Origin of the sequence: Sphingobacterium olei, from assembly GCF_005048855.1 — a bacterium.
Classification (GTDB): Bacteria; Bacteroidota; Bacteroidia; order Sphingobacteriales; family Sphingobacteriaceae; genus Sphingobacterium; species Sphingobacterium olei.
The window spans coordinates 57,672-115,342 of sequence record NZ_SUME01000004.1 but is presented as its reverse complement, the minus strand read 5'-3'; the positions used below and the strand labels follow the sequence as shown (position 1 = coordinate 115,342).

Below are 57,671 nucleotides of genomic sequence, written 5' to 3'. Positions count from 1 at the left end.
AATCGGTTTGACGGGTACAATTTCAGACATTTTTATGCCGACATGGAAACCAGAGGTGGACTTGGCAGTAACTTTATTCATAGCATTACCGTTAGCCGGGATAATCAACTTTGGATAGGAACTGACCAAGGGGTCTATATACTTGATCCGCGAACCGAGCAATTCACTGATTTACCGGATGTGCGTAGTAGGGAAATTGTAAAAATTGAAGAAGATTCTTTTGGAAATATCTGGTTCATTGCTAATAATGAACTCTTTTGCTATGAGGTTACGACAAAAACACTGGTGCAAAAAACCTACCGCAAACAATACGTGGTTTCGAGTTTCACATTTGATAATAACCAGGAAGTGTGGATCGGAGCGGAAAAAAAACTCATTTCATTAAATACGCAATATACATACACCCTGCCCCTTATTTCTACAACAACTACCGAAATCAAAGAGCTATTTGTAGACAAAAAAAACAACATTTGGATGGGAACCTCTAAAGAAGGACTATTTAAATATGACTCCGAAAAGCACACGATTAAGCACCTTATCCGCTCTCCATTCCCTTTTAGCCCCCTGTACATCCGTGATATAGCACAATTTAACGACACATCACTTTGGATTGGATCTGAGGCAGGTTTAATAATCTACAACACATTAACGGATCAGTACCACATCTTACGCCATGAAAAAGATAACCCATGGAGTCTTACCGACAATGCAATCTATACAGTCCGCCGAGATCATCAGGGCGGCATGTGGGTGGGCACTTATTTTGGAGGCATCCAATACTATCATCCGCAACATACCTACTTTGAAAAAATATTCCCCAGATCGACCTCCAATTCCATTCAAGGCCATGCCATACGGGAAATTATAGAAGATCGCTATCAAAATATTTGGATAGGGACAGAAGACCATGGTCTCACCATGTGGAATCAACATGACAATAGTTTCCTTACACTGGGACAAGATGCAAATCTCGCACACAGTAACATTCATGGGTTGGCGATTGCTGGCGACAGCCTCTTAGTCGGAACCTTTCATCAGGGCATGGATGTCGTAAATGTCCGCACGAAGAAGGTGATCAGACATTTCGACAACAAGAATACACAAGGCAGACTTGGTGATAATTTTGTCTTCTCTATATATCGAACACGGGCAGGCAGAATTCTAGTAGCAACTTCCCGTGGAGCCTATGAATTTTTCCCGGGAGAAGATCGGTTCCAAACATTAAGGCATTTGGAACGTCATATTTGGTATACCTCTATTTATGAAGATAAACAAGGGTGTCTTTGGTTTACCACCTGGAGAGACGGCCTGATAAAATTGTCGCCAGCAACGGGAGAAGTCGTTCGCTATAAACACGAGGAAGAAGATAGTCAATCGCTTAACAGCAACCGCGCGAATAAAGTATTTCAGGATTCCGAAGGCAATATCTGGATTGCCACAGAAAGCGGAATGGCGGTGTGGCAGGAGAAAACAAATAATTTCCATCGAATCACTAAACATGATGGACTTCCAAGTAATTTGATTCTCGGATTCGAAGAGGATGCACATAAAAACCTGTGGATTAGCACCTCCCGCGGACTCGTTAAAATGAATATCCACACCCGAAAGATCGATTTATTTGACACTGAATTGGGGCTTTTGGGACTACAGTTCAATTACAATTCGGTCTTTAAAGACAGTCGAGGTTTCCTCTATTTTGGTTCGTCGAAAGGATTAGTTCGCTTCGATCCCGAACGAATGACAGAGCATTTCAACACCGACCTACGCGCTCCAGTATTTATTACTGGTATTCAAACCCATCAACGGGAACTAACAATTGGTGGACACAATGGCAATCTAAGTCAATCAGTTATCTATACAAATCAAATTACATTAAATCATGATGAATCAACGATAAGCATTGATTTTGCAGCCTTAAACTTTGTGTCAGCTAAATCGACTTCGTACCGTTACAGATTGGTCGGACTAGATACCTCTTGGACATTTTTACGCACAAATGGGAAAGCAAACTTTACAAAGATCCCTCCCGGTAAATACCGATTTGAGGTGATGGCTACCGATGCCAATGGTACGCCTATCTCTGAACAAAAACAATTGCATATCACTATAAAGCCGCCTTTTTGGGCAAGTACCCCCGCCTTTATTGTCTATGCCATTCTAACCTTCCTCTTCTTGTACTATGCTTTGTCGATCTACGACCAGCGTATTAAGGAAAAGAACAGACGACGCCTTGAAGTGATCAAGAACCATAAAGAACAGGAATTGTACAAGGCAAAAATGGATTTTTTCATGCGTATCACACATGATATCAAAACACCGTTAACCCTCATAAAAGCTCCGTTAGAGAAAATACTTCTGGGTGCTGACGCTACGAAAACAGAAAAGTGGTTACATAGCATCCAGCAAAACACAGAAAAACTCCTTACGTTGACAGACAATTTACTGGACTTCCGTAAGATAGAAAGTAGCGAGTTTTCACTACAACTGCAAACACAAAAGATCAGTGACTTAATACATATTACGCTGCAGGAATTCGCTCCCTTGTTAGAGAGTAAAAAGTTGAGTTTAGATGTGGATATGGACGAAGAACTTGAAGCGTATATCGACGTTGAGACTATCTATAAAATCCTATCGAATTTGCTATCGAATGCGATCAAATATGCCGAACATAAAGTTCTCATAGGCCTGCATAAAAATTCAGCACGGGACACTTTTATCATTCAAGTCAAAAATGATGGGGTATTGCTAACTGAAGAAGAAGTACAGCAAATCTTTAAACCTTTTCAGCGCGCGTCATCCCACTATAGGATCAAAGGATCCGGTCTGGGATTAGCCCTCGCCTATTCCTTTGCCGAAATACACCGTGGTTCTCTACATTACGATAAAAATAAAGAAAATCTAAATGTATTTGTTTTAGAGATTCCGTTAAACATCGAAAATAATTCATAGAAAAAACCGTTTGGATTGTCATTTGACATCTACAACACAGATGTTAGGCGATCTCAAAAATTGGAGCTGTTACCTATTATCGAGAGACAGGTTTAAGAACGATAGATTGAGACAAAAAAACAATTTATTGATACAATCAAGCACTTTCTATCGGCAAATATTCACAAACTTTGTCAACTAAGTTTCCGTTGAGGAGCCATTATAAACATACATTACTTATATTATTAACACAAGCCTTACACAACGAATCTGTAAAGTAATCCGTCATCACTGAATAAATATAAACCCTATGTTAAAAAAAATCTCCTTATTGTTGTTAACAATATGTTCTTTTCAGCTTTTATCGGCACAACCAAACCCATTGACACGATTTCCTAAAGGATCAACTCCTAAAGAGATTGGCAAGCAATTGGCCTATCACTTTATAAATGGAAAACATGAACTTTACGATAGATCGATCCATTACGCTGAAGTGTGCACTTGGAACGGCGCGTTGGACTACGCCCTGGAAGTCAACGACAAAAAGCTCATCAAGCACTTGCAGGACAAATTCGAACCTCTTTTTACGACCGAAAAAGCACTGCTACCTCCTATGAATCATGTAGATTACAACATGTTTGGGAGCCTCGCGTTGAAACTCTACCAGATTACGAAAGACGAGCGATATAAAAAAATGGGGCTGGAATACGCCGATACACAGTGGACACTGCCCGCTAACGCCAAACCTGAACAAAAATCCTGGGCAGACAAAGGATATTCCTGGCAGACGCGTTTATGGATTGATGACATGTACATGATTACCGTGGTTCAAGGCGAAGCCTATAAAGTGACAGGTGACAAAAAATATCTTGATCGCGCAGCCAAGGAAATGGTAATGTACCTAGACGAGTTGCAGCGTCCTAACGGATTATTCTATCATGCGCCTGACGTGCATTATTATTGGGCACGTGGCGACGGCTGGATGGCTGTAGGCATGCCGAATCTGTTGCGCATGATGCCTGACGACCACAAAGACCGGCCACGTATAATGGAAGGTTATCTGAAGATGATGAAAAGTTTAAAAAACTATCAGCAGCCCAGTGGGATGTGGAATCAGTTGATTGATGAGCCTACTTTTTGGGCAGAAACATCTGGAACGGCCATGTTCACCTACGCTTTTATCGTCGGTGTGCAGGAGGGCTGGCTGGATGCTGCAGAATATGCTCCGGCCGCACGTAAGGCATGGTTAGCGATGATTCCTTACATCGATCAACGTAATAACGTAACTGAGGTTTGTATCGGAACCGGAAAAAAGAACGACAAACAACACTATAACAATCGTCCGCGCAATGCCGGAGATCTTCACGGACAGGCACCCTATCTGTGGTGTGCAGCCGCTCTTTTAGGAGAGTAATACGGCTTTAGTTGCGCTGCTAATCCAATTCGCGAACTAATGACAGTCGTAAATTGGAAACAAATCTTAAGCCAATAGTCAGTCTATCTTATAGAGTGCATGAGAAAACAAATTATTTGCTCATGTGCTCTATAAAACTGATACTATTCATCATGAGATACTCCAACGATTATTACCAGCACCGTACTGTTTCAGGTGGCTTAACATCCCGCTATGCAAACCCTCGAAACAGGACATATTACATACACCTCTATTTATCTGCACAAGAGCATATCCAATAGCAACCTAAACAAGCAGATCTCTGCATATAAGCATTGTTGTTCACACTGGCAATGATGTTATTTAATAGGAAAATGTAACATTGAGACGATTTAGCAATTTATTGATCGAGACAGATATTTTTTTCTATTAAACATTCTGGAAATTTGAATATTGAATTGTGTAACAACTAAATTATAAGCAGCAAGCCCAGCGTAATTCGAAAAAGAAATACGTTTTGCTTTTGAACCTTTTTTGGATTAATCAATAATAAACAACTAAAAATAAGTAGATCGTAATGGACTAAAAAATTTCATGATGGAGAATATCTTTCTCATCAAAGCGCAAAGCGATTAAGAATACATCTTAGCCAATCAATCGTTGTCATTTTAAAGGCGAAAGAGCAATCGCCCTAGCTATTCCATGCCCTATTGAAAATGGACAGGATTCATACGCTATGACTGGCCGAGAACAATTATTTACAAACTAAATTAGAATTTAAACCAACATGCCTATGCAAATTATCGACAAAATCAACCACCCACCTTGGCTATTGAGATGCGCTAATAAGACTAAATTAACCAAATCCAATTGGATAACAATAAATGTAAATGGAAATGAAAAACAAACTTAAAATAACGTGCTGGCCCATTCAGGGGATACTGTTGGCACTGATAACGCTTTTCTTTATACAGTGTAAGGAGAGTAGCACTGACGAACAACCTGCGGGTTTATTTGACCCTTCGAAACCAGTTTCTGTCACAGACTTTCTTCCGAAAGAGGGAGGATCCGGAAGTAATATGGTGATCTATGGGGATAATTTTGGCAATGATGTATCCAGGATTAAGGTTGTCATCGGTGGCAAAATAGCCAAGGTGATCAGTGTCAAAGGCACTTCCTTATATTGTATTGTACCTTCGTTGGCTACAGAAGGTGATATTAAAGTATATGTACTAGATGAGCAGCGAGAAGAAGAACTCGCACATGCAGAGGCGCGGGAAATATTTGTTTATATACCAAAATGGATTGTGAGCGATCTGGTAGGAACATATTACGAGGTTGGTTCGATGTTTGAAGAGAAGGAAGGGCCATTTGGTGACTGTGGTGCGTTCAAGGAAATGAACTGGTTTACTTTCGATCCAAAGAACCCCAATCGCATGTATTTCGCCGCTGAAAATGCTGCTGCGCGGATAGTGGATCTGGAACAAAGGTATGTGTCTTATTTTCGGACACCAGGGGTGGGGAGAAAGTCTGTTATCCTTTGGAAGCCGGATGGGGATCAAGACCTGATCACAGCAGAGAACCATTCCTCAGACACCCGCAATGCATTTCATGTCTATTCCAGGTCCTCCAATTTTGCTTCAAGTCAGGTGATAAACCGTGTGGCACGTGGTGTGAATGGGGCTGCCGTCCATCCGGTTAATGGGGAAATGTATTATTCGCTATTTCGCGCAGGAGAGGTACGCCGTCATGATCTAACGACTGGAGCTGATCAGTTGGCTTTTCAAAACCCCTTTTCCGCACTTGCCATTTATATAGTTATACACCCGAGCGGTGATTATGCATATATTACCAATTCGGAACGGCATTATATCCTAAAGAGCGATTACGATTATGACAGAAAGATCTTTAAAGCGCCCTATCCGGTTGCTGGTGCGGCAAGTACCTCGGGTTGGGTGGATGGTGTAGGCACGAATGGGCGCCTTAATCGTCCGATGCAGGGTGTCTTTGTCAAGAATCCGGATTATGAAGAGCAGGGAGGAGATCAATATGATTATTACTTCTGTGATCGGGACAACCACTGTATTCGTACGTTGACACCTTTGGGCCGGGTAAAAACTTATGCAGGCAGAGGCAACAACGGTACAAGTGGGTATTCTAACGGGGATCTACGCCTGGAGGCGCGCTTTAAAGGTCCCTGCGCCATTGCTCATGATGAGGCCCGGAACTGTTTTTATGTCGGTGATACAGGCAATTGGATTATCCGAAAAATTGCGCTGGAAGGAGAATAGGAAACCAATTACTAAATACATATAGATAATGAAAAAATACATACTATGTATCGGCTTTGCTGTGCTGGCCATGGGACAGCATGCCCATGCCCAACAGGGAACAGAGCAAGTGGTACAGGAAGAGGTGACGATCACGGGTAAGGTCACCGATACAAATAACGATCCTCTTATGGGGGTGAGTATATCGATCAGCAATGCGCCTGGGTTAGGTGCACGTACCGACGAGGAAGGCCGGTATAGTTTAAAAGTACGGCGGTACCAAACATTAGTATTCACTTATGTGGGCTACGACAAAGTGGAAGTATTGCTTACTGCGCAGCCAACGATCGATGTGACGATGAATGAGTCAGGGTCTTCTATTATAGATCAAGTCGTAGTTACAGCTACGGGCAATGAACGGCGGATAGCAGTCACTGGTGCAATCACCACGGTCGATGTGGAGCGATTGAAATCCAACCCCTCGACTTCGATGGCGGATGCACTGGCCGGTCAAGTACCCGGTATCCTGGCGATGCAACGTTCCGGTAGACCGGGCGAAATTTCCGAATTCTGGATCCGAGGTATTTCCACCTTTGGTGCGAGCAGTGCAGCATTAATTTTAGTGGATGGCTTTGAGCGGGATATGAATGAGATAAACGTAGAGGATGTGGAATCCTTTACAGTTCTTAAGGATGCTTCTGCCACGGCTATTTACGGTAGCCGCGGAGCAAATGGGGTAGTGTTGATAAATACCAAGCGAGGTAAGGAAGGAAAGATCGCGATCAATGCAAAGTTGGAAGGCTTTCGCAGTCAATTTACCAAACTGCCTAGTTTTGCGGATGGATATACCTACGCTTCCATGGCAAATGAGGCTAAAACTACGCGTAACCAAGAATCATTATATTCGAACGTTGAACTGGAAATTCTACGCCTTGGTTTAGATCCCGATCTATTACCCAATGTAGACTGGATGGACGTATTGCTGCGAGACAATACATTCAGCAACCGTAGCCAGCTCAGTATGAGCGGCGGTGGCAAGACCGCGCGCTACTATGTAGGCGGATCTTATCATAATATGCAAGGCATGTATAAGGTGGACGACGCCCTTGGTGATTATAATACAAATACGAATTTCAGACGTTATACCTATCGGTTGAATGTGGATATGGACGTCACGCCGACGACCTTATTGCGTGTCGGTGTTTCGGGATCCCTACGCAAAGAAAATGACCCGGGCGTCGGCACCAATGCCATCTGGACATCCCTGATGGGCTATAATCCGGTCATGATGCCTTTAACCTATACCGATGGACGCGTTGCTTCTTGGACAGGCAACAATGATAACCTCAACCCTTGGATACAAGGTACGATGACTGGATATCGCGAAAACTGGGATAATAATATACAGACAAACCTCAATTTAGAACAGAAATTAGATTTTATAACGAAAGGCCTACGATTTATAGGACGTTTCGGTTATGATACCAAAAATTGGAGTTCGATAAATCGCATAAAGAAGCCGGAAACCTGGAGGATTGACCGATTCCGTAATCAAGGTGAGCTGATTTTTACACGAAATAATGAAGAACAAAAAATGACGCAGTCTTCCAGTTCTGACGGATCGAGAAGAGATTTTTTTGAATGGGATTTATTGTACAACAAAAACTTAGGCAAACATAATTTTGGGGCTGTCGCTAAGTACATGCAATCATCCGAAGTCTTTACGCAAGGAATTGGAAGTGATCTGAAGCGCGGCATTGCTCGACGTATACAAGGGGTTTCTGGACGTGTGAACTATAATTTCAATAGCCGCTATTTTGTGGATTTCAACTTTGGTTATACCGGTTCGGAAAATTTCCATCGTGACAACCGGTATGGTTTCTTTCCAGCTTTCTCAGGTGCGTGGAATGTTGCGGAGGAAGCTTTTCTAAAAGATTCCGACTGGGTTGATATGTTCAAAATCCGCTACTCGCATGGTAGAACCGGAAATGACAGAATGGGACCTTCTAACAATCCCATCCGTTTTCCGTACTTGTACGATATAGAAACCATGGTCGATGGTGACGGCAATCCTACTGGGGGTTATTTATTTGGAAGTACACAACTTCCTTTGGGTAGTGAGCCATGGAGGAGTGGTATGCGGTATTCGTCTGTGGCATCTCCCCATGTTACTTGGGAGGTAGCGACCAAGAAAAATCTAGGATTTGATTTTTCCTTTTTAGGTGATAAATTTTCAGGAGTGTTTGACCTATTTGATGAGCAACGCGATGGAATTTATATGCAGCGTAATTTCCTACCTAATATGGTCGGTTTGGAAAGCAACCCGCAAGCCAATGTTGGCTCTGTGAAATCCAGGGGATTTGACGGAAACATTGATTACAAACAGAAATTTAATGCGGTCGATCTGACCCTTCGCGGCAATATGACCTACAGTAAAAATGAGATTCTGGCGCGCGATGAGCAAAATTCAATATACGGTTACCGACTACAACAAGGGCATCGGGTCGATCAGGCTCGTGGTCTAGTAGCCTTGGGTTTATTTAAGGATTATGACGATATCCGCAACAGCCCGACGCAACAATTTGGCGAGGTCATGCCGGGCGATATTAAATATAAAGATATCAACGGTGATGGGATTGTCGATGCTACAGATGTGACCGCAATTGGTGCAACTACACGGCCTAACCTAATTTACGGATTTGGGATGTCGATAAGCTGGAAGGGTATTGACCTCAATGTTCTTTTCCAAGGAGCGGGTAAATCCAGCTACTTTATCAACGGTTCCTCTGTTTACATGTTTCAAGGGGGTGACGGCTGGGGAAATGTACTTACGGAATTGGCCAACAGCAACCGCTGGATTCTCGGGGTCAACGAAGATCCGAATGCAGATTATCCGCGGCTGAGTTATGGTGCAAATTCAAACAACTACAGGGCGTCGACTTTCTGGCTGCGGGATGGGTCTTATATGCGGCTCAAAAACCTGGATATCGGCTACTCACTACCAAAACATTGGGTCAATAGAGCACATATCAATACGGCGCGGGTTTTCTTTGTCGGCACGAATCTGCTTACTTTCTCCAAATTTAAACTTTGGGATCCCGAGATGGGCAATCCCGATGGGAAGGTATATGGCTTGAGTCAGACATTGTCATTGGGTTTACAGGTTAATCTATAAGGAACAATAAAAATGAAAAGAATTTCGATAATTTTCCCCTTACTGGGGTTACTATTTATCCTGGCTGGATGTAAGAAATATTTGGACTCGGACTACCTGTTTGATGAAAGGATGTCCACCGAAGATGTGTTTACCAACCGGGATTATACGGAGCGATGGCTAGCTCGAGCGTATAGCTTTTTGGGCAGCAATGCCATGCAAGATGTCAGCAGTAAAAAGTCCGTCATGTTCAATTTTGCGGACGACATGTATTATGGCGATGAGAATGAAGAATATGCGCGATGGAAGCGTGGCCAATATGTAGAGACTGGTTTAAGCGGTGAAAGTGGTGGGATATGGAACGTCGGATACGACGGTATTCGCCAAAGCTCCATATTTATACAGAATATCCACCTCAATCAGGCATTTTCGGACGTCGAAAAGGAAGATATGAAAGCCCAAGCTCGATTTTTACGTGCATATTTCTATTGGATCCTGATTCGTAACTTCGGCCCTGTACCTCTTCTACCCGACGAAGGGCTGGATTATACCGAAAGCTACGATAACCTCGCCTTGCCCCGAAATACGTATGATGAATGTGTCGATTTCCTGAGCAGTGAATTGGCAGAAGCCGCCAAGGCCCTGCCGCTTACTCGGGGAACGACCAATATTACCCGGCCTACACGGGGCGCGGCATTGGCACTTAGGGCTAAAATATACCTTTTTGCGGCTAGCCCCTTATTCAACGGGAAAGCACCGGCGGATGTGGCTGCCGGGCTTGTGGATAAAAAAGGTAAACGACTTTTGTCTGAGACCTATGACGAGTCCAAATGGGCTAGGGCAGCAGCAGCAGCCAAAGATGTAATCGATATGGGCCGTTACCAGTTGTATGTCGCGTACCGCAAGGAAACAGGAAACGTGCTCTATCCTGCAACAATCACACCGCCATATGATCCGACTTTCTCGGATAATAACTGGCCATTTGGCTGGCGTGATATTGATCCCTATGAGTCCTATCGGGCTTTGTTCAACGGTGATGTCCAGGAATTTCAAAATCCAGAGCTTATTTTTACGCGGGGTAAAAACCAAGGATCCGAAAGCATTGCGGTCATGGTGTTGCACCAATTACCCCGTTCGGAGGCTAGAGGGTACAATTCGCACGGCATGACCCAGAAGCAGGCTGATGCCTATTACATGAACGACGGCAGCGATCTCCCTGGAATGAACAGTATGTATCAAAACCAGGCCGGCTATGCCGGTCGATACAGTGACCTGCCACGTCCGACAGGTGTGGTGACAGCAGCGGAACAAATCGACTATCCAGAATTGGGAGTGGGTAAAGGTGTCGGCGTGCACAAGCAATATGCGCACCGCGAGCCCCGTTTTTATGCCTCGGTAGCCTACAACGGTTCGGTATGGCATCTGGACAATGCCACGTTACCGGAAGATGTTGCCAATAAAAACAAGCAGATCTTTTATTATTTTGATGCGGTAAATGGATACAGACCAGGTGTGACGTATTGGCTGCGAACTGGCATAGGCATCAAAAAATACGTACACCCAAACGATACGCGCGTGATATCTACCAATACGGGCTATGATTTAAGTAATATAGAGCCGAAGGTTGATCCGGCGATTCGCTACGCCGAAGTATTGATGATCTACGCCGAAGCCTTGAACGAATTGACAGGAAGTTATAGCATCCCATCGTATGACGGGACGAAAACGCATACCATTATGCGCGATATCGCGGAAATGAAGCAAGGGATCCAACCCATCCGAATCCGTGCCGGCTTGCCGGATTATACCAGTGAAGTATACGGCAATCCAGACAGATTCCGTACCCAGATGAAACGCGAACGTCAGATCGAATTCTTTGCCGAAGGGCAGCGATTCTACGACCTGCGCCGCTGGGCGGATGCACCAGTGGAAGAGGCTGCACCTATCTATGGTTGTAACACCTTACTGACGTCCAATAATCCAGATTATTTTCATACACCGGTACCCGTACCGTCTTTACCGACCATTTTCTCCTTGAAAATGTGGTTTTGGCCTATCGATTGGAATGAGCTGCGAAGCAACAAAGAACTGACGCAAAATCCGGGTTGGACCATGCCGGAATAATACACTATAAACAGAAGATCATGAAAAAGATATATATCCTACTTTTAGCAATGACAGCCAGCATTTTCATACTTTCCTCCTGCAACAATGAATGGGAAGATGAACAGTATGAGCAATTGGTATCGTTCAAGGCTCCACCCAATACGGAAGGTGTGAACTGGATCTACGTGCGGTACAAGGGAAATGGAAAAGTAACCTTTAATTTGCCCCTGATCGTGAGCGGATCTACGCCCAACACGCAGGACCGCACGGTGCGGATCGGTCTTGATCTGGACACTTTGTCCATTATGAACCGGGAACAGTTCGGGCAACGACAAGAGCTTTTTTACCAGCTGCTGGAGCAGAAACACTACAGTATGCCCGAGACCATCACGATCCCTGCGGGTCAAAGCCAAGTGAATATTCCGATTGAGTTTTCGCTAGCGGACATAGACGAAGTGGAAAAATGGGTGCTTCCTTTACAGATTTTAGACGATCCAGGAGGGAATTATCAGGTTAATCCCCATAAACATTACAAAAGAGCTATGCTGCGTATCATGTCATTTAATGAATATTCAGGGATGTATAACGCCACACAGTTTCAAATAACTTTAGAAGGTAACACTACAACTCCCCTTACAATAGATCGGCATCGTGCGTATGTGGTCGATGATGAGACCGTCTTTTTCTACGCGGGAACGCGGGATGTTGATTACCTTGACCGAAAGAACTACAAGGTATTTGTACGCTTTACCGATGAATCTCTAGATCTACAAAATATAAAGAAAAAATTGGAAATATGGAGTGATAATGCGGCGAATAATAAATTTGAATTAGGTGCTGAGCAAGCTTACTATACAGTACAGCAAGAAATGGACGAAGTCAGGCCTTACTTGAAGCATATTTACTTTACACTTTTTTTCGGTTATAAATTTGAAGACTACACAACTGCGCCGGGCTTGCGGTTAAAGTATGATACGAAAGGTACCATGTCCATGCAACGTGATCTGAATACCCTGATCCCAGACGAGGATCAGCAAATTCAATGGTAACAAAAAATGGGGTTGCGTAAATTCGCTGACAACCCCATTTTTTGCTCCATTAACTAATTGCCTATCGCTTGACCCCAGCATTGAGAGATCTTTCAAGAGACCGTTCTTTAGATTCTTCCTATTGTCAGAATGACAGCGGAAGTTGCACAACTTAAAACAAAAGAAAAATGTTAAAAAAATTACTGACTAATATACTGCTGTTATGGATTGTTATTCCATTTATTGGATCGTGTAAAGGCACAGAAGAAAAAACGATTGAAAGGGAAATTACCAGTTTTTCGGTCGTGGATCAAAATGGAACAAATCACGAATTAAATGTAAATAATGCAAAAAATACAATTACGAACAGGGAGACCTTTCCACCGCATGTTAATCTATCGCGTCTAATTGCTCAATTTAAAACGAATAGTGCGGATGCTATTCTTAAAGTCAATGGCGTGCCGCAGCAAAGTGGCAAGGGAGAAACCGATTTTACAGATGAAGTTGGCTATGATCTATATGTTGGCGATGTAAGACAGCGCGCTTACACCGTCAACATCACGAAAGAAGCCATGGCAAACACATTCCGAACATTTGCTTTTTCGGATCAAACAATGTCGCTTTTTCCGCTTGTGATAGATGAAGAAGCGAGCGAGATTTCCAATGAGAATGAAATTCCCAAAAATGTCGATATTACCGCATTACAGGCTATATTTACCCTTACCGAAAGCAAAGCTACCGTCAAAGTAAACGGTGTAAAACAAGTAAGTGGTGTACAACGTCATGATTTTTCCAAACCTGTGGTGTACACCATTGAAGGCGAAGACGGCTCGTCCCGAAGCTACACCGTCAACTTAAAACGAGGCAACGTAATAGCGATTACAAACCCTGTTATGTCCGGGAGTTATGCAGATCCGACAGTAATCCGTGTGGGTAACGAATTCTATGCATATGTGACATCGGGCCGTGTAAGAGGGTATAAATCCTCCGATTTGATCAACTGGAGCCGTATCGGTACAGTCAGCGAAGTTTTTACAACTAGACCTGATTTTGTCGAAGTTGTCGCGGGAAAAGATGGCCCTGGCATGTGGGCACCCGACATTAATTATTTTGATGGCAAGTATGTGATGTATTATTCCATTTCCCAGTGGGGTGAAGGAGCAAAATGTGGAATAGGTGTAGGTGTTTCGAATTTACCTCAAGGGCCTTTTGTGCCACCGGCCGGTAATCCCAATGGTAAACTGTTCATCAGTACAGAAATCGGGGTACACAATTCCATCGACCCTTGCTTTTACGAAGAAAATGGAAAACGATACCTTTTTTGGGGAAGCTTCCATGGATTATATATGACAGAACTAACTGCCGATGGTATGGCGGTAAAGGATTTAAGTAAAAAGACCAAAGTTTCCGGTAACGCTTTTGAAGCCACTTATATCCACAAAAAAGGCGATTACTACTATCTCTTTGCGTCCGTAGGCGGTTGTTGCGATGGTTTGAACAGTTCTTATAAGGTGGTAGTCGGACGATCGAAAAATCTTGCAGGCCCTTATTTGGGGCGCACAGGTACAGATATGAATACCGTAAATTCATGGAATGCACCAGGCTTTGATCCGATCGTATTACAAGGCGACGGTACATACATTGGTCCGGGTCACAATGCGAGAATCCTCACAGATAAGAACGGAGTAGATTGGATGCTGTATCACGCCTATATCAAAGAGAATAATGCCGTTGGTTCCCGTAACCTACTGCTTGGCAAAGTGAATTGGGATAATGAAGGTTGGCCTAAAGTTGATAACGGCACACCGTCTGCTGTACTTACCCAAATGCCTGAATTTTAATAATAGAATGAATATCACTAAATTCAACTTCATGATAAGCAAATATTTTATGTTGGCGATTGCACTGCTTTGGTCTTGCAAAAGCAGTAGCAATGCGATCTCCACGGAAAAAGAAGAAGACGATAAAAAGACCGTCGTCGTAGCATCCGTGTCGAATTTAGCCGCAGGAGAAACCGATAAGAAGAACGAACTGAAGATCACTTGGAATAATCCAACAGCGACGGTATCCGTGATGATTTCCTATACAGAGGAGGGAACGGATGAGGAACATACTGTTACGCCTCATATACGTACAGAAGGAGAAAACAGAAGCTCCTATGTATTAAAATTACCACGATATGCGACTTATAAAATTGCCGCCGTCGCCATGGATAATTATGGACGAAAATCAGAATCCCTCACGGTAACAGCTACTCCGGCCAAGGAGGACGCTCCCCGATCCTACGAGATAATCGGGGATAAATTACCTATTGCTGACCCTTATGTTTTGTATCACGAAGGTAGATATTATGCCTACGGAACCCGGATTAATGGTTTTGAAATTTATATATCGGAAGATCTGAAACATTGGAAGCGCAGCACAAATCTTGCCTTATCGCCCGAAAACTCGTGGGGGACGAGATGGTATTGGGCTCCCGAAGTCTACTATGTGGCATCTAAAAATCGATTTTATATGTTTTATTCCGTTGACGAGCATATATGCGTAGCGTCATCAAATAGACCTGAAGGCCCTTTTATACAGCAGGAAAAAACACCTATTGTGAGCGAAAAAGCAATTGACACCCATTTGTATATTGATGAGGATGGTACGCCCTACTTATATTATGTGCGTTTTACAGGTGGAAACGTCATTTGGGTGGCTGAGATGAATGATGATTTAAGAACTATTAAAACTGAAACATTGACAAAATGTATCTCCGCCGAAGAACCTTGGGAACGGAAGCAAGGAACGATTGCTGAAGGTCCCTCCGTGATCAAGCATGGCAACATGTATTACCTCATGTATTCTGCTAACCATTTTGAGAGCCAAGATTATGCTGTGGGTTATGCCACATCAAATTCACCTAAGGGTCCATGGAAAAAATACAATGGCAATCCGATTCTACGAAGGGATAAACCTGCTGCTTCCGGATTAGTCGGCACAGGTCATGGCGCTCCTTTTATCACTGCTGATGGAAGTTATAACTACATCTATCACGCACATGCAAATATGAATAGCATAGGTCCAAGGACTTCCTACATCAACGACATGACAATTTCTGAAGATGGTGTCATTCGTATTAGCGGAGAAGCAATCAATCCGGTGTTGGTAAAATAAGGAACTCTCCCTGCAGAATTAATTGGGCAGGCTATCGTGCCTGCCCAATTAATTCTGCTTATTAGCGTGTGTCCAAGCTTTTGGGATCAAAAATCGCTACACCCACCTGACTGTCTGCGCAACCGTAATACAAAAACCATTTGTCTTTAAAATAAACAAGTCCTTGGATAAATACCGTACCATCCGGATACTGTCCACTTTTTTCGAACGCCTCGGTGGGTACAAAAAATGGCTTATCCAAACGACCAATAACTTTGGATGGATTTTCTAAATCAAACAGTACCTGTCCTGCCGCATACGTTCCGGCGGTATAGTTTGTATCTCTCCCGTCGCCGCCTTTGTTTTTGCCGTTGTATAAGACCAGGATGCCCTGATCAGTAATAATTGCAGGAGGGCCACATTCCGTCATATCACTATCAAAATACCCCTGTCTTGGTTTTACAACCAGGTCCAGATCACCCCTTTCATTCAAGGTGGGTTTCCAGTTAATCAAATCATCAGAAGTAGCAATATTCATAAAGCGCTCACCCCAGTACATCATGTATTTTCCGTCTACCTTGGTGATCACTTGCTTATTGTTCTCGACTTTAGTCACTATTGAGCCGGATTTACAGAACATATCCTTAAACTTTCCATTGTGTGCTTGTTGAAATGCGGGGCCGTGCTTTGTCCAATTTTTCAAGTCCCTAGATGTGGCCACGGCTAGGCGTGCTACTTTTCTGTTCCATTGCGTATACATCATCACATATAAGCCACCATCGGTAACAGCGATACGTGGATCTTCGCATCCACCCGGCCATTCATTTTCCTTTTGTGTGTCTTCGTCGGGATAAAAGATCGGCTTGCTGCTTCGTTTCATGTTGATTCCATCTTTACTTTCGGCGATACCCAATCTCGATGTGCGTTTACCAATACCCATACCGGATTTATCTTCCCCACGATACAGCACGTAAATCCGGTTGTTCTTCACCACCGCTCCTGGATTGAACACATCGCTCGCTTCCCAAGCTATATTTTGCTTGCTCATTGGGTCGAAAAAAGTGCTTTCCGGGTTAGGCGATATCACTGGATTGGCCCCTTCTGGACGTATGAAAGGACCCAATGCCCAATCAGGAAGCTGGTGCTGTGCATTCGCAAAAGAAGTAAAACAAAGAAAAGCTATAAGAATTTGTAGTCGTAAATTGATATAATTCATAATGGGGTCTTTTTGTTCGATTATGGTCACTCGACCATACAAATATTACTAATATTTACCTAAGAAAACCCGTTAATTGTATCAATTAATTGATTTTTTGTCTCAGCAGCAAATGTAATTAAGCAGCAATCGTCTATGCTATCAAAAAACATATTGAGACGATTTCACATTTTATTGATACAGAGAGATATTTTATTCCGGAAGACATTTGGGAAATTTGAGTATTAAATTGGCTAATTTTTATAAACGACACCTAATACTAATTCGAAAAAGAATAAGCTACTTCATGTAAAAGGATTTCACTGTAGATTCGTAAAATTAAAACCAACGTGCCGATACAAACTAACAACATACGCATGAAGATAAAGGCTATTTCTAAAATTTTAGGTTCCCTTACTGTAGGGCTGGCTTTACAGCAACCAACCCAAGCAGTTGCACAATATGCAGCAAATAAAGAAACAACAACAAAGCCAAATTTTATATTTTTCATCACTGACGACATTGGTTGGGACGATTTAGGCTGCTACGGAGATCCAAATGTCAAGACGCCAAATATCGACAGTTTGGCTAAGTTAGGACTTAAGTTCGAAAATGCATATCTGACGACCAGCAGTTGTAGCCCAAGTCGTTCTAGTATCATTACGGGGCGATACCCCCACAATACCGGAGCACCCGAACTACACGATCCACTTCCTAGCGGACAGGTAATGTTTCCGCAGCTCCTGAAGGAAGCCGGCTATTATACGGTGTTATCCGGCAAAAACCATATGGGGCCACAAACGAAGCATGCATTTGATACGATCTCACCGGGCAAGGGGCCAGGTGGCGAAGGAGATTGGAACCAGATTATAAAAAACAGACCGAAAAATCAGCCTTTTTTCTTTTGGTTTGCCAGTCTCGATGCGCATCGAGACTGGCAGATTAACGATAAGGGCCCCATATACAATCCCGATGATATCATCGTGCCACCGATGTTATACGATGGCCCAAAGACACGTCAGGATCTTGCCGCATATTACCACGAAGTGTCGCGCGCCGACTATTACCTAGGGAAAATTGTCAGGGAATTAAAGAAGCAGAACATGTTGGAGAACACCTATATCATCTTTATGAGTGATAACGGAAGACCGTTCCCTCGAAGCAAAGGAAGATTATACGACAGCGGAATAAAAACGCCTTTTATTGTCTATGGTCCTAATGTACATCAAGGTAAAACTAACGCTTTAATAAGCGCAATAGATATTGCATCTACGGTTCTAACATTGGCAGGTAATGACGTCCATGATAATATACAGGGCGTGAGCTTTCATTCCATTTTAGTCGACGGCGGAAGATCGGAACACCGTGATTTTGCGTTTGCCGAACACAATTGGCACGTCTTTCAAGCCCATGAACGAATGGTTAGGCACAAAGACTGGGTATATATCAGAAATGCTTTCCCCGAGCATCAGAATTTGGTAGGCGAATCTACACGGCAGTTTCCCGCAGGAAGCGAATTGTGGGATGCCCATGATCGCGGATTGACAGTCCCGGAACAGGAAGATGTGTTTCTTGTACCCCGCGAACACGAAGAATTATACTATCTCCCTGCTGATCCATATCAATTTACCAATCTCGTGTTCGATAAAAAACACCAAAATTCCCTCGTTTATTTGCGAAAAGTAATGGATCAATGGGTTGCCGAAACAGGAGATTCTGTGCCGCAGAACCCAACACCCGATCGAGATGATGTTTATGGAAACCGGCTTCCGGGAGAATGGAAAAAGGGGGAAAGGGCCGGGGTGGCTAAGGGTGCTTTAAAAACAAAAGAAAAAGGCCCTCGCCATATTAAGGATGTGCGGTAAAGTTAAAAGTTACTAAAAGATAGCATAATTTCGTATATTCACAGCGCGCAATTAGAGATCGCTATATTATAAATCAAAAGTCGTAAATAACAACTTCTTGTTAGTAACAATGGGATATGAAAAACCTAAGAAATCATACGGATGAAGCATTGGTTATCCTATTGAATGATGATGACGAAAAAGCTTTTTTGGAGATTTATGATCGCTATAAAAATGAACTCGCGGCGCATCTCATTCGGCTGTTGCGTTCCTATGAATTAGCTGAGGAGGTGTTGCAAGAGGTGTTTATGATGTTATGGGAGAAGCGCCATGCGATGGATGCATCAAAGTCCGTTCCAGCCTACTTGTACCGGAGTGCAATAAATAAATCAAAAAATGTATTTCGTAAATTGGCGAATGACAGTCGTCTGCGAGAGGAATTTCTGAGATACTTTAGGTCGACGGATAATAACATGGTGGAGGAGTGGATAGAACATAAGGAAACGCAACAATTGCTACAAACATTGTTAGATCGCTTACCACCTCAACAGAAAAAAGTTTATGAGCTTTGTAAGCTTGAAGGACTAAGCTACAAAGAGGTAAGTGAACGACTTAAAATTTCCATAACTACCGTTAATAGCCACATCAGAAATGCTAACATTTTCTTAAAAGGGGAACTGAAAAATCAAACTGAACTCATCAATATTTTATATCTCACTTTTATTTTTGATATTTTTTCTTCCTGATTACCAGCGATTTGCAAAATAAGCCCTATTCCTGTTGCTTGCTTTTTGCATTTGAGGTGTAATTATACAGTTAGCCAAAAATTATAATGGGTAAGAGCCAGTACGATATCGAAGTATTATGTAGAAAATATATAGACCTTTCTATTTCTGAGGAAGAGTTGAAGGCGATGCTGGATTATTTCAAAGACTATGGTATACCTGAGGCATTTGATCATCTTTTGCGTAAAGAATTCTCGAACACGATCGCGCACAATCCGTCTAGGGAAGCAGAGGACCTAACCGATAAGGTAAAATTAAAGTTGAGAAAACATATCGCATCGAAAAAGAAATCAGATTTAAATCGCTGGCTTCCTTATGTTGCGGCCGTATTTATATCAGGGATGATCGGGATTTCATGGTTTATATTCTCACCGAAAGCTGATGATACCGTTGTCTCTGAAATAGATATTATGCCGGGCGGAAATAAAGCAAAGATAATACTTGCCGACGGCAGGACACTTACCTTGGACGAAAGTCGTAATGGCATTATCGTCGATGAAAAAGAGATCACGTATAATGATGGAACATCCACTGTTGTAGCATTGGAATCATCTTCTCCGCAATGGTTGACGCTCAGTACACCACGTGGCGGAACATATAAAGTTACGCTAGCCGACGGAACAACGGTGTGGTTAAACGCCGAATCAACGCTAAAATATCCTACCCATTTTGCTAAAGGAGAGCGCATCGTGGAATTGGAGGGAGAGGCTTATTTCGATGTAAAACGTGTACAAACTGATAACACGGTTGCACATTTTAAACCATTTAAAGTTGTTAGCGCCAACCAAACGATTACCGTTTTAGGTACAGAGTTTAATATTTCGGCTTATCACGATGAAGAGGAAACGAAGACCACCTTGGTGGATGGTAAAGTTCGTGTCGAAACACCTCGATCTGGTGAAGCGTTGACACTTCTTCCAGGGGAACAGGGAAAAAATGGAAAGAATGGACTTCAAAAAAGTAAGGTGGATGTACACGATTATGTCGATTGGAAGAACGGCGAATTTGTATTTCGGGATGAGACCGCAGAAGAGGTATTGGAGAGGATAGCCCGTTGGTACGACTTCGAAATTGATAGCAGCAAATATGTGCCTTCCAATGAGGTATTTTCCGGAAGTATTTCGAGGTACGGTAACCTACGGACGGTGCTGGATATTATGCAGGAGGCGGGCGGTTTAACATTCGAAGTTAAAAATAGAACCGTGATCATCCGCAATAAAATCGGAAACTAATGATAAAATTTAAAAAATAGTGTATGTTATAATTTGACAACAATCAAGTGAACAAGAAGCCGAAAGTGCGACCAACACTTTCGGCAATATCTGCAAGGCAGAAAATGTTCAGGACAAACCATAAAGCTAGTTATTCAATTGAACCAAACATTACTGTAAATGTACGAAAAAATTACTTTCCCGCTTCAGCGGGTGTTAAAAACTCAGGTGCTTATGCGCATACAGCTTACGCTAACTATCATTATCTTCTTCGTTATGCAGGTGGGAGCGAGAAGTGTGGCACAACACCACGTTACGCTTCAGCAAAACGGCATTTCCATGAAGGAAGTCTTTCGCGAAATCAAGAAGCAGACCGACCGAACGGTTTTTTATTCAGCAAAACGAGTGAATGATACCCGGAAAGTTAATATTAATCTTAAAAATGCTACGCTCGAAACCGTGATGGACGAATGTCTTAAAGGACTGCCCCTGACGTATGTTATTATGGATAAAACGATCGTACTGAAAGAAAAGAAGACTGAAAGAAGCAAACCTATCCACCAACAATCGGAGGAAAGGGAATCCAATATGCATATTCAAGAAAATGTGGTAACAGGCACCGTCAGCGATGCAAATGGAACTGTATTGGCGGGGATTTCTGTATCGGCGGAAGGAACAACTTCCGCCGTAGCTACATCGGATAATGGAAGCTACAGCATAGCTGTTAAATCAGACGGAACTCTCATTTTTCAGTCTGTAGGTTTCGTACGCAAAGAGGAAGCCGTCCGAGGTAGATCTGTTATAGATATAACCTTGGAGCAAGAAATCAGTGATTTGGATGAAGTGGTCGTTGTGGGGTACGGTACGGTGAAGAAATCTGATTTAACAGGTGCCGTCAACGTAATCGATGAACAAACGATCCGTAATACGCCTGCCGCAAATATTGCAATGGCGCTGCAAGGTGCAGGATCAGGGGTGAACATACAGAGAAGTGGAGGATCAACACATCCGGCACATACTCCTGAGATCCGTATCCGCGGTACGCGATCGATCGCTGCAGGCAATGACCCTCTTTTGGTTGTGGACGGTATTCCTTACGATTTAGGTATGCTAAACAATATTTCACCAGATGATATCACTTCAGTTACCGTTCTTAAAGATGCTTCGTCAACAGCAATCTATGGTTCGCGTGGAGCCAATGGAGTTATACTGATGACGACCAAGCGTGGAGTAGAAGCGGCAAAAGCGGCAGTGACTTATAATGGGTACGTAGGGGTTAGCAAGCCGTTGGGATTTTATGATGCTATGAATTCGGATGAGTATATGCAACTACGGAAATGGTCCATGTACAATCGTTACAAAAATTCGGACAGTTACACAGGTATCGACGATCCCAGGGTATTACAACGTGTATTCGAAGGAGGACTCGATGGAGAAATCGAAGGTTATGACAGAGGTGTATATACCGACTGGCAAAAAGAGTTGTATGATAAGGATCCAGTCATCAACAATCATCAGATCAGTATAGCAGGCGGATCGAAAAATACCCAATATGCTACATCGTTGGGATATTTTAAATCGACAGGTATATACGATTTACAGTCGATGGAGCGTGCAACCCTGAAATTGTCTGTGGATCATGCCATAAACAAGTACCTTAAATTAGGGTTTAACACATTGAATACCTACTATATAAGTAGAGGAGAAAGCCTGAATCCGATGGGCGATGCGCTTTCACTCAGTCCGCTCCTATCGCCCTATTTGGACGATGGATCGATACGGGAAAAAGTACATCCAAATGACCTAATGAGTAATCCCCTCATGGATCTTCGTCCAGGAGCGATTCAGGATGACCGCAAACGGTTGTCAACATTTACGACAGGTTATTTAGATGTCGATTTCACGCATGGCTTTAAATACAGGCTCAATGCAGGTGTACAGCTATCGCAGACTACCCTGCAACGCTACTATCAGCAAGGGACAAGTAAGCGCCGGCAGTCATCAAACTATGGGTATAATGAATCAGCCTCATTGATGAATTATACGCTTGAGAATCTTTTAACTTATGACAAGAAAGTGGATAAGCACAACTTCAATGTCACCGCTTTGTTTAGTGCTGAAGAAAGAGAATCGCAGGATTTCGATCTAAACTATGAAAACGTACCGACCAATCAGGTAGGTTATTACAATCCGGGTACGGCTGAGAACCATAAAGGAGGTGGAGGCTACAGCAAATGGAGCATGCTTTCTTATATGGGGCGCCTTAATTATGACTTTGACCAACGTTATTACCTGACCGCAACGTTTCGTGGGGATGGCTCTTCCCGTCTGGCCCAAGGTAATAAATGGCACTATTTCCCTTCTGCTGCCCTTGCGTGGAACATAGGCCATGAACAGTTTATGGACAGAACGGCTCATATATTGTCCCAGTTGAAACTGCGTCTCAGTTATGGTGAAGTCGGTAACACCAACGTGAATCCTTATGATACCATAGGCAATATGAGTAGCAACAGGTACATCTTTGGTTCTCAGGGCGTACTGGGATATTATCCGACTGCGGCCTCCAACAGTGAACTGAAGTGGGAACGTACAGCCAGTTATAATGCCGGTATAGATTTTGGTTTTCTGAAAAACCGGGTTACTGGTTCTATTGAAGCCTACAAACAATACTCCAACAATTTGATGATGAATTTCACTCCTCCTGCAACAAGTGGTGTCAGTACAGCTATCCCTTACAATGTAGGTAAAACAGAAAATGTAGGGTTTGAGACGAATGTCCGTATGGATATTTTCAATGGCGACGGCAAGAATAAATTCCAATGGAGTACGGATCTCAATATCTACTTTAACCGGAATAAGGTTGTGCAGCTTACTGAAGGAGTAGACCAACTGATTTCCGACAACCTCTTTGTCGGTCATCCGCTAGGATCTTTTTACGAATATGTAGGATTAGGTATCTGGCAAGACACTCCTGAAGACCGGGCGCTGGCCGAAAGCTTCGGACTTAAAACCTCGGGCGACGAATCCGTGATAGGGACTATTAAAGTGTCCGATATCAGTGGACCCGATGGTGTGCCTGATAACATAATCAACGACAATGACCGCAAAGTATTGGGAAGCCATCAGGCCAACTTCGAAGGTGGATGGACAAATACCCTAGCGTATAAGAACTTTGACTTTACCGTGGTGATGAATTTCCGCCAAGGAGGTCTACTTAGGTCTGAACTCTATGGCGGCGGACAAAACTCTCTGTTAGGTGGTTATACAAACAATCTGGATGTGGATTATTGGACCCCGGAAAATACAGGTGCGCGTTGGCCAGCTCCAAATAATAGGGTACAGAGCATACCTTATAAAGGAACGCTTACACTATTCGATGCGTCTTACCTCAAGATACGGACAGTGACGTTGGGTTATACTTTACCCGATCAGCCCCTTAGATCAATAGGATTAAGCAAGGCCCGCATATACGCAACCGCTACAAACCCGTTGACCTTCTTTTCAGAATATGTGAACAAATATAAAGGTCTCGATCCGGAGACCAACCGTGTGATGGGTACAGTGGTTCCTCCATCGTGGCAAATGTTATTTGGTATTAATATAACTTTTTAAGTACGAGATGAAACCGAGAGAATAAATAATCATTAACACACAGGAGAATGATTATTTACTCGAGCTCTCATCAGCCATTAGAAAAAATTAAATAGATGAAAATGAAAAATCTAATATTTTTATTAATATGTATACCGTTACTATTCGTCACGGCGTGCAAGGATTTTCTGGAAGAGGAAAATCACTCGAAAATTACACCCGAGTCGTTTAATACACCACAGGGATTTGAACTTGGATTAAATGGTGTTTATGGCGGAATGCGCGCTTTTTATGGTCCCATTAGTGCTATCCATATGTTGACGGTGACTGGAACCGATGAGTTCTACAGCCGTGCTTCGGGTGACATTTATAATTTTGGTAATTATACGGCAAATTACAAACCCAGTTCGGACTATATTTATTCCTACTGGAGATCTTCGTATACATTGATCAATACCTGCAATGGTCTTGTGCACTTTGGGCAAGACATGACGGGCATTACAGAAACTAAAAAAACAACTATGCTGGCGGAGACCAAATTCTTCCGGGCTTTGCTTTATTTTCGTTTGGTGCAATTCTTTGGCGATGTGACATTGAACCGTACATATAATGATGGGGTTATAAAAGAGGCTAAGCGTGACCCTATGGCTGATGTGTACGATTTTATTATCGAAGACCTCTTGTATTGTACAACGCCGGGCAACCTGCCCGCAGGATCGAAAGATACAAATACAGGCCGTGTTACACAAGCTTTAGCCCGTCATCTACTAGCAAAAGTATATCTCACCCGTGGATGGAGCAGTGCTGCTCAATCTACCGATTTTCAGCAGGCATATGATGTAGCAACAGCACTAATTGAGGATGGCGAGCAAATAGGCGTCAAGCTTATGCCAAAATATGCAGATATCCATAAACCTGGCAATGAAAATAATCAGGAAATACTGTATAGTGTACAGATGACAAACGATCCGATTTATGGTGTACCTGAATCGGATGCAAATATGAATCATCTTTCACATGTCTTTGTTGCAGGTTATTTTAATTTTAATGGTAGCGGTAATGTTCAACAGATAGAAGATGGACGTGTTTATGCGCGATATCACGGAACAACCTGGCTTTATAATGAAGCCTTTGGTGATGTAGACAAAGATTCGCGCTATTACGCTACATTCCAAAGCGAGTGGAAAGCTCCGGTCGATTTTCAGAATAGAACCCAGGAATTTTATGTTGGCAACACCAAGTATTCTGCTATTAGAAGTGGAACAAAAGGAAACCTTGCAGGTTATCTTCCGGGCAAAAACATGACCAGAGAAGAAATAGGGGCGACAAATTATTATATACTGACGCCCGAAAACTACACAGATCCTTCATTCCCAACAATGAAGAAATTTTTGGATCCCAATCGTGCAAGTCTTTCATTCGACTCCCAGCGTTCAATCATCGTATATCGTTTGGCCGAAACATACCTTATCGCTGCCGAAGCTGCTTTTAAACTGGGCAATAATTCTACAAGCAACGGAGCTGCTTATTACATCAATGAACTTCGTAAAAGAGCTGCCTCGAAGGAAGAATATATTGACGACCTGATGATTGCTCCCGGAGATATAACCATCGATTATATTCTTGATGAAAGAACACGCGAGCTTTGTGGAGAACAGTTGCGCTGGTTTGACCTTGTTCGCACACAAAAATTAGTTGAGCGTGTACGGAAGCATGGGTTCTTTACGACAAAATGGACAAACCATACCCTGCCTAAGGATAATATACAGGATTTCCACGTATTGCGCCCAATTCCACAGAAACAAATCGAGTCTGTTATTGCAGGCGATCCCTATCCACAACAACCTGGAGGGTGGGAAAATATGTAATCACTTGTTTAGACTATACGGGCGTACAACATCTGGCGTACGCCTGTTTTAATTTGGAAGGCTCATAATAGAAATCGGATACATAAAATAAGATAAAAAATAAAGGTTATTGTGAATTGATACATTAATGCAATAAAATAAGATGATTTAACGGTTTATTCCCGGTATCTTTTTTTAATATTGCTACTTATCATTATAAAACCTACTGCTAAAAATGAAAAGAACAATATTTCTTTTGGCCACCTTGCTGCTTTGCTTATCGGCATTTTGCCAGCCAAATTTCCTAAAGCGCTTACAGAAAGGAAAGCACCAGCATATCGTGGTATATGGAACCAGTTTGTCCAGTGGTGGAAACGGAAGGGCCTGGATGGACGTGGTCAAGGCACGTATTGCAGAGGAGTATGGCGATAATCTCGTCCATTATACGCTCGCCGGTAAGGGCGGGATGTGGTCTGTCTGGGGCGTCAAAAACTTCGAAGATAGTGTCATTGCCAAAAAGCCGGATGCCGTGTTTATAGAGTTTGGTATGAACGACGCATTTAAAGAATACGGGACATCGGTTGCGCTTGCTAAATTGAATCTGGAATATATGATTGACCGCGTACGACTTTATAGCGATTCCTGCGACATCTTTTTACAGGTTATGAATATGCCTATCGGAAAATCTGCTGCCTTTAGACCCGATCTATCAGCGTATTATGCGATGTATCGGGAAGTAGCACGGCAAAAAAAGGTTATGCTTATCGACCATTACACCAATTGGCAGAACATCTTAGATCAGGGGGAAGAGGTTTTCAGGCAGTACGTTCCGGATGGCTTACATCCCAATAAGAAGGGTGGAGAAGAGGTCATTGCACCGGAGATAATAGAATTTTTAAACTTAAATGTAACAGATAAATAGAAAACATGAGGAAAACACTATTGGCTATGGTTATCATAGCGCTACTTGTTTCTTGCAACCAATTGCATTCAAATGAATATCAAGCAGACCTGATTGTCTATGGCGGCACATCAGCGGGTATTATTTCTGCGGTACAGGCAAAAAAATCGGGGAAATCGGTCATCGTCATATCGCCGGACAAACACTTGGGCGGATTGTCATCGGGGGGGCTTGGGTTTACGGATACAGGTGATAAATCGGTCATCGGGGGGCTAGCACGCGATTTCTATCATCGTGTGTATCTGCACTATCAGGATAGCGCAGCTTGGCGCTGGCAAGGTCAGTCGGAATACGGCAACAAAGGCCAAGGTACAGCAGCAATAGATGGTAGCGAGCGTACGATGTGGATTTTCGAACCCCATGTAGCCGAACAAGTCTTCGAGGATTATGTAAAAGAGTACGAGCTGGAAGTTTGGCGAGATGAATGGTTAGATCGGGAGAGTGGTGTGATGAAGAAGGGCGACCGTATCGTTTCCATTACGACCTTAAGCGGGAAAACGTTTAAGGGAAAGATGTTTATCGATGCCACGTACGAGGGTGATTTAATGGAGGCTGCAGATGTGAGCTACCACGTGGGACGTGAGGGGAATAGTGTATACGGAGAGAAATGGAATGGCATACAGACTGGAGTATTACACCACGACCACTGGTTTAAGAGCGACATTAGTCCATACGTAATAGCGGGTGATAGCACGAGTGGGCTTTTATACGGCGTGTCAGCTGAGGATCCAGGTGTCTATGGGGAGGGCGATCATCGGTTGCAGGCCTATTGCTTCCGGATGTGTTTAAGTAACCACCCCGATAACCGCGTGCCCTTTCCGAAACCAGATTATTATAAACCGGAAAATTATGAGCTACTGGCGCGCGTTTTCACATCGGGCTGGCGCGAGACCTTTCGTAAATTCGACCCAATCCCCAATCGCAAAACGGACACCAACAACCATGGCCCCTTTAGCACGGATTTTATTGGTATGAATTACGATTATCCTGAAGCGAGTTACGAACGTCGTAAAGAGCTAATCAAAGAACATGAAGATTATCAAAAAGGACTGCTGTATTTCATGGCTAACGACGAGAAAGTACCGGTTGATGTGCGCAGGGAAATGGCGCAATGGGGCTTAGCGAAAGACGAGTTTACAGACAATGGACATTGGCCCCATCAGTTATACATCAGAGAGGCACGTCGCATGGTAGGCCAGCACATAATGACCGAACACGATACATTCAGCGAAACTGAGATTTCTGACCCTGTAGGCATGGGGTCTTATTCGCTAGATTCGCACAATGTACAGCGATACGTAAAGGCTGACGGGTATGTTCAGAATGAGGGGGATATCGGTGTAAAGCCCAAGAAGGGGCCTTATAAAATATCCTATGGCTCACTCGTACCCAAGAAAGAAGAATGCGTAAATCTTCTTGTTCCGGTATGTGTCTCCAGTTCACATATTGCCTTTGGTAGCATTCGTATGGAACCGGTATTCATGATACTGGGCGAAAGTGCAGCTTTAGCCGCATCTTTGGCTATTGACCAAGGTATCGGCGTGCAAGATGTACCCTATAGTGCTCTTCAAAAGATGCTGCTGGAAAATAAACAGATCTTATCCAAACCATAAGCAAAATATGTAGGATATTAAGAATTAAATCGTAATTTCAAACAGAAAGGATTATATATATGGATTTGATCAACAGAAGAATCGCCCTTCGCAGGTTACTGTTTATCGCGGGCGGTACACTTTTGCTTCCAGCCTGCTATCGAAAATCGGGCAAGCCAACTATTGAACTGACCCATTTGGTGATAGAGGAAGAACATGAAAATTTGCTAGCCGAGCTAGTTGAGACGATTATACCCTCTTCTAATACCTCTGGAGGACAGGAATTATTACTACACCTCTTTGTTTTGAAAATGGTGGATGATTGTCATAATCCAGAAGATCAAGCAGCTTTTATGGATGGATTGACGTCATTTTCTACTTATGCGCGCGAGAAAATGGGAAAGGATTTTATCAAACTGGAACCAGATAAGCGCCTTGCTTTTTTAGAAGAGATGAAGGAAGTAAAAGATGAACCGATAAAACGGTTTTATGCCATTACGAAACGCCGAACCATACAGGGGTTTGTGAATTCGAAGTATGTGATGACTGACTTAAAAAAATACGAGTTAGTTCCCGGTCGATATAATGGCTATGTAAAAATGGCCTGACGGCACATAGAAGAGAACAGAAACAAAATAAGAGAGAACACATAAAAGAATGGCAAACTTAAATATAGATGATGTAAAAACGCGCGTTTTCGATGCTATTGTAATCGGCTCCGGAGCAAGTGGAGGTTGGGCGGCAAAGGAATTCACCGAAAAAGGTTTAAAAACCCTCGTCCTCGAACGCGGACGCGACGTGGCACATGTCAAAGACTACCCAACGACTAACCTCTATCCATATGAATTGGAACACCGTAATGAAATAACCTATGCCGATAAGCAAACGAATCCGATTGCCAACAGATGTTACGCGTACAGAGAGGACACGCAACATTTTTTCGCGAAAGATGAGGAACATCCTTATATTCAGGAGAAAGATTTCGACTGGATTCGCGGATATCAGGTTGGTGGAAAATCATTGATATGGGCACGACAAACGCAGCGCTGGAGCGAATATGATTTTGAAGGACCTGCACGTGACGGCTTTGCGGTGGATTGGCCTATCCGGTATCATGATATCGATCCATGGTACAGTTACGTAGAACGTTTCGTTGGTATTGCGGGCAATAAGGATGGGCTATCTACACTCCCGGATGGTGATTTTTTACCGGGTTACCCGTTGAATGCGGCGGAAGATTATTTCCGTCAATCCGTCAATCAGCACTTTAAAAACAGGCACGTCATCAGTGCGAGGTGCGCACACCTCTCCGATCCACAGCCTATCCATCTTCAGCAGGGACGTGTAAAATGTCAGCACCGCGTACTGTGTCAGCGTGGTTGTCCTTTTGGAGGTTACTTCAGCAGCAATGCCTCTACTCTTCCTTGGGCACAAAAAACGGGTAATCTCACCTTACGTCCCCATTCGGTAGTGCATTCGATACTGTACGACCAAGAATCGGGCAAAGCGAAAGGTGTAAAAGTGATTGACACCGAATCACTGGAGGAAATAGATTTCTTCGCTGAGGTAATTTTTGTTAACGCTGCGGCTTTAAATACCAATCTTATTCTACTCAACTCTAAGTCGGACCGTTTTCCAGAAGGACTAGGAAATGACAACGGACTGCTAGGAAAATATATTGCTTTTCACAACTACACCGCACGTATCAGTGCGGAATATGATGGTCTTCTCGAATATCGAACAGATGGTCGAAATCCAGCCGGTGGGGGGTATATCCCTAACTTCCGTAATGTGGATAGTCAGGAAACAGATTTCTTGCGCGGTTGGGCAGCAGCTTTCAGTGCCAATCGTTCACAGGTTCGGGACACCAACGGTGTGGGTGATGCGCTCAAGAATGCATTACTCGATGATTCAAAATGGAGTAACTGGCGCATACATTCTCATATGATGGCGGAAACTATCCCCAAGGAAAGTAATCAAGTGTGGTTAGACGCAAGTAAAACCGATAAATGGGGCGTGCCACTCTTACATATTTCTGTAGATTACGCCGAAGACGATTGGCAAAGGCGTAAAGATTACTACGAACAGATGACTGCGATGTATGAGGCTGCCGGATTTAAGAACATCAGAACGTCCAATGATTCCCGTCGACCCGGAAACGATATTCATGAGATGGGTGGGGCTAGGATGGGCAACGATGCGAAGACTTCGTTATTGAATAAATGGAATCAACTCCACCTCTGTAAGAATGTTTATGTAACAGATGGCGCATGTATGACATCAACAGCGACGCAAAACCCGACATTGACCTATATGGCACTTACCGCGAGAGCAGTGGACCACGCCGTTAAGTCATTAAAAAAGGGCACTTTATTAGATGGTAAACAATAAAATAGGTTGTCGCAAAAATTTAGTTTACAGTGCACTGTTTAAGCTGTCCTAATCGAGTGTTAAGAAGGTACTGGTTTCAGTAGCCGGTACCTTCTTCATTTATCCCAAAAGCTTTTCGGTTTCCAGGTATTTCATAATGATCTGCGTCGCACCAGCACGTTGTTTCACATACGCACTAGCGGCTTCCCCACAAATCTTCCGGCGTTCCTGTTCGTTCAGCGATCTAAAAACACCCTGCAAGTCGTTGTAGTTGGCAATAGAAAATCCAGCCGTTAACGTGACGAGATCTACCGCTTCCTGAAACTTTTCATATTTTGGACCAAAGATAATCGGCATACCATAGGTGGCCGCTTCCAATGTATTATGGATCCCGACACCAAAGCCACCTCCTATATATGCAACGTCGCCATAATAGTAGAGAGACGATAACATGCCAATATTGTCAATGAGCAATATTTGCGCTGCTTCAATTTTGGCAGCGGTATACGATGAAAATTCGGAAAAATTAATGGCCTGAGGAAAGAGTTTAAGCAGGCTATGTATATGATTATCATCCACCTCATGTGGGGCAACTATAAATTTCCACAATGGATATTGCATGGCAAGTTGCTGCAATAGCGCTTCATCCGTTGGCCAGGTACTCCCCGCAACAAGTACATGCTGATTTCCGACAAATTGCTTTATGGGAAGGATTTCCTGATGTTTCTTGGGCAACTCCACCACCCGGTCAAATCGGGTATCTCCCGCCAAACCTGCATGCGTAATTCCAATCCATTTTAACATATGGACACTATCCGTATTTTGGGTAAAGAAAAAGGAAACTTTTTTGAGAATAGAACGGTAAAATCCGCCATACGGCTTAAAAAACAGTTGTTCCTCTCGAAAAATAGCCGAAATCATAAGCAAACGAATCTTGCGTTTATGGAGTTCATTAAAATAATGGTACCAATATTCGTATTTGGTGAAAACGGCAAATTTAGGGTTGATCGCTTCCACAAAGTCACGTGCGGCCCTCGCAGAATCTTCAGGTAAATAAAACACATAATCCGCCAATGGGGTATTTTTGCGAATCTCATAGCCTGAGGGAGAAAAAAAAGTTACTACAATTTTTTCATTTGGATATTTTTTTTTGATCTGTTCCAAAACAGCCCTTCCTTGCTCAAATTCTCCTAAGGAAGCAAAATGAAACCAGATGTGTTCCTGACCTTTTTCAACCGTGTGTTTTATGTGTTTTAACAGTCCTTTTCGTCCGTCTACCCAACGTTGTGCCTTGGTATGAAAAGGAGCTATCAACCGTAGTATCATACCGTAAAAAACAATTCCCAGATCGTAGAGTATCCGCATATTAATGAAATAATACTTATCTTCGTCAAAGATATTAAACCTTTTCTAATTCACGACAAAGTGCAACAGAAGGCTCAAAAAAGAATACTTATAACCGGTGCAGCAGGATTTTTAGGTTCACACCTTTGTGATCGATTTATTCAGGAAAATTATCATGTTATTGCGATGGATAACCTGATTACCGGAGCTCTGGAAAATATCGAACATCTTTTTCATATGGCAAATTTCGAGTTCCATCATCATGATGTTTCCAAATTTGTGCACGTTCCGGGAAAGTTGGATTATATTCTTCATTTTGCGTCTCCAGCCAGTCCAATAGATTATTTGCGCATTCCTATACAGACTTTGAAAGTTGGTTCATTGGGTACGCACAATCTTTTAGGATTAGCTAAAGATAAGCAAGCACGCATTTTGGTTGCCTCTACTTCTGAAGTATATGGTGATCCCACCGTTTCTCCCCAATCGGAGGAGTATTGGGGAAACGTGAATCCTGTCGGCCCGCGAGGAGTATACGACGAAGCTAAGCGTTTTCAGGAGGCTATGACAGTGGCTTACCATAATTTTCATGGACTGGATACTAGGATTGTACGCATATTCAATACATTCGGCCCCCGTATGCGACTGGAAGACGGAAGAGCTTTACCTACCTTTATCGCACAGGCCCTTAGAGGGGACGACCTAACCGTATTTGGTAACGGCGAACAGACGCGTTCATTTTGCTATGTTTCCGACCAAATTGAAGGTATTTATAGATTATTACATACCGAATACCATGAGCCATTGAACATTGGTAACCCAGAAGAGCTGTCTGTCAAGGCGGTTGCAGAAGAGATCATAGCCTTAACTGAAAGCAAGTCAAAGATCATCTATGAAGCGTTACCTGTAGACGACCCGCAGCAGCGAAGACCCGATATTACAAAGGCAAAACGAATACTGGGGTGGGAACCACAGGTGTCGAGAAGAGAAGGCTTAATACAAACGATAGCGTATTACAAACAAAAATTAAAAGACGGAGTAAAACAACAAATCAACATATAAATGAGCAAAATATTAGTTACCGGAGGCACAGGTTATATTGGTTCCCATACAGTAGTGGAACTCTACAAAGCAGGGTATACACCTGTAATTATTGACAATTTATCCAATTCAAGCAGCAAGATCTTAGCACAGATCGAAAAAATTATCGGCGTAAAACCCGAGTTTCATCAATTTGACCTATGCGATACCGAACAAACCACAGCATTCATCAATAACAATCCCGATATCAGTGGCATTATTCATTTTGCGGCTTCAAAAGCCGTGGGTGAATCCGTTCAAAAACCATTAAAATATTATCACAACAATTTTTTCTCCCTAATCAATTTGTTGGAAGCTTATCAGGAGAAGAAAATCAATTTTGTATTCTCTTCAAGCTGTACGGTATATGGCGAGCCAGATGCATTACCCGTTACAGAATCTGCGCCAGTGAAGAGAGCCAGCTCTCCCTACGGCAACACCAAACAGATCGCAGAGGAAATCCTCGCGGAATCTGCCGCTGCATACGACAACTACAACATAATCGCACTACGTTATTTCAATCCGGTAGGTGCACACGAGTCGGCCTTAATCGGCGAATTACCACTGGGTGTACCCCAAAACCTCCTGCCTTTCATCACGCAGACCGCCATCGGAAAACGCGAAAAGTTAACCGTCTTTGGAAATGATTTTGATACACCTGATGGCTATTGTATACGGGATTTTATTCATGTTGTAGACTTGGCAAAAGCACACGTTGCTGCGATTCAACTTTTAGAAAAAGGTAATCCAAACGGAAAATACGATGTATTCAATGTCGGTACCGGAAAAGGATACTCTGTCCTTGAAGCAATCAAGGCTTTTGAGAAAGTCTCCGGTAAGACGTTAAATTATGAGGTTGGTCCACGACGAGAAGGCGATATTGTAAAAGTATATGGAGATGTCACCAAGTCATCCAGCGAACTAGGTTGGAAAGCCCAGCTCGGCATTGAGGAGATGATGTCTTCCGCTTGGAAATGGGAAAATTATCTGAAAGAAAATCCGATTGAATAATTAGAAGTTGTTCGCGGATTCGCTTATTTGAGAATTTGCGAATCCGCGTATTTGCACACCGGCCTATCTGTTAACACCCTCTCCTTCTTTCACATCAGCATAGCGCTCCGGTCTATATTTGAATGCTGGTGTTAGCCAGTACATCAATACAATGCGGGAGTACCTATAATTAAATGGCGCCAAGAGGATGGTCGCTAATACGGCTACAGTAAGGTAAAGCCATGGCGATTCCATATTCCGTGTAATGATATATGTCCCTATACATACGCTCACTAACTCCGCTACGACAAATACATAACTCACGTACATCGCTACGTAAAAATAACCAGGCTCTTTCTCGAATTTAAGACCACAATGCGGACAGGTATTTCGCATCTTTTTAGACGAAAAACTAAATAGCGGCCCTTCGAACATATCCCCTTTTCTACACCGAGGACACTTTCCATTTGCAGCGCTTTTCAGCTCACTGGGAATAATATATTTTGCTTCTTCCATAATTTCTTCTATATCTTACTGCTTCTTTCTTCTAAATTCCTCCGGTGTAATTCCCTCCATTTTTTTGAAAAATTTCGTGAAATACGAATTATCACTAAAATTCAATTCGTACGCTATCTCACTAATGCTGTGCTGATGTACCACCAATAAGCGCTTCGCCTCCAGCAAAATCCTATTACGAATAAGTTCTCCAGCCGAAAGGCCCAGATACTCTTTTGAAAGTGCATTAAGATGATTGGGCGTAATATAAAGAAGCGCCGCGTACTGCTTCGGTAAATGTAAGTCTTTATATTTCTTTTCGACCAGCGCTCTAAAATTTTTAAGTAATGTATAATTATATGACGAGGCTTCATGCCTTTCATTTGGCTCCATTTGCTGTTCTAATACCATAAAAAAATACAGCAAGGACACCTTTATAAAATCCATACCGAAGGATCTTTGAATCAACCTATCCATTACCCGCAAAATGGTATCCTGATATTCATGGGAAATCATAAAAACACATGTATGCTTAAGACCTAAGAAGAATGGGAAGTTTGAAAGATAATCTGGTTGCAGTAGAAAAGTTTGGAATGTATCCACGCTAAAGTTAACAATATACCCTTCTACCGCGCCTTCGAAATTCCACGTATGAATTTGCCCAGGAATCATAAAATAAACCTGCCAAGGCCGGACCTCATATTCATCAAAGTCGATGGTATGTTTTCCTCCTCCATTTGTAAATATTACAAAATGATAAAAGTTATGCTGGTGAGGAAAAACAAGATTATTATTCCTTTCCAGATAACTCGACAAACGCTCAACAAGAATTCCCCCTTCTTTATCGGCCGATAAAGTACATTGATCGAGTATGGGGGCGCTTGTAATCATTGACACAAAGATATTTAAATACTACCAGATCGAATGGTACATTTAGCTTTTTCAATGGTACTTTTTACGGATTTATATTTCAATACTATTTCCACCAAAATTCAACGTTTTTTTTGCAGATATTTTTTTAGATTAGCATATGTCTTTACATAAAAACAACACCCTTAAAGAAGCTGTTCTTTCGCTTTCACAAAAAGAGAAAGACAAGCTGCTTGTACGTCTGATTAATAAAGACAAAATGCTATTGAAACAGCTACATTTCCAGCTACTAGAAGATGAACTAGACTTAGAAGATCGAATTAAAAAGCTGAAAGGAAGTTTAGAAAATCTAATGTCCGAAGCTGAAAACTCCATCAAAAACATACCTACCTATAGCCAATATAGAGCACTAAATATACTTCTACGTCAAGCGAGCGGAAGTATAAATGAACATGAAAAGGTAACAAAAGACAAGATAAGTGAGATTGAATGTCGAATATACCTGTTAAAGACAGCCTTTGAGAAGTTTCCTAAACTTTTCGAATCCACGGCTGTGAGCAGCGGTTTGAAGCTCCGAAATTATGCGGCAGGTCGAATAAAAAATGTTAACGGAAAATTCGATAAGTTACATGAAGATTTACAATTCGACTTACAGAATGAGATGGAATTCGTAGCGGAATTTGGCATGAAACATGGACTGCGTTGAGCTATAAATTTATTTTAGTAACTTCGCATAAAAAGTAATTCTTCGGGTGGGTATTCAAGAAATTTTAGAAAAATACAGGGAGATCGAGCAGGTAAAAACACTTGTCAAATCGATCCAAAACAAAAGTCCAAAAGTTCATCTTAAAGGTTTAATTGGTTCCGCAGATGCGATGGTTGCTTCGGCAGCTTATCATCTTCACGTACGTCCGTATGTTTTTATTTTGCCTAACCATGAAGACGCTTCCTATTTTCTCAGTGACCTCGAAAGTATCTTTGACAAGCAGATCCTATTTTTCCCAGCCTCCTATCGAAAAGCTTTTGAATTCACGCAACTAGATAGCGCCCATGTATTGCAACGCGCTGAAACATTAAGCGCTTTAAATCACACGTCCGAATTACCGAAAATTGTGGTCACTTATCCCGAGGCAATCGCGGAGAAGGTCATCAACCGAAGTGATCTTGAGAAAAACACACTCGAAATCACCCAAAATATTAAAGTTGGTATTGATTTCATCAATGAATTCCTTTATGAATATGACTTTGACCGCGTCGATTTCGTGTACGAACCCGGGCAGTTTGCCATTCGAGGAGGCATCGTCGACATTTTTTCCTTCTCCAACGATCTCCCCTATCGGATTGAGTTCTTTGGCGATGAGATAGAAAGCATCCGGACTTTTGACATTGAAAGCCAGCTCTCCGTAAGCAAAATACACACCGTCACGATTGTTCCTAATGTCCAAGCAAAGTTTCTAGCGAATAACCACATCTCTCTACTCGAATATGTCGATAAAAACACGGTGGTATGGATTAAAGATGTTCAATTTACCTTCGATATTATCAAAGAAGGATATAAAAAGGCTTCACAGTTTTGGAAAGCGCTGTCCGAAAAAGAGATAAAAGACAATCCCGAATGGCTTGACCCCCGATTTACCTTTACCGATGACCGAAATTTTGCCTCCCTGTTGTTTGAATTTCCGAATATCGAATTTGGCAAACAGTTTTTCTATAATGCATCGGAGGTGATTACTTTCGACACACACCCCCAACCCTCCTTCAATAAAGACTTTACGCTTCTCACACACAATATGAAGGAGAATGAGAAGCATAAGATCACCAATTTAATATTTTCAGATTCCAACAAACAGATAGAGCGAATCTATGCCATATTGGAAGATCTGGATAAGTCCAATACATTCATACCGGTACACCGCGCTTTACGCGAAGGCTTCAGAGATGACACCATACAACTTGCTTGCTATACAGATCATCAGATTTTCGACCGATATTACAAATACAAACGGAAGAAAGGCTATGAGCGCTCGCAAGCTATTACGCTGAAGGAGCTGCGTGATCTCAAACCGGGCGATTACATCACCCATATTGATCATGGTGTAGGTAAATACGCCGGACTGGAAAAAGTAGACGTGAATGGCAAAACGCAAGAGATGATACGATTGGTTTATGCCGACAACGACCTATTGTATGTTAATATAAATTCCCTTAATCGCATTTCTAAGTATTCGGGAAAGGAAGGATCTGTTCCCAAAATGAATAAGCTAGGAACCGATACCTGGGACAAGCTTAAGAAAACGACTAAAAAGAAGGTTAAAGATATCGCGCGCGATTTGATCGTTCTCTATGCCAAACGGAAGGCACAGACAGGTAACGCCTTCAGTCCGGACAGCTATCTACAGAACGAATTAGAGGCCTCTTTTATTTACGAAGACACCCCAGATCAAGAGAAAGCGACTGCCGATGTAAAACGTGACATGGAATCTCCGCATCCGATGGATCGATTAGTATGCGGTGACGTAGGTTTCGGTAAAACAGAGGTTGCCATCCGCGCGGCTTTTAAGGCCGTAGCCGATAGCAAACAGGTAGCCGTGTTAGTACCAACCACTATCCTTGCGCTGCAACATTACCGTACATTTAAAGAACGTCTTCAAGGCCTCCCGGCAAATATTGATTACATCAATCGATTCAAGACGTCTAAACAGATCAAAGAAACACTCAGCAAACTAGCGGATGGTAAAATCGATATTATCATCGGTACGCACCGTCTAGTAAGCAAGGATGTGAAATTCAAAGATTTAGGACTGATGATCATCGACGAAGAACAAAAATTCGGGGTATCCGTCAAAGAAAAGCTAAAAGTGATGCGCGCCAATGTTGATTCCTTAACATTGACCGCCACACCTATACCACGCACACTGCATTTTTCGTTGATGGGCGCTCGGGATCTAAGTTTGATCACCACTCCCCCCCCGAACCGACAACCCGTACAAACGGAATTGCACGTATATAATGAGACCTTGATTCAGGAGGCTGTATCTTACGAATTGGACCGCAGCGGACAGGTGTTTTTTATCCACAATCGCGTAGCAGATCTAAAACAATTGGGTGCGATGATCCAAAGACTGGTGCCTGGAGCGCGGGTCGGTGTAGCGCATGGCCAATTGGAGGGAGATGATTTAGAAGATGTGATGTTGAAATTTATCAACAACGATTACGATGTCTTGGTGGCGACAACTATTATTGAAGCCGGACTAGACATTCCTAACGCCAACACTATTATCATCAACCATGCGCATATGTTTGGCTTGAGTGATTTACATCAAATGCGCGGCCGCGTAGGGCGTTCTAATAAAAAAGCATTTTGCTATCTATTAAGTCCTCCGCTATCGACCCTTACCAATGAGGCCTATAAACGACTTTCAGCAATTGAAGAATTCTCTGAATTGGGATCAGGCTTCAACGTTGCCATGCGCGACTTGGATATACGCGGCTCCGGTAATCTTTTAGGAGCGGAGCAATCGGGATTCATTGCAGAAATAGGCTTTGAAATGTATAATAAAATCCTTGACGAAGCGGTACAGGAGTTAAAAGAAGATGAATTTTCAGACCTATTTGCCGATGACAAAAATCATAAATACGTCACTTTTACACAGATAGATACCGATTTAGAAGTATTGATTCCAGATGAATATGTTACCAATATCGGAGAGCGTTACAATCTATACAATGATATCGCAAAACTTGAAAACGAATCGCAGCTACAGGACTTTATCCAATCGCTGACAGATCGATTTGGACCAGTACCAGCCCAAGTACACGAATTATTCAATACGTTAAGGCTTCAATGGATGGGAAAGGAAATCGGGTTAGAAAAAATATCCTTCAAGAAAAATGCGTTAAAAGGCTATTTCATCAACAATCCCAAATCTGCTTACTTTGAATCCGATCAATTCGGCAAAGTATTGGCTTTTGTACAAGCCCATCCCGCTGTCAGTAATCTAAAAGAGGTAAAAGGACAGCTACGTATAGCCGTAAATAATGTAAACAGTATCGAATACGCGCTAAATCTGTTAAAAGAAATGGTGTAAGCGGATCTCAGGGCGTGATAATTTTAAATGAAGGTTTATTTTAACAGTTTGTCGCTCGCAAATTCCAAATTATATTGACAAGCATTAATATCCTTATTTATCTTTTTGCCCTCATCGGCGGGCGGCCTAGTCCTTTTCCCTTGATGGAAAATGGACCAAAAGATCAAGACTGGGCCAATGTTACGCTAAAAGCTTTTGGATTTACTAAACAGCTCCAAGCCGTTGCACTTCGTAGATCTGTTCTTAACGCAAATCCAAAAGCTTTCATAACGCTACATCGGCCTAGGTCGTCCTTTCTAATTTCAGCTGGAGTTCAAAGTAAATATTTAATAAAAAACGTAGTACCCATACATTCACGAAAAATGTCGCCTTAGCGGGTCGACAATAGCAGGAATGGTGAGCCGTGGTGTCGAGCCGGTACAGCGACGATTTTTTTGCTTCTTTTTTAGGGTAAAAAAGAAGGCCCTGCCACGGCGAGTGGCGGAGAGGAAAAGCAATGGACAAAGTTAATTGCCTAATTTAAACCTTCATTATTACTCCCCAAAACTAAACATTTACTTCATGACATTAAAACACCAAAGAATATCTACTAACCAAATAGATTTTATTACTTTTGATAAACTAAACATATGACATGGCAAAGGTAGAAACGAATCTTATTCACATCGGCGAAGAATTTAATAAAACAAATGCCGTAGTAGCTCCTATTTATCAATCGTCAACATATCTGGCAAGCGAAGATATAGACGCCTATATTACTGCCGCGACCGCGCCAAAATACCCGGAATTTTATCACCGTCATGGCAATCCGACGAATAGTCAAGTTGCTGTCATTGTTGCAAATTTGGAAAAAACAGCAGATGCTTTGGTTTTATCCACGGGTATGGCGGCCATCAGCACGGCTATCCTCGCACTTGTCAAGGCTGGAGATCATATCATTGCCCAGCATGCGCATTATTCGGGAACCACCTTGTTCTTCAAGCAATTCTTAATCGACTATGGCATCGAAATCACACATGTTGACCAAAAGGATATCAATGCGTTCGAAGCAGCCATACAATCGAACACCAAACTTATTTATTTAGAAACACCATCCAATCCAAATTTAGATATTACGGACCTTGAGCTATTGGGAAGATTAGGAAAAGAAAAAGGTATCACGACTATGGTGGATAATACATTTGCTTCCCCCATAAATCAGGTGCCCAGTGAATTTGGTATCGACGTCGTTATTCATAGTGCCACAAAGTATCTGGGCGGACATTCTGATTTAACCGCAGGCATCGTATGTGGTTCCAAAGAATATATTGAGAAAGTCTGGAGCCGTTCCCTAGTATTGGGCGCCACGTTAAGTCCATTTGACTCTTGGCTGCTGTTAAGAGGTTTAAAAACCCTTTCGCTTCGGGTTAGACAGATTAACGAGAACGCACAACAATTAGCGGAGTGGCTGGAAAGAAATGCCGCTATCCAGCATGTCGCCTATGTCGGGTTACCTTCACATCCACAGCATGAGCTAGCAAAGAAACAGATGAAAGGTTTCACAGGAATGATGTGTATAGAAGTGGTAGGACAAAGTGAAGAAAATGCCTTTCAAAATGCCCAAAGAATACTCAACAACCTAAAAATATTTACGAATGCAGCGAGCTTGGGAGGGGTTGAATCTCTGGTTGTCCATCCGGCAAGCATGTGGGGCTCGCATCATTCAGCGGAACAAAAACAAACCTCCGGTATTACAAAAGGAATGCTTCGGATTTCAGTAGGTATTGAACACATTGACGACCTGATCGCAGATTTCGATCAGGCAATCCGTATGATTTAGCATAAGTAAAAGGCTCCTTACGGAGCCTCTTACTTATTATTTCTTTACCGAAAAGCTATAGATTGTTTTCGTCTTGTACGTATCTCCCGGTTTTAACACCGTTGATGGAAAATTGGGTTGATTAGGGGAATCCGGAAAATGCTGCGTCTCCAAACATAGTCCCGTTCTAAAATCATCCTTTTTACCATTTTTCAATGTTACCTTACCGGCCATGAAGTTACCGCTATAAAATTGAATACCTGGCTCAGCCGTATAAATATCCATTACAATTCCAGACTGATCCCCCATTAAAGTCGCCGCATGGTTCAATCCATCCACTTTTGTCCCATTTAGCGCCCAATTGTGATCATATCCTTTCCCAAAGGTCAACTGCTCATTCTCTACACCTATATCCTGACCTATCGTTTTGGGTTGGGTAAAATCAAAAGGTGTACCTTTTACCGGCGCCAACTCTCCGGTAGGAATCAAACCACCATCCACAGGCGTGTACTTATCTGCTAAAATTTGAAGTTGATGATCGAGGATCGTTCCACTTCCTTCTCCGTTCAGGTTAAAATAAGCATGATTGGTTAAGTTTACCACGGTTTCTTTATCAGTCGTTGCTATGTAATCAATTTCCAAACCTGTATTCCGTAGCCCATAAGTAACTTTGATGTCCAAGTTTCCAGGAAATCCTTCGTTACCATCGGGCAGGGTGTAAGCAAATTGGATTGTACTATCATTCAGTTGCTGCCCTTCCCATGCCTGAAAATGAGTTCCTTTTAAACCGCCATGTAATGTGTGTCCATTGTTATTTTGTGGCAAGGTATATTCTGTACCACTGAGCTTGAATTTACCGTTGGCAATACGATTACCAAACGGACCTACAATAGCGCCATAATATGCTTCTGCGGGATTATTATATTCCGTTGCCGTGTTAAATCCCAAACTGACGTCCACTGTTGCCCCATTTTTATCGGGTACATTCAGCGATACCAAACGCGCACCATAATTTGTAAATGATGCCGACAGACCTGACTGACTTTTGATCGTATACAGATCTATCTTTTTGCCATCAATTTCAGCAGCAAAAGAATGGGAAGTATCTACTCCAGTATGGGAGGTTGAATCTTGCGAAGAAGAACTGTTGGTTGACGATTGGCACGAAACGAATGCCAGTGATAGCACACCAAGTCCAAGTAATGAAAATTTTGTCATATTTGTTTATAATTAAGTTATATTAATATTCTATTTCAGAAGTTGTGAACCTCCATCCGCTTTCACAAATATTGGATCCAATTCGAGGTTAAACTTCGTCTTATAAGCCGGAGCTATTGCATCAGCAAGTTGCTGTCCAAAACCTTTTTTCACGATATTGATCGTGCAACCGCCAAAGCCACCTCCCATCATCCGTGCACCTACTACTTCAGGAATATCCTTTACAAAATCCACTAAAAAATCCAACTCTTCGCAGCTCACATCATATTCGTCACTCAAAGCAGCATGCGCAAAAAACAACTGCTTACCAAGCTCTTCAATATCACCTTTTTTCAATGCTTCGCAAGCTTTATCCAAGCGTATATTCTCCTCTACCACATACTTGCATTTCGTATATGTGTCCACGTCACGATCTTTTACCAACTCGTCTAACATATCGACCGTAATATCACGAAGGCTATTTACATCCGCGTGCTTCTCCTTTACCCAAGCTACCCCTTGCTCGCACAACTCTCTTCTTTTGTTATAGGCCGACGAGGCCAAGGAATGTTTAACATTCGTGTTTAGCAACACAATTTCATACGCTCCAAGCTCCAAGGGGACATATTCATATTCCAATGTGCGGCAGTCGAGTCGAAGTACATGGCCTTCCTTGCTTAATACCGAAGCAAATTGATCCATGATGCCGCATTTTACACCGGCATACGTGTGTTCAGCCAATTGGCCTATTTTCGCGATATCTACCCTTTTTAAGCCAAATGAAAACAGCTCGTTCAGTGCAAATCCGGTAGCACATTCTACCGCAGCCGAAGACGACAAACCTGCTCCCAGTGGTACATCCCCGTCCAAATAAAGGTTGAAACCATCTACTGGAAGATTTAATTTCTGTAATTGATCTACCACACCCAAAATATAATTTGGCCACCCTTTATCGGTTATAGCTAGATCAGCAAGATTTACCGAATAGTTTTCGTTGAAATCTTCCGCATAGAGATGAATTTCTTGATCGTTACGTTTTCCTACGGCAATGTAAATTGCCTTATCAATGGCCGTCGGTAAAACGAAGCCTTCGTTGTAATCTGTGTGTTCGCCAATAATATTAATCCGGCCCGGTGATTTGGCTAGCAAATCAGGATCCGATCCAAATATTTCGTTATATCTGTTTTTAAGTACTGTAGTCTCTATCATTTATTTTTTCTTATTATAATGTGTAGTCGATTGTTTTCTTAATACATCAGCAGCAAATTCGGGTGTTATATCACGCTGTGGATTCGCCAACATTTCGTAGCCAACCATGAATTTTTTAACCGAAGCAGATCGCAGCAGCGGTGGATAAAAATGCATATGCCAATGCCATTCCTGTTGATCGCCCGAATTTACAGGTGCTTGGTGCATTCCTGCAGAATAAGGGAAAGAAGTCTGAAAAATATTGTCATATCGAATCGTCAATTCCTGAAGTGTTTTACCTAAATCTTCCTTTTCCTCTTCCGTAAAATCAAGAATATTGGTCACATGGCGTTTGCTGACTACCAGTGTTTCGTATGGCCAAGAAGCCCAAAAAGGAACCAAAGCCACGAAATGAGTATTGTCAATAATAATTCGCTCTTGCTTTACCAGCTCAATTTCTACATATGCACTCAATAGGGATTTGGCATTCGCTTTATAATAATTTGAAAATTGCAATGCCTCCTTTTCAATTTCAACGGGAAGGCTGCTTTGTGCCCATATTTGACCATGTGGATGAGGATTACTACAGCCCATTATCGCGCCCTTATTTTCGAATATCTGAATATATTTTATCCATTCCTTATTTGACAACTCGCGAAATTCATATTGCCACAAGTCTACAACAGCCTTTATGGCAGCTAAATCCATTTCCGGTAGTGTCAAATCATGCCTTGGCGTAAAAGAAATGACCTTGCAAATACCGCGTTCAGTTTCTGCCCTCAGTAAATCACCCTCATTATATGCTCCGTCGGGAGACTCTGCTAACAATGCTGAAAAATCATTGACAAACACGAAGCTTTCTTTATAATCAGGATTTTGCGTACCATCTGCACGAGAATTCCCAGGGCACAAATAACATTTCGGATCGTATTGGGGTCTATTATCAGCGGGCAAATCCTCTACCTGTCCTTGCCACGGTCTTTTACTGCGATGTGGTGAAACCAATATCTTTTCTCCTGTTAACAAGTTTACCCGAGTATGCGGTTGGTCTAAAAATGAAAGCATATAATTATTTAAATCAAAGGTTTAGATGCTAAAAATAGGTGTTTTCAATTAATTATCAAAGTGTATTTTTTACACCAGCTTAAAAATATTGAAAATGAACTGTTTTTGCCTTTTTATGAACGGAATAGGCTAATTAATAAGGGGTATGTTTTTTTAATTTATGTAAAATTAAAGGAATCTATTTTTTATACAATTTTTTAGAATGTCCCTCGCATTACCTTGCCGCCATTGGCCATGGCAGGGCTTTCTTCTTTTCTCTCAAAAGAAGCAAAAGTCATCGCTGTACCCATTTGCCACAGTGGCTAGTGCCTCCTCCTGCTATTGGCAAATGGTTAAGGCGATATTTGTAGGGCATCAACAGACAGTGCATTTGTTGTGTATATTTGTATACCTCAGCTGAATTTAGAAAGGACGACCTAGGTCGATGTAGCGTTAAGAAAACTTTTGGATTTGCGTTAAGAACAGATCCCCGAAGTGAAAACGGCTCGGAGCTGTTTAGTAAATCCAAAAGCTTTTAGCGTAACATTGACCCAGTCTGGGTTTTTGCTTCTTTTGACCAAGCAAAAGAAGGAGGGCCGCCCGCCGATGAGGGCAAAAAGATAAAATACCGATATTAATGCTTGTAAATATAGTCTGGAATTTGCGAGCGACACACTGTTAAAATAAATCTTCCTTTTCCTTACCCCGTCACCAATTCAAAAACAGTAATTTCGGGCAGTATCCCTACTCTTCCGGGATACCCTAAGAAACCATAGCCTGTATTAACATAAAGCTGCTTATCGTCCTTTTTATATAACCCCGCCCATTCTTTATAAATATATTTAGCCGGGCTCCATTGAAAATGTTCGCCTCGTACACCAAATTGCATACCATGTGTATGACCGGCGAACATAACGTCTATATCGGTATCAAGCACCTGCGCTCTCCAATGCGATGGGTCATGGGATAAAAGTAACTTTACTGCTTTATCCTCCGTTCCCATCAAGGCTTTCGTCAGATCTCCCTTCTTCGGGAAGCGGCCTGTGCCCCAGTTCTGAACACCCACTATCGAAATTTCATCATTTCCGACTCTAATGGTCCGATTTTCATCCATTAACAAATCCCAGCCCATTACTTTATGGGTTTCAATCAGATGCTGTAGATTTGTCCGCTTTTCCGGACTATCCCCTTTACCATAATAATAATCACCATAATCGTGATTACCCAAAGTAGAAAACACACCTAGATCAGCTTTTAACTTGGAAAATATATCTTGATAATCCCTCATTTCAGATGCTACATTATTAACCAAATCCCCGGTAAAGAATATCATATCGGGTTTCTCGCCAAGCACCATTTCTATTCCGCCTAATACGGCCTTGTGATTGTAAAACGATCCGGAGTGAACATCGGAGATCTGTGCCAGCTTCATTCCATGAAAAGCTTTTGGCAGATTAGGCAACACCAATTTTTGTCGCCTGATACGATAGTCATATGCACTTGATATTACACCCCAAGATAAAGGAAATAAGGGCAAGGAAGCAACAACCAAACCGGATTTCGTCAGGAATTCCGAGCGAGAGATTCCATTTTTAGGACGTTCGGGAAGGGGAGCTTCCAATACTTCGGTATGCTCGGCAAGTGCGATTTTGTTTTTCGGTTTAAATAAACGTGCTATCCATACCCCACCTCTACGTATATCATCGATCAAAAGAATAAGGATAAATATAAACTTACAGGCCGCTGTCATAAAGAACGCGACCAACACCACCGACCGATAGGCTAATGGAAGACTGAATTCGGCAGCTATAATTAATCCTAATAGCAGACCTATGGCGTACCCCCACCAGATCAACGTAAACCATTTTGTATGAACAAATTTTATTTTCGTAGCACGTAATGCGAAGAAAATATAAAAATCAAATACCAGTAATAATATTGCGTTGAAAATCAACATCGTTCTTTCTTGTTTTAATTATTAAGTGCTAGTCGCTTCAGCGCCTGAATCCACTTTGGATCGTCATTTAAACTTTCCACCATAGTTACCTCTTCACCTCCAAATGCTTTAAATTCATTGGCATATTCCACTTGAATTTCGTCGATCGTTTCGATGCAGTCAGATACAAAAGCTGGACTGAATACCAATAGTTTTTTAACCCCTCTACTCGCCAAATCGTGCAATGTATCTGAGGTGTATGGTTGGATCCATGGCGTCTTTCCAAGGCGAGACTGAAAACAGACGGTATACTGATCTTCGGTCAAATTCAATTTCTTGGCAATCGCCCGGGTTGTCCCATAGCATTGTGATAAATAGCAGAACGCATTTGTTTCCATCTTACAGGAGTCACATCCCGTCTCTGGGCACACTAGATTGCCCGTAGGATCCACTTTACCAAGTTGCCGTACAGGGAGACCATGGTAACTGAATAAAACATGGTCATGTGCCGCAATATCATGGCGCAATGCATGATCAACAAACGTATCAATCATATCGGGATCTTCACAGTAACTGTTGACAAAGGAAACTTGCGGAAAATAAGGCCATGTTCGCATAATCTCCATAACCTTTTCAATAACGGAACCAGAAGTAGCTGAAGCATACTGCGGAAATAAAGGAATAATCCGAATAGACTCTAAGAACATGCTTTGCATTTTTTGCAAGGCAGATTCTATGGAAGGATTTTGATAACGCATCGCCAATTCCACATGATATTCTTCCCCCAACTCTTCCTGAAGCATCTTTTGCTGTAGGAGACTATAGTACATCAACGGAGAGCCATTTATTTCATCCCATATTGTTGCATACGTAGCGGCCGATTGGGCGGCCCGCTTCGGGACAATAACGCCTTTAACGAGTAGATTACGTCCTAAACTAGGAATATCAATCACCCTACCATCCATTAAAAACTCTGTCAAATATCTCCGTACGTCCGCAGTTTTAGGGGAGTCGGGTGTACCCAATTGCACCAATAGTACGCCTTTAGTAGCTTGCTTACTCATCTCGACACAAAAATAATCAAAATTTATACCATCAGATGAGATCTCATAGAATATGAAGATTACATGACCTACTACAAACCTTCGAGCACCTGTTTTACTTCCTTCATAAGCCACATCGGAGTAGATGTAGCTCCACAGACACCTACCGTTTCGTGTTCTTGAAAAATAGAAGGGTCTATCTCATCCGATGCAGAAATAAAGAAAGAATTGGGGTTAGCGGCTTTGCACACATCATATAGGACTTTGCCGTTTGACGATTTCTTGCCCGAGACAAAAAGCACTTTATCATATTGCCGCGCAAAATCACCTAAATCTTCATAACGGTTGGATACCTGGCGACAAATCGTATCATTCGCCTTTACTTCATACCCTCTATTGATCAATTCTTCTTTGATTGCGTAGAACTTGTCTACACTTTTGGTAGTTTGACTATATAATGTAAAAGAGGGAGGCAATTCTACCTCATCTAACTCAGCAATATCTTGAAACACCAATGCTTGATTGTTGGTTTGTCCTTGCAAACCAATAACTTCCGCATGACCATGTTTTCCAAAAATCAAGATTTTCTCATTGTCATCATGAGATGTCTTGATCCGGTTCTGCAGTTTTAAAACTACCGGACAGGATGCATCTATTAGCGTGATATTGTTTTCCAAAGCAATCTGGTAGGTTTCAGGAGCTTCACCATGCGCCCGAATCAACACCTTTTCATTTTGTAAACCCGGCAAAGCTTCATGTCCAATAATTCGAAGGCCTTTTGCTTTCAGCCGTGCTACCTCCTCGTCGTTGTGGACGATATCACCCAAACAATATAAATACCCCTCCTCTTCAAGGATTTCCTCAGCCATATCAATAGCATAGACAACACCGAAACAAAATCCGGAGTCTTTGTCAATTGTTACATGTAGATTCTTAGACATATATGCAAAGTTAACAATTAGATTTTTTCTTTTTGCTTTTTACTTTTCATACCTTTGCAAAAATTTAATGGTTATGGCAACAAATAGAACATTTACGATGATAAAACCAGATGCAGTAGCAAACGGACACATCGGAGCAATCTTAAACGATATTATCGCTGGAGGTTTCAAAATCATAGCACTGAAATATATCCAGTTAAGCAACGAAACAGCAGGAAGTTTCTACGCAGTACACAAAGAAAGGCCTTTCTATGGTGAGCTCGTTAATTTCATGACTTCTGGACCTATCGTAGCAGCTATTTTAGAAAAAGACAATGCTGTGGAAGATTTTCGTGCATTAATCGGATCTACTAATCCTGCTGATGCCGCTGAAGGCACTATTCGCAATAAATATGCGAAATCAATCGAAGCTAACGCTGTTCATGGTTCAGACTCGGACGAGAATGCACAAATTGAGGGTGATTTTTTCTTTTCCCAATTCGAAAGATTTTAATTTAAAATTCGACATAAAGAGGCTACGTAAAAAGATCATCACCTACAAGAAAAAACGCGTCATTGCGAGGAAGAATGACGAAGCAATCTGCGTTTTTAACATCGTCAGATTGCTTCACCATCGTCCCTCCGGTTCGCAATGACGACGATGTAGTACTCTTTAGACGCCTTTCTTTATTGCCATTTCATGCGATGATGCAAAGAAAGTAACACGTGATTCGTCGCTCGTTTCTTTTCGACATTTTGCCGCATATATCCCAACTGTATACCCAAATTAGCTGCCACCTTATATCCAATCCCTCCATACAATCTATTGCGATCAAACACATCTAGATTATCATCCTTCGAAATATTCAAAAAGACCTCATCATAAACAGCAGCATATACTGCCCCTTTCCCTAAATCCCTTTTCGTTAAGGGCACATCCATAAATAAACTATATCGTCCCCGCCCCCTAAAGGTCCTATCTTCTATAAAGCGTTCTTCCAAACGAAACCGATGACGTATAAAAAAGCGATCGACGGTATGTTTAAGTGTGGCCTCTTGGTAGATACGATGCTCAAGAAAAGGATTATTCGGTGTATTCTCTGCTTCTGTATAAATAAAGCCATACCCTCCTGTCACAGTAAGGAAGGGTTTTACAGCATATTCCAACCCGACACGCAGCAAGGTCTGATTATGATCACCCCCCAGTTGATAATCCCGCAGCTGTAGTTCATGATGAATGGAAAACTTAGATGATTTGATGGCCGTATTGCCAAAATAGACTAACCATCCCTGGGCCTGCTGCTGTGCAAACAAAGACCACACGGAAAAAAACAAAAAAATACAGGTAAAAATAAACTTCATAGGTTCGCGTAAAATCATTAATATTGAAACGGTTTCTAAAGTAAAGAATCCTCTCCGAAATCACGCTAAGCCACTTGTAACAATGTTTTGATACTATTAAAATGTTCTTTTCCCTAGATAGTCATTTTCTTTTTTCGTCATGAGTTCCTTATCTTCTTTTTTCTTATCGTAATAACCGCAAAGATGCAGTACACCGTGGATGATGACGCGGTGCAATTCATCCCGCTCTGTTACTACGAATTTTTCGGCATTCTCTCGTATACGATCAACAGAAATAAATATATCCCCCGCAATAACGTCTTCATGTTCAGAAGAATCGAATGTTACAATATCCGTATAAGTATCATGATTAAGATACTGCTTATTGATTTCCAAAAGATAGTCATCAGAACAGAAAATAAAGTTTAGCTCTGCGATACGTTCAAATCTCTCATCCTTAACTGTTGTTCCGATCCATTCGCGTATCTTTTGTTTTTCTTTGATCGTAAAATCAATATCTTCGGAGAAGAATGAAATATCTTTAAGTGCCATATCTAAAATCCTTTTTTTTGCATATATGATTGTAGAATTATCGTCGCTGAAACGGTATCCACCAATCCTTTTTCCTGTCTCTTACTTTTTTTCTTACCGCTCTGCGCAATAACGGCTGAAGCCATCTTTGAGGTAAACCGTTCGTCTATTTCAGCTACAGGAACATGAGGGTACAGTTTCTTTAATTTTCGTACAAACCCCAAAACATGTTGACCAGATTCCGAATCAGAACCATCCATCTGCAAAGGTTTACCTACCACAAAGGTTTCCACCTCCTCCCGCTGAAGATAATCGGCTAGAAATAACCAAATTTCCTCGGGATGTACGGTAGTCAACGCCGTAGCAATAATCTGCAACGGGTCGGTCACTGCGATACCGATACGTTTTGTTCCGTAATCAAAAGCCATTACACGCATATCTTTTTTCTAAAAGTGTCTATTCGCAAAAGCCATCACGAACCTTCCTGATTTTTTTACAAAAGTACAATTACGAAATGAAGATAAAAATCTATAATTTTGGTATATATTCTACAAATCAATGAAAATAGTTTACACTTTTATCTGCTGCATCATTCCTATTTTGGGATTCAGTCAAACGCACAGTGCGTTGGAACACTATCGCAACCAGCAAAAAGAAACTTTTCTTAAAGATGATTTTGGCCCCTTACGTAAAGAGAACATTCCGTATTTAGATTACTATCCTGCCAATAATAATTATATTGTTGATGCCGATGTCGAATTATTACAAGCTGAGCCCACTTTTCGCATGCCTACTTATGACGGCACAAGCAATCCTTACAAACGATATGCGCTAATACATTTCACCATTGACAACGAAAGGCATACACTTACTGCTTACCAAAGCGTGGATTTATTCAAAAACCCTACATATCAAAACTACCTGTTTCTGCCATTTTTGGACAGCACCAATGGCGAGCAGACGTATGAAGGAGGGAGATATATCGAACTGGATGCTTCAAATATGAAGAACAACAGCATAACTGTCGATTTTAACCGAGCTTACAATCCATACTGTGCCTATAGCTCGGGATACCGCTGTCCGCAACCTCCAGCTGAAAATACACTAACAATCCCTATCTTAGCTGGAGAAAAAAAATATATTGGCCCTAAAAACGAAAGACCCGTGAATAAAGCTAATGCAAAAAATTTCAACGAAGCAGAATCCTCCCTTATCTTGTCGGGTGATGCAGCAACAAAACTTCATGTATATCAAATTACGAATGAAAACGAACTGAGCGTATTACAAACATCATCTATAGATATAAAATACAACGATCCACTTTTGGAAACGCTAGCTCGGAGGATGTTATTGACCGTACAGGATTCCGCCCATCCGGGTGTTGGAATTGCAGCACCCCAAGTCGGGGTTAATAAAAATGTGATATGGGTACAGCGCTTTGACAAGGATGATAAGCCGTTTGAACTCTTTATCAATCCCAAGATTATTTGGCGCTCCAAATTGACACGGGAAGGAGCAGAAGGTTGTTTGTCCATTCCGGACAGGAAGGAAACGATCCAACGTAGCTACGCTATACGATTACAACATATCGACAAAAAAGGAAATGTCGTTGAAGAAAATATCGAAGGATTTACGGCAGTAATTTTTCAACATGAAGTAGATCATCTATACGGCATCCTATACCCTGATAGACTGGAAGAACAAGCAAAAAAAGAATGCATTCCACTACAGGATAAGATCAATTTTTCTATAGAATCCGGTAGTATTTTACCTTAGTCAGGAGTTAGAAAGCAAGCTTTAGGAGCTAGGTTTCTTTTCTAGCACCTAATTTCTGACACCTAACTCCTAAATTATCTTTCTACAGTCTTAATCTCATACAACTTCGGCCAAAGCTTACCCGTAACAAAAAGTCGCTTTCCTGCTACATCGTACGCTATTCCGTTCAACTCATTATCCACAGGCTGCCTGTTTTCTGTATTCATTCCTACCAAATTGATGCGTCCTTCCACAGCTCCCGTTTCCGGATTAATAACGACAATGATTTCCTGTTGGTATACATTTGCATACACCTTCCCTTCAATATATTCCAGCTCATTTAGGCTATCAACCGCCCCATTTTCATCATACACGCCGATAGAGCCTATTTCTTTGCCAGTCGTAGGATCCAGAAAATAAAGAAGATTCGAACCATCCGATTTGATCAATCGTTGACCATCATAGGTCAGGCCCCATCCCTCCTTACTATTCCCATAGCTAAAGGAACCTGTTTTTTCAAATGAGTTTTTATTATAAAAAAAACCGACATTATCTTGCCATGTCAACACCACGATTTTATCGCCGATTATAGTCATCCCCTCTCCGAAATATGAGTCACCTATCGGGACAATCTTTGTCACTTTTCCCGTCTGAAGTTCCACCTTACGCAGAGAAGACTCTCCGGTACGACCGGTCGTCTCATACAATACACCTCCCTCGTATTGCAGTCCCTGGGTAAATGCTTTATCATCATGAGGAAAGGTATTTACAACTTCAAAACCATAGTTTTTGGCTGAGGGGGGGAGGACGACCACATTGCTGTAAGCAATATCTTCTTTACCAGCGATGTATACTTTTGCCGTAATTGAACGATCTCCTAATCCAACTTTCTGTGTATCCAAAACAACAGCCGAAGTATCTTTCTTCCGCTCCAAGATATTGCCATCTATCGAATAAATTACTGAATCTACGGCAGCTTCCGAAAAGTTAAGTTTCAGCTTAAGCTGTTCGCCCAAAAGTACTTTTTGGCCTGATTCAGGCTTTTCAAATTCCAGTTTTCCTTTTTGGGTTTTACACCCTCCAACGGCCAATGCGAGCGCAAGGGCAACAGTCCAAATTGATTTATTATTCATCCAGTCAAATCCTAATTTTATCATCTAATTGCTCCAAAAAGCATCCTTAATTAATTCGATCTTACTTTGTTCTAAAAAGACGGATACGATATCGAATCGAATCTCTCCTTCATATTTCGTATAGCTAATATAGGCATCCGCTAAACGGATAAGATTGCGTTTCTTTTTATGATCGACAAATTCCTTTGGCTCGCCAAAACGGGAATCCGTACGGCTCTTTACCTCAACAAATACCAAAACACCGTTATCTTTGGCAATCACATCTACTTCCAAATGTTTGTAGCGCCAGTTTACACACACAATCTCGAATCCACATTCCAAAAGATACCGAACAGCTTGCTGTTCACCCCAAACTCCCGCTTCTAAATGTTTAGCCATAACAAATTTAACGATTTACATCTTATTTCACGATTGTATTCCCCAGCAGTTGCCCCAACATTTTCTCTGCTTCTTTTAACTTGGAATACTTATGTAACAGAATCTGTAAATCATCTTCGGACTGTTCTTTCTTTAATTCTTCACGAATTTTGTACATCTCCTTTTCGAATTTACGTTTTTTAATCCGGTATATGACCTGCGTTACCAACTGTTTCAGATTTTCGATCTCTTCAGGGACATATATTTTATTCTTCTCACTGTTCCAATTGGGACTAATTTCATATTGGCTTGCGACGCATCCAATCGCCAAGTCGGCCACGTCTTTATCAACATGCGAAAAAAAATATTTAGCCTCGGGAATCTCAAAATTATCCGCCTGCTTCTTAAACTCTTCCACAATGATTGCACTGGCCCTATCATCGAAAGAGATATCATCGATACTTCCCAACAAATACGGTGCTATTGGAACCTCGCCATCGCCTTCCCAACTCGCCATCTCTCTACCATAGTTTAACAATACGCGAACGACCTCCCGCTCTTGCAGTATCTCCGGTGTAATCTTCGTATACGTGTCCGATTCCGGTAGTCCTGCGTCCGATCGCTCTGCTTCGGTCAAAAAGAAATCAGGTGGCGGCATATCTCCTGGGTAGGGACTACCTGTCGAAGCCTTAGCCCCAGACTCCCGCTTCTTATCCTGAGCCTTGGCTTTATGAAGACGGATCTTGTTTAATTCACTTAATAAAACCCGCTCTTCGATATCCAACAGGCTACTACACTGACGAATAAAAACCGAGACTTTGATTTCATCCGGAATCAACGCGATACTTTCCACCACATCTCGTATAACCTCTGCACGTTTTATAGGATCATTATTGGCGTCTTTTAAAAGAATATTTGTTTTATAAAAAATAAAGTCCTGCTGATGCGCTGAAATATATTCCTTAAAAGCCGCAGAACCAAAGGTCTGCACGTATGAATCCGGGTCGTTTCCATCCGGAAAGAGGAGTACTTTAACATTTAAACCTTCCTCTAGGAGCATGTCTGTACCCCGTAACGAAGCTTTTATGCCTGCTGCATCCCCGTCGTATAGTATAACAACATTTTTAGTAAACCGCGAAATTAATTTAATCTGACCTGTCGTCAAAGAAGTTCCCGATGAGGAAACCACGTTTTCTAAACCGGCCTGATGCATTGAAATCACATCGGCATAGCCCTCTACCAAATAACAGGTGTCCTGATCCAGGATAGCTTTCTTCGCAAAGCTAAGCCCATATAATACATCAGATTTATGATAGATCTCACTTTCAGGAGAATTGACATACTTCGGAACAGATTTTTCCGTCTTAAGTGTTCGGCCACCAAAACCAATAATTCGTCCGGTGAGGTTATGGATAGGAAATATTACGCGACCCCTAAAACGATCGTATAAACTTTTATCATCTCGTTCAATCGCCAGACCAATTTCGGTAAGGTATCCATCTTGAAAACCGTCTTTTCTGGCTTCATCCACTAAGCCTGTCCATACATCCGGGGAATATCCCAAATCAAATTTTTTGATGATATCCTCGCGGTATCCCCGTTCTTTGAAGTAAGATAAACCGATCGAATTTCCGATATCCGTATTCCAAAGCTGTTCCTTGAAAAACTTGCCCGCCCATTGACTCAACACGTACAAACTTTCACGTTTATCCTGAGCAGCCAGTTGGGCCGGAGATCGCTCTATCTCGGCGATCTCAATATGATACTTGTTTGCCAAATAACGTATCGCTTCTGGATAAGAATACTTTTCCAGTTCCATCACAAACTTCAAAGAATCTCCTCCCGCACCACAGCCAAAGCATTTGTAAATACCTTTGGCTACCGAGACGTGAAAAGAAGGTGTTTTTTCATTATGAAACGGACAATTACCGATCAGCGAAGTACCTCTCTTTTTTAAATCCACAAAATCACCCACCACCTCCTCAATACGAGCCGTGTCCAGTACTTTTTCTATTATCTCTTTTGCGATCAAGCTTTATTCCCTTTTATATCAACTATTTTCTACCTACACAATCAAGCTTAGATAAAATTTGCAATCTTACAGGTTCATTTACGGTGATAATCCACTTGTCCACCATATGACTATTATTCAAAGTGCATCTATAAATAGCCAATAAAGGGATGGCGATTAAGCCAAAAATATATGTGAATATAGTCTGAAAAGCCATCCTGTTAATCTTTAGATTGCACAGGTTGCAAGATACGAATGAAATAGAGGAAAATATAAAAAAGTAGCGAGAAGTTTTTTTGCCAACTCAAATTAATGTTCACCATATAACGTAAAAAAGTAATGAAAATCATTACATGGTATGCTTATTTATACAATCGATCCCACTTGTAGTCGATTCGCTACAAATTTCAACATGTGAATTTATTATCTCTCTAATTATCACTAGATTCACATCCTGAAAAAAACCACCATGTCTATAAATAATATTAAGCTCTTCAAAGGAATTTTTCTTAATGAGAACAGAAAATTATTAACGTATTCTGCCATCTACGATTTCGTCCTCACTTTTAATGGAACCACTTATCTTGAAAATAATGGATCCCAAATCAATCTTTACCTTCATAACGAGTTTGGCGAGATCACAATAGACAATAGCAGTTACTATCTCTTTTTTAACAAAGAGCTAATAAAAGACGAGTTAGAACTCCAATTCCTCAATCAAAGAACCAAAGGTCTATTAATTCATTTATCATATGTGGATAGCGCACACTTCATGCATTTAACTAAATTATTAATTAGTAGCTTTTTTAAAGAGGGACAGGAGTTAAGTTTACTGTTTGTCCGTAATATTATTGAACAGATCATTTTGATGATGATGCTTAAATTTGAATCAAAAAGAGAATCAAAAAGAAAAACCAGTTCTATTAATCCGATAGACAGACATAAAGAGATCGCTCATAACTTTCTCGAATTGGTAAAAAAACATTTTCGTACAGATAAAAAAGTAGCGCAATACAGCACAAAAATGCGCATAACAGAAAAAATATTGAACCGATCTACTAAATTAACCTTTAACTACAGTCCTAAAGAATTAATCCACTTCGAAATCATACAAGCTGCAAACGAGTTATTATTATATTC

The 57,671-nt window shown here is 41.9% G+C and carries 41 protein-coding genes (2 of these 41 cut by a window edge); 25 read left to right on the top strand and 16 right to left on the bottom strand.

Annotated elements, in window-relative coordinates; all coding sequences use genetic code 11:
* From FAZ15_RS10535 to FAZ15_RS10500, 8 genes are all read left to right on the top strand, one after another.
* Positions 1-2,949: the 3' portion of a ligand-binding sensor domain-containing protein gene (locus FAZ15_RS10535; protein WP_136901282.1), read on the top strand. 195 nt of this gene lie to the left of the window's left edge; 2,949 of the gene's 3,144 nt are visible here — the last part of the coding sequence; the start codon falls outside the window, past its left edge; its stop codon occupies positions 2,947-2,949.
* A 289-nt stretch (positions 2,950-3,238) separates the two neighbouring features.
* Positions 3,239-4,342: a glycoside hydrolase family 88/105 protein gene (locus tag FAZ15_RS10530; protein WP_136901281.1), complete on the top strand. Its 1,104-nt coding sequence runs from the start codon at positions 3,239-3,241 to the stop codon at positions 4,340-4,342.
* Between the two features lie 875 nt (positions 4,343-5,217).
* Positions 5,218-6,612, top strand: coding sequence for an IPT/TIG domain-containing protein (locus tag FAZ15_RS10525; RefSeq protein ID WP_238387218.1), 1,395 nt, complete (start codon positions 5,218-5,220; stop codon positions 6,610-6,612).
* Positions 6,613-6,640: 28 nt separating this feature from the next.
* On the top strand, positions 6,641-9,766 hold the full coding sequence (locus tag FAZ15_RS10520; protein WP_136901279.1) for a SusC/RagA family TonB-linked outer membrane protein: 3,126 nt from the start codon (positions 6,641-6,643) through the stop codon (positions 9,764-9,766).
* Positions 9,767-9,778: 12 nt separating this feature from the next.
* Complete coding sequence (locus FAZ15_RS10515) at positions 9,779-11,869, top strand: RagB/SusD family nutrient uptake outer membrane protein (RefSeq protein ID WP_136901278.1); 2,091 nt, start codon at positions 9,779-9,781, stop codon at positions 11,867-11,869.
* A gap of 20 nt (positions 11,870-11,889) precedes the next feature.
* Entirely contained in the window at positions 11,890-12,900 is a 1,011-nt protein-coding gene (locus FAZ15_RS10510; protein ID WP_136901277.1) for a DUF4973 domain-containing protein, read from the top strand.
* 167 nt (positions 12,901-13,067) lie between these two features.
* Positions 13,068-14,720 carry a family 43 glycosylhydrolase gene (locus tag FAZ15_RS10505; RefSeq protein ID WP_136901276.1) on the top strand — a complete coding sequence of 551 codons (1,653 nt, stop codon included), beginning with the start codon at positions 13,068-13,070 and terminating at the stop codon, positions 14,718-14,720.
* 31 nt (positions 14,721-14,751) lie between these two features.
* On the top strand, positions 14,752-16,038 hold the full coding sequence (locus tag FAZ15_RS10500) for a glycoside hydrolase family 43 protein (RefSeq protein ID WP_202912370.1): 1,287 nt from the start codon (positions 14,752-14,754) through the stop codon (positions 16,036-16,038).
* A 61-nt stretch (positions 16,039-16,099) separates the two neighbouring features.
* On the opposite strand, the gene FAZ15_RS10495 is transcribed toward FAZ15_RS10500, so the two are convergent.
* Positions 16,100-17,233: a glycoside hydrolase family 130 protein gene (locus FAZ15_RS10495; protein ID WP_136901275.1), complete on the bottom strand. Its 1,134-nt coding sequence runs from the start codon at positions 17,231-17,233 to the stop codon at positions 16,100-16,102.
* Between the two features lie 356 nt (positions 17,234-17,589).
* On the opposite strand from FAZ15_RS10495, the gene FAZ15_RS10490 reads away from it, so the two are divergent.
* From FAZ15_RS10490 to FAZ15_RS10450, 9 genes are all read left to right on the top strand, one after another.
* The gene (locus FAZ15_RS10490; protein ID WP_136901274.1) at positions 17,590-19,077 is read left to right on the top strand and encodes a sulfatase family protein; all 1,488 of its coding nucleotides are present in this window, start codon (positions 17,590-17,592) and stop codon (positions 19,075-19,077) included.
* A gap of 116 nt (positions 19,078-19,193) precedes the next feature.
* Entirely contained in the window at positions 19,194-19,802 is a 609-nt protein-coding gene (locus tag FAZ15_RS10485; RefSeq protein ID WP_136901273.1) for an RNA polymerase sigma factor, read from the top strand.
* A gap of 86 nt (positions 19,803-19,888) precedes the next feature.
* Positions 19,889-21,073, top strand: a complete 1,185-nt coding sequence (locus tag FAZ15_RS10480; RefSeq protein WP_136901272.1) for a FecR family protein — start codon at positions 19,889-19,891, stop codon at positions 21,071-21,073.
* Positions 21,074-21,232: 159 nt separating this feature from the next.
* A complete protein-coding gene (locus FAZ15_RS10475) occupies positions 21,233-24,664 on the top strand; it encodes a TonB-dependent receptor (protein ID WP_136901271.1) in 3,432 nt (1,143 codons plus the stop codon).
* A 101-nt stretch (positions 24,665-24,765) separates the two neighbouring features.
* A complete protein-coding gene (locus FAZ15_RS10470) occupies positions 24,766-26,511 on the top strand; it encodes a RagB/SusD family nutrient uptake outer membrane protein (RefSeq protein WP_162304921.1) in 1,746 nt (581 codons plus the stop codon).
* Between the two features lie 214 nt (positions 26,512-26,725).
* Positions 26,726-27,412, top strand: coding sequence for an SGNH/GDSL hydrolase family protein (locus tag FAZ15_RS10465; protein WP_136901269.1), 687 nt, complete (start codon positions 26,726-26,728; stop codon positions 27,410-27,412).
* 5 nt (positions 27,413-27,417) lie between these two features.
* A complete protein-coding gene (locus tag FAZ15_RS10460) occupies positions 27,418-29,064 on the top strand; it encodes an FAD-dependent oxidoreductase (protein ID WP_136901268.1) in 1,647 nt (548 codons plus the stop codon).
* A 59-nt stretch (positions 29,065-29,123) separates the two neighbouring features.
* Positions 29,124-29,651, top strand: a complete 528-nt coding sequence (locus FAZ15_RS10455) for a gluconate 2-dehydrogenase subunit 3 family protein (RefSeq protein WP_136901267.1) — start codon at positions 29,124-29,126, stop codon at positions 29,649-29,651.
* A 49-nt stretch (positions 29,652-29,700) separates the two neighbouring features.
* Positions 29,701-31,434 (top strand): GMC oxidoreductase, encoded by a 1,734-nt coding sequence (locus FAZ15_RS10450; protein WP_136901266.1) that lies wholly within the window; start codon positions 29,701-29,703, stop codon positions 31,432-31,434.
* Positions 31,435-31,533: 99 nt separating this feature from the next.
* On the opposite strand, the gene FAZ15_RS10445 is transcribed toward FAZ15_RS10450, so the two are convergent.
* Positions 31,534-32,778, bottom strand: coding sequence for a 3-deoxy-D-manno-octulosonic acid transferase (locus FAZ15_RS10445; protein ID WP_136901265.1), 1,245 nt, complete (start codon positions 32,776-32,778; stop codon positions 31,534-31,536).
* 60 nt (positions 32,779-32,838) lie between these two features.
* Here FAZ15_RS10445 and FAZ15_RS10440 point away from each other — a divergent pair, with 60 nt between their 5' ends.
* Both FAZ15_RS10440 and galE read left to right on the top strand, forming a co-directional pair.
* Entirely contained in the window at positions 32,839-33,816 is a 978-nt protein-coding gene (locus FAZ15_RS10440) for a UDP-glucuronic acid decarboxylase family protein (RefSeq protein WP_136901264.1), read from the top strand.
* A complete protein-coding gene (gene galE, locus FAZ15_RS10435) occupies positions 33,817-34,845 on the top strand; it encodes a UDP-glucose 4-epimerase GalE (RefSeq protein WP_136819058.1) in 1,029 nt (342 codons plus the stop codon).
* A 63-nt stretch (positions 34,846-34,908) separates the two neighbouring features.
* Here galE and FAZ15_RS10430 read toward each other — a convergent pair whose 3' ends face one another.
* Positions 34,909-35,340, bottom strand: coding sequence for a DUF983 domain-containing protein (locus FAZ15_RS10430; protein WP_136901263.1), 432 nt, complete (start codon positions 35,338-35,340; stop codon positions 34,909-34,911).
* Positions 35,341-35,355: 15 nt separating this feature from the next.
* The gene (locus FAZ15_RS10425; RefSeq protein WP_136901262.1) at positions 35,356-36,210 is read right to left on the bottom strand and encodes an AraC family transcriptional regulator; all 855 of its coding nucleotides are present in this window, start codon (positions 36,208-36,210) and stop codon (positions 35,356-35,358) included.
* 139 nt (positions 36,211-36,349) lie between these two features.
* Here FAZ15_RS10425 and FAZ15_RS10420 point away from each other — a divergent pair, with 139 nt between their 5' ends.
* The 3 genes from FAZ15_RS10420 to FAZ15_RS10410 all read left to right on the top strand — a co-directional run bounded on the left by FAZ15_RS10420 (position 36,350) and on the right by FAZ15_RS10410 (position 42,096).
* Positions 36,350-36,895 (top strand): hypothetical protein, encoded by a 546-nt coding sequence (locus tag FAZ15_RS10420; protein ID WP_136901261.1) that lies wholly within the window; start codon positions 36,350-36,352, stop codon positions 36,893-36,895.
* 46 nt (positions 36,896-36,941) lie between these two features.
* Positions 36,942-40,277 (top strand): transcription-repair coupling factor, encoded by a 3,336-nt coding sequence (mfd, locus tag FAZ15_RS10415; RefSeq protein ID WP_136901260.1) that lies wholly within the window; start codon positions 36,942-36,944, stop codon positions 40,275-40,277.
* A 634-nt stretch (positions 40,278-40,911) separates the two neighbouring features.
* Positions 40,912-42,096 (top strand): trans-sulfuration enzyme family protein, encoded by a 1,185-nt coding sequence (locus FAZ15_RS10410; protein ID WP_136901259.1) that lies wholly within the window; start codon positions 40,912-40,914, stop codon positions 42,094-42,096.
* Positions 42,097-42,132: 36 nt separating this feature from the next.
* On the opposite strand, the gene FAZ15_RS10405 is transcribed toward FAZ15_RS10410, so the two are convergent.
* From FAZ15_RS10405 to FAZ15_RS10380, 6 genes are all read right to left on the bottom strand, one after another.
* The gene (locus FAZ15_RS10405; protein ID WP_136901258.1) at positions 42,133-43,293 is read right to left on the bottom strand and encodes an aldose epimerase family protein; all 1,161 of its coding nucleotides are present in this window, start codon (positions 43,291-43,293) and stop codon (positions 42,133-42,135) included.
* A gap of 30 nt (positions 43,294-43,323) precedes the next feature.
* Positions 43,324-44,481 (bottom strand): galactokinase, encoded by a 1,158-nt coding sequence (gene galK / locus FAZ15_RS10400; protein ID WP_136901257.1) that lies wholly within the window; start codon positions 44,479-44,481, stop codon positions 43,324-43,326.
* On the bottom strand, positions 44,482-45,525 hold the full coding sequence (locus tag FAZ15_RS10395) for a UDP-glucose--hexose-1-phosphate uridylyltransferase (protein WP_136901256.1): 1,044 nt from the start codon (positions 45,523-45,525) through the stop codon (positions 44,482-44,484).
* Between the two features lie 679 nt (positions 45,526-46,204).
* Entirely contained in the window at positions 46,205-47,461 is a 1,257-nt protein-coding gene (locus FAZ15_RS10390) for a metallophosphoesterase (RefSeq protein ID WP_136901255.1), read from the bottom strand.
* Positions 47,462-47,475: 14 nt separating this feature from the next.
* A complete protein-coding gene (gene hemH, locus FAZ15_RS10385; RefSeq protein WP_136901254.1) occupies positions 47,476-48,504 on the bottom strand; it encodes a ferrochelatase in 1,029 nt (342 codons plus the stop codon).
* Between the two features lie 71 nt (positions 48,505-48,575).
* Complete coding sequence (locus tag FAZ15_RS10380; RefSeq protein ID WP_136901253.1) at positions 48,576-49,424, bottom strand: 4-hydroxy-3-methylbut-2-enyl diphosphate reductase; 849 nt, start codon at positions 49,422-49,424, stop codon at positions 48,576-48,578.
* 73 nt (positions 49,425-49,497) lie between these two features.
* On the opposite strand from FAZ15_RS10380, the gene FAZ15_RS10375 reads away from it, so the two are divergent.
* Positions 49,498-49,917 (top strand): nucleoside-diphosphate kinase, encoded by a 420-nt coding sequence (locus FAZ15_RS10375; protein ID WP_136901252.1) that lies wholly within the window; start codon positions 49,498-49,500, stop codon positions 49,915-49,917.
* 173 nt (positions 49,918-50,090) lie between these two features.
* Here the strand turns inward: FAZ15_RS10375 and FAZ15_RS10370 are convergent, their stop codons facing one another.
* The 3 genes from FAZ15_RS10370 to ruvX all read right to left on the bottom strand — a co-directional run bounded on the left by FAZ15_RS10370 (position 50,091) and on the right by ruvX (position 51,712).
* Positions 50,091-50,765 (bottom strand): DUF2490 domain-containing protein, encoded by a 675-nt coding sequence (locus FAZ15_RS10370; protein WP_162304920.1) that lies wholly within the window; start codon positions 50,763-50,765, stop codon positions 50,091-50,093.
* Between the two features lie 96 nt (positions 50,766-50,861).
* A complete protein-coding gene (ybeY, locus tag FAZ15_RS10365) occupies positions 50,862-51,296 on the bottom strand; it encodes an rRNA maturation RNase YbeY (RefSeq protein WP_136901250.1) in 435 nt (144 codons plus the stop codon).
* Positions 51,297-51,298: 2 nt separating this feature from the next.
* Positions 51,299-51,712: a Holliday junction resolvase RuvX gene (ruvX, locus tag FAZ15_RS10360; RefSeq protein WP_136901249.1), complete on the bottom strand. Its 414-nt coding sequence runs from the start codon at positions 51,710-51,712 to the stop codon at positions 51,299-51,301.
* Between the two features lie 121 nt (positions 51,713-51,833).
* On the opposite strand from ruvX, the gene def reads away from it, so the two are divergent.
* Positions 51,834-53,051 (top strand): peptide deformylase, encoded by a 1,218-nt coding sequence (def, locus tag FAZ15_RS10355; RefSeq protein WP_136901248.1) that lies wholly within the window; start codon positions 51,834-51,836, stop codon positions 53,049-53,051.
* 74 nt (positions 53,052-53,125) lie between these two features.
* Here the strand turns inward: def and FAZ15_RS10350 are convergent, their stop codons facing one another.
* The 3 genes from FAZ15_RS10350 to dnaG are packed head-to-tail and all read right to left on the bottom strand — an operon-like array spanning position 53,126 to position 56,552.
* Positions 53,126-54,187 (bottom strand): glutaminyl-peptide cyclotransferase, encoded by a 1,062-nt coding sequence (locus FAZ15_RS10350; protein ID WP_238387217.1) that lies wholly within the window; start codon positions 54,185-54,187, stop codon positions 53,126-53,128.
* The gene (locus FAZ15_RS10345) at positions 54,188-54,541 is read right to left on the bottom strand and encodes a YraN family protein (RefSeq protein WP_136901247.1); all 354 of its coding nucleotides are present in this window, start codon (positions 54,539-54,541) and stop codon (positions 54,188-54,190) included.
* A 22-nt stretch (positions 54,542-54,563) separates the two neighbouring features.
* A complete protein-coding gene (gene dnaG, locus FAZ15_RS10340) occupies positions 54,564-56,552 on the bottom strand; it encodes a DNA primase (RefSeq protein WP_136901246.1) in 1,989 nt (662 codons plus the stop codon).
* Between the two features lie 448 nt (positions 56,553-57,000).
* Here dnaG and FAZ15_RS10335 point away from each other — a divergent pair, with 448 nt between their 5' ends.
* On the top strand, positions 57,001-57,671 hold the 5' portion of the coding sequence (locus tag FAZ15_RS10335) for a helix-turn-helix domain-containing protein (RefSeq protein WP_136901245.1). It continues 133 nt past the right edge of the window; 671 of the gene's 804 nt are visible here — the first part of the coding sequence; the start codon lies at positions 57,001-57,003; the stop codon falls past the right edge of the window.

Excerpts from the sequence above, each read along its gene's own strand:
- FAZ15_RS10530 (WP_136901281.1), top strand. The coding sequence starts at position 3,239 with ATGTTAAAAAAAATCTCCTTATTGTTGTTAACAATATGTTCTTTTCAG.
- FAZ15_RS10525 (WP_238387218.1), top strand. The coding sequence starts at position 5,218 with ATGAAAAACAAACTTAAAATAACGTGCTGGCCCATTCAGGGGATACTG.
- FAZ15_RS10520 (WP_136901279.1), top strand. The coding sequence starts at position 6,641 with ATGAAAAAATACATACTATGTATCGGCTTTGCTGTGCTGGCCATGGGA.
- FAZ15_RS10515 (WP_136901278.1), top strand. The coding sequence starts at position 9,779 with ATGAAAAGAATTTCGATAATTTTCCCCTTACTGGGGTTACTATTTATC.
- FAZ15_RS10510 (WP_136901277.1), top strand. The coding sequence starts at position 11,890 with ATGAAAAAGATATATATCCTACTTTTAGCAATGACAGCCAGCATTTTC.
- FAZ15_RS10505 (WP_136901276.1), top strand. The coding sequence starts at position 13,068 with ATGTTAAAAAAATTACTGACTAATATACTGCTGTTATGGATTGTTATT.
- FAZ15_RS10500 (WP_202912370.1), top strand. The coding sequence starts at position 14,752 with ATGATAAGCAAATATTTTATGTTGGCGATTGCACTGCTTTGGTCTTGC.
- FAZ15_RS10495 (WP_136901275.1), bottom strand. The coding sequence starts at position 17,233 with ATGAATTATATCAATTTACGACTACAAATTCTTATAGCTTTTCTTTGT.
- FAZ15_RS10490 (WP_136901274.1), top strand. The coding sequence starts at position 17,590 with ATGAAGATAAAGGCTATTTCTAAAATTTTAGGTTCCCTTACTGTAGGG.
- FAZ15_RS10485 (WP_136901273.1), top strand. The coding sequence starts at position 19,194 with ATGAAAAACCTAAGAAATCATACGGATGAAGCATTGGTTATCCTATTG.
- FAZ15_RS10480 (WP_136901272.1), top strand. The coding sequence starts at position 19,889 with ATGGGTAAGAGCCAGTACGATATCGAAGTATTATGTAGAAAATATATA.
- FAZ15_RS10475 (WP_136901271.1), top strand. The coding sequence starts at position 21,233 with ATGTACGAAAAAATTACTTTCCCGCTTCAGCGGGTGTTAAAAACTCAG.
- FAZ15_RS10470 (WP_162304921.1), top strand. The coding sequence starts at position 24,766 with ATGAAAAATCTAATATTTTTATTAATATGTATACCGTTACTATTCGTC.
- FAZ15_RS10465 (WP_136901269.1), top strand. The coding sequence starts at position 26,726 with ATGAAAAGAACAATATTTCTTTTGGCCACCTTGCTGCTTTGCTTATCG.
- FAZ15_RS10460 (WP_136901268.1), top strand. The coding sequence starts at position 27,418 with ATGAGGAAAACACTATTGGCTATGGTTATCATAGCGCTACTTGTTTCT.
- FAZ15_RS10455 (WP_136901267.1), top strand. The coding sequence starts at position 29,124 with ATGGATTTGATCAACAGAAGAATCGCCCTTCGCAGGTTACTGTTTATC.
- FAZ15_RS10450 (WP_136901266.1), top strand. The coding sequence starts at position 29,701 with ATGGCAAACTTAAATATAGATGATGTAAAAACGCGCGTTTTCGATGCT.
- FAZ15_RS10445 (WP_136901265.1), bottom strand. The coding sequence starts at position 32,778 with ATGCGGATACTCTACGATCTGGGAATTGTTTTTTACGGTATGATACTA.
- galE (WP_136819058.1), top strand. The coding sequence starts at position 33,817 with ATGAGCAAAATATTAGTTACCGGAGGCACAGGTTATATTGGTTCCCAT.
- FAZ15_RS10430 (WP_136901263.1), bottom strand. The coding sequence starts at position 35,340 with ATGGAAGAAGCAAAATATATTATTCCCAGTGAGCTGAAAAGCGCTGCA.
- FAZ15_RS10425 (WP_136901262.1), bottom strand. The coding sequence starts at position 36,210 with ATGATTACAAGCGCCCCCATACTCGATCAATGTACTTTATCGGCCGAT.
- FAZ15_RS10420 (WP_136901261.1), top strand. The coding sequence starts at position 36,350 with ATGTCTTTACATAAAAACAACACCCTTAAAGAAGCTGTTCTTTCGCTT.
- FAZ15_RS10410 (WP_136901259.1), top strand. The coding sequence starts at position 40,912 with ATGGCAAAGGTAGAAACGAATCTTATTCACATCGGCGAAGAATTTAAT.
- FAZ15_RS10405 (WP_136901258.1), bottom strand. The coding sequence starts at position 43,293 with ATGACAAAATTTTCATTACTTGGACTTGGTGTGCTATCACTGGCATTC.
- galK (WP_136901257.1), bottom strand. The coding sequence starts at position 44,481 with ATGATAGAGACTACAGTACTTAAAAACAGATATAACGAAATATTTGGA.
- FAZ15_RS10395 (WP_136901256.1), bottom strand. The coding sequence starts at position 45,525 with ATGCTTTCATTTTTAGACCAACCGCATACTCGGGTAAACTTGTTAACA.
- FAZ15_RS10390 (WP_136901255.1), bottom strand. The coding sequence starts at position 47,461 with ATGTTGATTTTCAACGCAATATTATTACTGGTATTTGATTTTTATATT.
- hemH (WP_136901254.1), bottom strand. The coding sequence starts at position 48,504 with ATGAGTAAGCAAGCTACTAAAGGCGTACTATTGGTGCAATTGGGTACA.
- FAZ15_RS10380 (WP_136901253.1), bottom strand. The coding sequence starts at position 49,424 with ATGTCTAAGAATCTACATGTAACAATTGACAAAGACTCCGGATTTTGT.
- FAZ15_RS10375 (WP_136901252.1), top strand. The coding sequence starts at position 49,498 with ATGGCAACAAATAGAACATTTACGATGATAAAACCAGATGCAGTAGCA.
- FAZ15_RS10370 (WP_162304920.1), bottom strand. The coding sequence starts at position 50,765 with ATGAAGTTTATTTTTACCTGTATTTTTTTGTTTTTTTCCGTGTGGTCT.
- ybeY (WP_136901250.1), bottom strand. The coding sequence starts at position 51,296 with ATGGCACTTAAAGATATTTCATTCTTCTCCGAAGATATTGATTTTACG.
- ruvX (WP_136901249.1), bottom strand. The coding sequence starts at position 51,712 with ATGCGTGTAATGGCTTTTGATTACGGAACAAAACGTATCGGTATCGCA.
- def (WP_136901248.1), top strand. The coding sequence starts at position 51,834 with ATGAAAATAGTTTACACTTTTATCTGCTGCATCATTCCTATTTTGGGA.
- FAZ15_RS10350 (WP_238387217.1), bottom strand. The coding sequence starts at position 54,187 with ATGATAAAATTAGGATTTGACTGGATGAATAATAAATCAATTTGGACT.
- FAZ15_RS10345 (WP_136901247.1), bottom strand. The coding sequence starts at position 54,541 with ATGGCTAAACATTTAGAAGCGGGAGTTTGGGGTGAACAGCAAGCTGTT.